Source organism: Mycobacterium sp. NGS41, from assembly GCF_059812725.1.
In genome coordinates this window covers 1-56,225 of the sequence record NZ_JCALDF010000026.1, presented here as the reverse complement: position 1 = coordinate 56,225, position 56,225 = coordinate 1, and the positions used below count along the sequence as shown (strand labels likewise).

Below are 56,225 nucleotides of genomic sequence, written 5' to 3'. Positions count from 1 at the left end.
GGGACTGGATCGGGCCACCGACTGCCATGTCCGACCCACCGACGCCGAACTGGAGAAGATGGCCGAGCTCCTCGAAGAAGCCCTGGATGCCGGTGTGCTGGGCATGTCCGGGATGGACGCCGCGATCGACAAGCTCGACGGGGACCGGTTCCGGTCCCGCGCGTTACCGTCGACCTTCGCGACGTGGCGGGAACGGCGCAGGCTGATCAAGGTGCTGCGCAAGCGCGGCCGGATGCTGCAGAGCGCGCCCGACGTCGACAACGCGGTGTCCCCGCTGATGTTCTTCCTGACCAGCAGCCGGATTCTCAACGGTGGCAGGGGAGTCCGGATGAGCATGCTGGTCTCCTCCGACGCCAAGTCGATGCCGCTGATGGTGTACGGCCTCGGTGTCGGCACCCGGATCCTCAACAAGCTGCTGGGGTCGAGCGTGCGATTCCAGCACCTGCCGGTGCCGTTCACGCTGTACTCCGACGGAATCGACCTGCCGGTCTTCGAAGAGTTCGGCGCCGGGACGGCGGCCCTGCATCTGCGCGAACAATTCCAGCGCAACGAACTACTGGCCGACGAGTCCTACCGTCGCCGGTTCCGGCGTGAATTCGACCGCGTCAAGCTCGGAATGTCGTTGTGGCACCGCGACTTCCACGACGCCGTGATCGTCGAGTGCCCGGACCCGACGCTGATCGGCAAGAGCTTCGGCGCCATCGCCGACGAGCGCGGACTGCATCCGCTCGACGCGTTCCTCGACGTGCTCGTCGAGAGCGGTGAACGCAATGTCCGGTGGACCACCACCATCGCCAACCACCGGCCCAAGCAGCTGGACCAGCTCGCCGCGGAGCCCAGCGTCCACATGGGCTTCTCCGACGCCGGCGCGCACCTGCGCAACATGGCCTTCTACAACTTCGCATTGCGGCTGCTGCGGCGGACGCGGGATGCCGACCGGGCCGGCAAGCCGTTCCTGTCCATCGAGCACGCGGTGCATCGTCTGACCGGCGAACTGGCCGAGTGGTTCGGCATCAACGCCGGCACCCTCCGCGAGGGCGACCGGGCGGACTTCGTGGTGATCGACCCGGCCCACCTCGACGAGTCGCTGGACGGCTACCACGAGCAGGCGGTGCCCTTCTACGGCGGCCTGCGGCGAATGGTCAACCGCAACGACGCGACCGTGGTCGCGACCGGCGTGGGCGGCGCGGTGGTCTTCCGCAACGGTCAATTCCGCGACGGCTATGGTCAGACCGTGAAGTCGGGCCGATACCTTCGGGCGGGTGAGCTGGAGGCGCGTCAGGAACGGCGAGCGCTGAGCTTCAGCGGCTGAGATGCCCAGAACCCAGCAGCAACGCCGCGAAGAGACCGTTGCACGGCTCCTCGACGCTTGCATCGCCACCATCATCGAGGTCGGATACGCCCGGGCCTCCGCGGCGGTGATCACCAAGCGCGCAGGAGTGTCGGTGGGCGCCCTGTTCCGGCACTTCGAAACGATGGGCGATTTCATGGCTGCGACGGCATCCGAGGTGCTGCGCCGCCAGGTGGAGCGGGGCACCAAGCAGGTCGCCGCAATACCGCCCGACCAGCCGCCGCTGGAAGCGGCCCTGAGGATTCTGCGGGACATCACCAGCGGCCCCGGCAACGCGGTTCTCTACGAACTGCTGATCGCCGCGCGCACCGACGAGAAGCTCAAAGCCACTCTGCGAGAAGAGCTCGGGCAGTACGCCGACAAGATCCTCGAGGCCGCGCGGACCATTCCGGGCGCAGAGCAGTTCCCGGAGGACAAGTTCCCGGTGCTCGTCGGATTGCTGACGAACGTCTTCGACGGCGCCGCTCTGGTGCAAGGAGTGGTGCCGGTGCCGGAACTGGACCGACAGCGGATTTCGGTCCTGATGGAACTGCTGAACGCGGCTCTGCAAAACCCGGCCTTTTAAAGCGAGCCGATGCTCGCTTCCGGATTGAGCGCGAAACCCCAGTCGAGCAGGCTCGCGGCCTGATCCCAATACGTCGGTCCGCCCTGGTGGACCAGCCCGTACATCATGGCGATCACCAACCGGCGGCCACCGCGGGCAGCCGCGCCGACGAACGTCTTGCGCGCGGCGTTGGTGAACCCGGTCTTGCCGCCGATCGCGCCCGGGTAGCGCTGCAACAGCTCGTCCTGGTTGAGGATCGGCTGGTCACCGTGATCGCCGGGGAACATCGCCGAGGGCTCGGCGGTGATATGCGCAAACATCGGATTAGCCATCGCCGCGCGGAAGATGACGGCCAGGTCGTGCGCCGTCGACCAGCCCGAACCGCCGGGCCCGTCCAGGCCGGACGGGGTGGCCGCGTGCGTCGTTACCGCGCCGAGGGCCGCGGCTTTGGAGTTCATCTTGGCGACCGCGGCGTCCTGGCCGCCCAGCATGTGCGCGAGCGTATTGGCGGCGTCGTTACCCGAGACCAGCAGCAGGCCGTCGAGCAGCTGGCGCGCGGTATAGCTGCGGCCCGCCTTGACGCCGACGCAATTGCATTCGACCTGGGTGTCTGCGACGTCAGCCACGACGGTGGAGTTCAGGTCCAGCTCGTCCAGGACCACCAGCGACAACAGCACCTTGATGGTGCTCGCGGGCGGGTGGGACACATTCTGGTCGCGGTCGGCCAGTACCTGACCGCTGTCCAGGTCGGCCACGATCCAGGTCTGGGCCGGCCCGTCGGGGATCGGCACCGATCCGGCCGGCTGCACAGCGGTGTCTGCCGATGCGGTGCCCGCGCCGACGACCACCAAGGTTCCAGCCGTCAGCAGCGCACCTGCGGTGACCATGAGCTTTCGCATGGCCGCAGAGTCTAACTTCCCGGTGTGGCCGGACGGCTATCGACCGTAGTCGACTCTAGACAGCGGCGCCAACCGGCTCGCCCGCGCTCCGGGTGGCCGCCGGGGTTGGCGTGTCGGCGCGCAGGAAGCTGCCGGTGCGCTGCGTGCCGACCACCGCGGTGGGCTCCCCGTTGAGGAAGACCGCTTGTCCCGCGACGAACACGGCTCTGACCGTGTCGTCGTTGCGGTTGACCATCCGCGACAGTCCGCCGTACTGCTCGACCTTCTCCTCGGCGTAGCTGTCCAGCGCGCCATCAAGATGTGCGGGGTCGACGATTACCAGGTCGGCGCGGTCGCCCATGCGCAGGTGGCCGGCGTCGATCTGATACCAGTCGGCCAGTTCGCCGGTCAGCCGATGAACGGCCTGCTCGATGGTCATGAACGGCACGCCGGCCTTTTCCGCGTCGTGGACGTGGCGCAGCAGGCGTAGCCCGAAGTTGTAGAACGCCATGTTGCGCAGGTGCGCCCCCGCGTCCGAGAAGCCCATCTGGACGCCCGGCTCGCGGGCCAGCTTCTTGAGCACCTCGGGTCGGTGGTTGGAAATCGTAGTGCGCCACCGCAGCGCGGTGCCGTGCTCGACGACCAGGTCGAGGAATGCGTCCACGGGGTGCAGCCCGCCGCGGTCAATTCCGACCTGCCCGAACGACTTTCCGATCACCGATGGATCGGGGCATGCGACGATTTCGGCGTCGAAGAAGTCGCGGTGCCACACCCGCAGCCCGTACTTGCTGTCGTAGTCCTTGCGGAACCGCCGACGGTAGTCCTCGTCGCGCAGCAGGTCATCGCGCTCCGCCACTTGCTCTTTCAGGTGCATGGCGGCGGCGCCGGAGCCGAACTCCTCGAAGATGACGAGGTCGATGCCGTCGGCGTACACCTCGAATGGCACCGGCAGGTGCTGCCAGCGGAAGTCCCCGCCGAGCTTGGTGACGAAGCGGGCCGCCGGGCCCATCACCGGGATCAGCCACGGGTTGGCCTTGATGTCGGCGGCCGACAGCAGAGTGGTTTTGAGTTGCCTGCGGCCGATGCCCAACGACTGCAGCGCCTGGGATGCGATGTTGAACGGGTTCTGAATGTTGGGACCCGCCTGAAGGATTCGCCCGCTGCGCCGCAGCATGGCCTTCAGCCGCCGCAGCTCCCGCGGCTTCGCATACGTGGACGGCAAGGTACGGGAGCGGCAGTTCTCCCCGTCAATTTTGTCGAAAAGCAGTTGCTGCGAAGACATTCCGACAAACCCGGCCCGCAGCGCCTCGGCGAGCAGCTGCTCCATCCGCGCCTGCTCGGCCTTGGTCGGCCGGACCTCCTTGCGGGTGGCGCGGTCCAGACCCATCGTCGCGGCCCGCATGTCCGAATGACCAATGAAGGCAGCCACATTCGGCCCCAAGGCCCGTGCCTCCAGTGCGGCGATGTATTCCTCGCAGCTGCTCCAGGTCTTGTGCTGGTCAACCGTGCTGATGACGTGCTCGCGCGGGATGGCCTCTACTCGGGCGAACAGGTCACCGGCATCTTGGCCGTCGACGTGAACGGTCGACAGGGAGCACGAACCCACCATCACCGTCGTCACCCCGTGGCGCAGCGACTCCGACAGCGACGGGCCGCCGAGCACCTCGACGTCGTAGTGGGTGTGGATGTCGACCATGCCGGGCAGCACCCACTTGCCCGCGGCGTCGATCACCTGGCCGCAGCCGGTTTCGTCGAGCGGCTGTGCGCTGATGGCCGCGACATGGCCGTCACGGATCCCGATGTTGCGGATCGCCGATGGTGCGCCGGTGCCGTCGAACCAGCGGCCGTTGCGGATGATTGCGTCGAAGTTCATGGCTCCCAGGATGCGGCCCCGACAGCGTCGGAGTCTTGACAGTTACGGACATTTATTTGACATTTGTTGACATGTCAGTGGTACGCGGAACGTCGCTGTCGGGATATCCGCGCCTGGTCGCCGAACTGGGCGGCGATCCGATTGAGCTGCTGAAGGCCGCCGGCATCCGACCCCAAGACGTCGGCGATCACGAAGTTTTTCTGCCGTACCGCAGCCTCATTGTTGCCGTCGAGATAGCAGCGACGGCGACCGCGAGTCCCGATTTCGGGCGGCGGTTGGCACTACGGCAAGGCATCGAAATCCTGGGCCCAGTCGGGGTCGCCGCACGCACCGCGGCCACCGTCGGGGACGCCTTCGCGATTCTCGAAACCTTCCTGGCGGCCTACAGCCCGGCCATCTCCGGGCGCATCACCCCAACTGCCACCGCCGGACAGTCGTTCTATGTATTCGAGATTTTGATCGAGCGCCCACCCCCGCATCCACAGACCATCGAACTATCCCTCGGAGTGTCACTGCGGATTATGCGGTTCCTGCTCGGCGCGCAGTATTCGCCGTTGTCGGTGCACTTGCCGCACGAGCCGCTCACCGCGGCAGGCGACTATCTGACCTACTTCGGCTGCCGGCCGTGCTTCACACAACCCACAGCAGGCTTCACCTTCCGCACGGCCGATCTGGCGCGCCCGCTCGACCCGGACACCCTCGCCCATCAAGCGGTCGTGCAGTACCTGAGGGGAATCACCACACACCAACCGGGCATGACCCAGTCGGTGCGCACCATGGTCCGCCAACTCCTGCCCACCGGCACCGCCAGCCTCGAGTTGATCGCCGCCCAGTTCGATCTGCATCCGCGGGCACTGCACCGCCGCCTGTCCGCGGAGAAAACCAGCTTCGGTGAGCTCATCGACAGCGTGCGCCGCGAAACCGCCGAACACTACTTACGCGACACCGACATCAGCCTGTCGCACCTGACCCGAGAACTCGGCTACGCCGAGCAGAGCGTGCTCACCCGGTCGTGCCGGCGATGGTTCGGCTGCGGTCCCAGCAGTTACCGCAGCGCGGCCCGCTCTGTCCCACCGAACCTGCCCGGCGAGCCGGGCGCGCCGCCGGATCGTGTTCAATCGACGACATGCTGAGCCTGGAAGAGATTTCCGACCGCTTGGAGATCCAGCAGCTGCTGGTGGACTACTCGACCGCAATTGACCAGCGTCGATTCGACGATCTGGACAGGGTGTTCACCCCGGACGCCTACATCGACTACACCGCCCTGGGCGGCATCGAGGGCCGGTATCCCGAAGTGAAGAAATGGCTGTCGCAGGTGCTGCCGAATTTCCCGGTGTACGCGCACATGCTGGGCAATTTCTCGGTCCGCATCGACGGCGACACCGCGTCGTCTCGGGTGATCTGCTTCAACCCGATGGTGCTCGGCGGCGACAAGGAGCAGATCCTGTTCTGCGGGCTTTGGTACGACGACGAGTTCCTGCGCACCCCCGAGGGCTGGCGGATGACCCGCCGGGTCGAGACGAAGACTTTCCAGAAAGTGATGTGACGGTCAGGTTTGATGGTGGCCTCCCGCCGCGCCGCGCTCACGATCGAAGCCCGGCTTGGGCGACGAGTGTGAAGCCACGGCTTTCATTGTGAAGTTAGGGCTTTGCGAGTGAAGCTAGGGCAGGTTTCGTCGCGGGAATTCGCCATGAGCTCACGTCGAAAGCCGTTGCTTCACAATGAGAGCCGTCGCTTCACAATCAACGCCGTCAGCTTGCGTAGCGACGGTCGGCCTTTGATGGTGGCGACGCGTTGCGCGAGGCTGCGTCGGACTGGCGATCGCCATGATTTCTGCCCGACGTCCCCGTTCTGGCACAATAGGCGGCTGTCCGCCGAGCGACTACGGCCGCTCAGTGGTCAGAAACGCGAGGCAAAACCGGGCCCTGGCATCCTGCCGCGGTCGCCGAATTGCAGCGTGACACATACAGGAGAACTCGCTTAACCATGGCTGTGAAGATCAAGCTCACTCGACTTGGCAAGATCCGCAATCCTCAGTACCGCATCGCCGTCGCCGACGCGCGCACCCGCCGCGACGGCCGCTCCATCGAGGTCATCGGCCGCTACCACCCCAAGGAAGAGCCCAGCCTCATCGAGATCAACTCCGAGCGCGCCCAGTACTGGCTGTCCGTGGGGGCTCAGCCCACCGAGCCCGTCCTCAAGCTGCTGAAGATCACCGGCGACTGGCAGAAGTTCAAGGGTCTGCCCGGCGCGGAGGGCACCTTGAAGGTCAAGCCCGCAAAACCCAGCAAGCTGGAGCTGTTCAACGCCGCGCTGGCCGCCGCCGACGGCGGTCCCACCACCGAGGCAGCCAAGCCGAAGAAGAAGTCACCCGCGAAGAAGGCCGCCAAGGCCGGCGAGGCAGCCCCTGAGGCGGAAAAGGCTGAAAAGGCCGAAAAGGCTGAGACACCCGCCGAGACGCCCGCCGATGCCCCCGAGCAGTCCCAGGGCGGCGAGCCGGCCGAGACAACGAACGAAAGCTGACTGACGCAATGAGTACCGTCGTCGTCGACGCTGTCGAACATCTGGTCCGGGGAATCGTCGACAACCCCAACGACGTCCGGGTCGACATGGTGACCAGCCGGCGTGGACGCACCGTGGAGGTCCACGTTCATCCCGACGACCTGGGCAAGGTGATCGGTCGCGGCGGACGTACCGCGACCGCGCTGCGCACGCTGGTCGCCGGGATCGGTGGTCGGGGTATTCGCGTCGACGTGGTGGACACCGACCAGTAGCGGGCCCTGCTCATGGAGCTCTCGTGGAGCTGGTAGTCGGTCGCGTAGTCAAAGCGCACGGCGTCACCGGCGAACTGGTCGTCGAGGTCCGCACCGACGATCCCGAGTCGCGATTTGCTCCGGGTAACACCTTGCGCGCCAGGGCCTCTCGTGATGCCGGCGGTCAGGAGCGGAGCTTTGCCGTCGAGGGCGTCCGTGAGCACGGCGCGCGCCTGCTGGTGCGCCTGGCCGGAGTGACCGACCGGGATGCCGCCGACGCATTGCGCGGCAGCTTGTTTATCGTCGACTCCGACGATCTGCCGCCCATCGATGAGCCGGACACCTACTACGACCACCAGCTGGAAGGCCTGCGGGTGCGCACGACGACGGGACAGGATCTCGGGGTGGTAGCCGAGGTGCTGCACACCGCCGCCGGCGAGTTGCTGGCGGTCAAACGTGATTCGGGAGAAGTGCTGGTGCCGTTCGTCAGTGCGATCGTCACGTCGGTGTCGCTGGACGACGGCACCGTCGAGATTGATCCGCCCGAGGGCCTGCTGGACTTGGGGTAGCAGTGCGCATCGACGTCATCACGATCTTTCCGGCGTACCTGGATCCGCTGCGATTGTCGTTGCCGGGCAAGGCGATCGAATCGGGTCTGGTCGACCTGCGGGTGCACGACCTGCGCCGCTGGACCCACGACGTGCACCACTCGGTGGACGACGCGCCCTACGGCGGCGGCCCGGGAATGGTGATGAAGGCGCCGGTGTGGGGTGATGCGCTGGACGAGACCTGTTCCGGCGAGACGCTGCTGATCGTTCCGACCCCCGCCGGTTCGCTGTTCACCCAGGCCGCCGCCCAGCGCTGGAGCGCCGAGACACACCTGGTGTTCGCCTGCGGCCGCTACGAGGGCATCGACCAGCGGGTCGTTGAGGATGCCGCACGACGGATGCGCGTCGAAGAGGTCTCGATCGGCGACTATGTGCTGCCGGGGGGTGAGTCGGCCGCCGTGGTGATGATCGAGGCGATGGTGCGGCTGTTGACCGGAGTTCTGGGCAATCCCGCGTCGCATCGCGACGATTCACACTCAGTCGACCTGGACCGGCTCCTCGAGGGGCCGAGCTATACCCGCCCGCCGAGCTGGCGTGGCCTCGACGTCCCAGCTGTTCTGCTGTCCGGTGACCACGCGCGAATCGCCGCTTGGCGCCGCGAGGTCTCACTGCAGCGCACCCGGGACCGCCGGCCCGAGCTGCTGGATTAGCTCGGCGAGCAGACGCAGAGTCGCGCTCGCGAGGCGGAATCTGCGCGATTCTGCGTCTGCTCGCCGCAAGAAGGCGCGGCTAGATCCGGCCGTTGGGGAACATCGTCTTCACAGCCTGGGTGATCGTGTCCCGCGCGGTGGCGTCATCAGAGGGCTGCAGCGACAGGATCACCATGATGTAGCGCCGGTCCGCGCCGATTATCCCGGTCGACAGGTGCATCCAGTCACTGCCGATGCAGCACATCCAGCCCTGCTTGACCGCTACCGGTTCGGCGTACAGGCCGTCCGGGATGCCGAACCGCTGCGGATAGCCGTCGACTCCGGTGGGGGTGGACTGGGCCAGGTCGCTGACGATGATCCCGGCCCGTTCCAACGGCAGGCCGCCCGACCCGTCGAGCAGCATGTCGTAGTAGCGGACCAGATCAGTCGGCGAGCTCAACGTGTTCCACCAGTGACCATCGCTGGGCGGCGTGGTCGACGACAGCCCGTATCGGGTTGCGACCTGGGTGACGATGGCGTCGCCGCCGTCCTGATCCCAGAATCGCTGGGCGGCGTCGTCGTCGGAGGACCGCAACATGGCGTCCAACGCCTGGCGATCCTCCGGGCTCAACGTCGCCTTTCCTTCGGCTTCCTGTAGCAGCAGCTCATCGGCAATGAACAGCTTGGCCACCGACGCGGTGCCGGGGATCTGGGCATCGCCGTTGGAGACCAGTTGATGGGTGGCACGGTCGAGAACGGCTACCGACAGGGTGGCGCCGACGCCGGCGGCTTCGTCGACCGCCCGCTGGACGCGTGCCTGCAATCCGCCGAGCCCGGCTCCCGGCAGCGCGTCCGGCGGCGCGGGCCGGGTGATGACCTGCAGCAGCAGTTCCGCCAGCTGCGGAGACGGCTGCAGATTGCGACCGGGTGCGCTGTGGGCGGGCGTGCTCGGCGTCTTCGCCTGCACCTTCGCCTCGCACCCCCCGACCAGCACCAACGCCACCGCCGCGGCGGTGAGTAGCGTCAGCGGCCGGGCTCGCATTTCTCCCCCTGGTCCTTGTGGCTGGTGGCTTATGGCGGCGTCCAGCGTCCCGGACACATATATGCGGCGGCCGCACCGCCAGTTGCCCCGGGCGTCACGCTGAGGTTCGGGTTCGGCTAGCGCGGTGTGGCCCCAGTCATATGTACCATTCACCAGCGCATTTCGTAGGTCACGAACCGCCAGGATTTCCTGTGATTTTCACTGCATGCGGACCGTCTGGCACAATTGACCGGTTGTCTCGAAGCGGTTGTAGGCCCGCCAGGCCCATCCTCTGGACCGATTGGGGCCTAGCCGCCTGCTGCGAGATGCGCCCAGAAGCCCGAAACCCATCGGCTCGGTGACCGTCGCACTGCGTGCGGACGGTCCGCCGCAAGCCGCGACCGCAAGGAAGTGCCTTCTACGATGAACAGGCTGGACTTCGTCGACCAGGCGTCGCTACGCGACGACATCCCGGCATTCGGCCCGGGCGACACCATCAACGTGCATGTCAAGGTCATCGAGGGCGCCAAGGAGCGTGTCCAGGTGTTCAAGGGCGTGGTGATCCGTCGTCAGGGCGGCGGTATCCGCGAGACGTTCACGGTGCGCAAGGAGAGCTACGGCGTCGGCGTCGAGCGGACCTTCCCGGTGCATTCGCCGAACATCGACCACATCGAGTTGGTGACTCGCGGCGACGTCCGTCGCGCCAAGCTGTACTACTTGCGTGAGCTTCGCGGCAAAAAGGCCAAGATCAAGGAGAAGCGCTGAGCCGACTCAGCGGTCTGAAGATGCACCGAGCGCGCTGGCTACGCTGATCTCGTGACCGAAACCACGGACTCGTCAGCCGAGCACCAACCCGAAGCTGATCCACCGTCGGAACCGGAGACCTCTCCCAAGGACACAGCCGACCCGGCCGCCGCCGAAGATGCAGGCGCCACCAGCGCGAAAGGCGTAGCCGGTACGGACGGCGCGGACTCCGATAAGGACGAGGACGAGGACGAGTCGAAGCGGTACAAGCCGTCGGCGCTGCGCGAATTCGCGCTTCTGGCCGTGATCGCGATAACGCTCTACTACGTCGTGTTGACGTTCGTGGCGCGCCCCTACCTGATCCCGTCCGAATCCATGGAACCAACCCTGCACGGGTGCCCAACCTGCGTCGGCGACCGAATCATGGTGGACAAGCTCACGTACCGATTCGACTCACCGCAACCGGGCGACGTCGTCGTCTTCCGGGGACCGCCGTCCTGGAACCTCAACTACAAGTCGATCCGGTCGACTAACACCGCGGTCCGGTGGGTGCAGAACGGGCTTTCGTTCATCGGTTTCGTGCCTCCCGACGAGAACGATCTGGTCAAGCGCGTCATTGCGGTCGGAGGCCAGACGGTCCAGTGCCGGTTCGACACGGGCTTGACGGTCAACGGCAAGCGGCTCAAGGAGCCGTATCTCAATCCCGCCACGATGGGCGCCGACCCGGCGGTGGACCCGTGCCTGGGTTACGAATTCGGGCCGGTCACCGTCCCGCAGGGACGGCTGTGGGTGATGGGCGACAACCGCAGGCACTCGGCGGACTCGCGCGCCCACTGCACCACCAACCCGGAGGACGCGGTCAAGGGTGTGCTGTGCACCGGCGACCCAATGGCGGGCACGGTGCCGGTGTCCAACGTCATCGGCAAGGCCAGGTTCATCGTGTGGCCGCCGTCGCGATGGGGTGGTGTGGGTTCGGTGAACCCCCAGCAGGGTCAGTAGCCATGACCACGACGTGGCCGCCGCGGACGGTGATCCGTAAATCAGGGGGTTTGCGCACCCTGGAATCCGCGCTGTACCGCAGCGGTCTGGGTCCGGTCGCCGGAGTCGACGAGGTGGGACGCGGCGCGTGCGCCGGCCCGCTGGTGGTCGCCGCCTGCGTGTTGGGACCGGGGCGACTGGAAAGCCTTGCCGCCCTTGATGATTCGAAGAAGCTCACCGAGAAGGTACGGGAGCGGCTATTCCCGTTGATCTGCCGCTACGCGTTGGCCTACCACGTGGTGTTCATCCCGTCGGTCGAGGTCGACCGCCGCGGCGTGCACAAAGCAAATATCGAAGGCATGCGACGCGCCGTGGCCGGCCTGCCGCTGCGACCCGGCTATGTGCTCAGCGACGGCTTCCGGGTGCCTGGGCTGTCGGTACCGTCGCTGCCCGTGGTCGGGGGAGACGCCGCTGCCGCGTGCATCGCCGCGGCGAGCGTGCTGGCCAAGGTCAGCCGGGACCGGTTGATGGTCGCGATGGACGCCGAGCACCCCGGCTACGGTTTCGCCGACCACAAGGGCTACTGCACGGCCGCGCACGGCCGCGCGCTGGCCCGGCTCGGACCGTGCGCCGAACACCGCTATTCGTTCATCAATGTGCGGCAGGTGGCGACCGGGTCGCGCACGCGGGTGGTGGCCGAATTCCGGCCCGACCCTCCCGCCGAGCGGGCCGAGTAGCAGTGAGGAAAGATGGGATCAGGGTTGTCGCCCGCGCCCCTTGGCAGGGAGAAGGACGTCTGAGCAGATGAGCGCAGAAGATCTCGAAAAGTATGAAACCGAGATGGAGCTCTCGCTGTACCGCGAATACAAGGACATCGTCGGTCAGTTCAGCTACGTCGTGGAGACCGAACGTCGCTTCTATCTGGCCAACAGTGTGGAGCTGATGCCGCGCAACGCCGACGGCGAGGTGTACTTCGAGCTGCGCCTCGCCGACGCCTGGGTGTGGGATATGTACCGGCCGGCGCGGTTCGTCAAGCAGGTGCGGGTGGTCACCTTCAAAGACGTCAACATCGAAGAAGTCGAGAAGCCCGAGCTGCGGCTCCCCGAGTAGCGGGCCGGCGTTCCCTACGGGGCGGGCTCGTCGTCGCCGAACATCAGTTTGCCGCGGTTTGCGATGACCGTGCGGGCCACGTCGGCGAGCTTGATGTTCAGATCTTGCGAGTAACGCCGCAGCACGTTGAACGCCTCATCCTCGGGCGTGTTGTTCAGCAGCATCAACATGCCGACGGCCTTGCCGATCTCGCGGTTGCTCATCAGCCCTTTTCGCAGCGTGGCGGCGTCTTCGCCCTGCCCGATGGCGTTGATGGCCACGCTCGCAAACGATGCCAGCACGGTGGCCTGCCCGGCGGACTCCTTGTCGAACACGTTGGGGGTGTCGCTGAACAGGTTGAGGGCGCCGGTGACCTGGCGATCGACCAGCAACCTGAACCCCATCGCGCCGCGCACCGGAGTCTCGGCGATCAGGTGGGCGGCCAATTTCGGCCACAGGCATGGTGTAGTCAGGTCGGGTTCGATCTGCGGGGTTTCGTCCTCGATGGCGTCCACGCAGGGTCCGTCGCCGGCTTCGCGTTCCAGGTCGTCGACGCGCTGCGCGATACGGTCGCTGGCGCCGACGGTGACGTAGCGACCATCGCGTCGCACCAGCACGCTGGCATGGTCGCATCCGGTCACGGTCAGCGTTGCCGCGACGCAGATCGCGGCGTACACCTGAGAGGCATCCGAGCCTTGGTAGATGATCTCGGCGAGTGCAGCGAACACGGTCGCGGGATCCGCTGTCGTCCCGCCGGGCCGTGACCCTGCGTCTTTGACTTCGTCCGCCATGTCTTTCCTTCACGCTGCTGTCGCTGCCATAGCCGGTTTCCCGATGGTCGTAGGTTATCGGTAGCCCATAGGCGCTCATATCCCGACGGCGACTTCCAGCTCTTTCAGCGACGTCTCCAGGTATCCGAGCATGTGCTGCAGGTGCGGCACGCTGCGCCGGCACCCGACGAGCCCGAAGTCGAGGGTTTGGGCGTTGGTGGTGACCGTGATGTTCACGGCTTGGCCGTCCAGGGCGATGGACAGCGGGTAGTTGCCGTCCAGGCGCGCGCCGCGCCAGTACAACGGCTCCTGGGCTCCTGGCACGTTGGAGATCACGATGTTGAACGGCGGCGGAGCGGTGCGGATGAAGCCCGGAATCAGCCCGAAGAACAAGCCGCCGGTCATGAAAGCCGACAGGGCCAACTGCTGCGCCCGGGGCAGTCCGCTGAAGACTTCCTTGTTGTCGCACATCGAATTATTGATTCCGGCAAGGCGTTTGGCGGCGTCGCCGACGTCGGTGTGCAGGTTGCACAAGACGGTGCCCACCATGTTCCCGCCGCCTTCATCGGTCTCCTTCCGAAGGCTCACCGGGACCATCGCAACCAATGGGGTGTCGGGCAGCGCATGCTGTTCGATCAGGTAAGCGCGCAGAGCGCCCGCCGACATCGCCAAAACGACGTCGTTGAAGGTGACGTCGGCGGCGGTTTTGACGGCTTTGATCCGGTCGAGTGACCACGACTGGGCGGCGATGCGGCGAGCACCGCCGATGCGCACGTTGAACATCGTCTTGGGCGCCCGGAACGGAAAGGTGAGTTGCTGCTCCAGCAGGGCGGCGCGCGCCAGCGACAGCGTCGACGGCGCCAGTGCGGCCGACGATCCCAACACGCTGGTCAGCATGTCCAGCCGCGACGATCGTCGGCCGCTGTCGCGATGACGGCGCGGCTTCAGCGCCCACGGCACCCGCACTTCGTCGTCGTCCGGATCGCTGGTGAATGCGCGCTGCATCAGCTTGAGCGCCGACACTCCGTCCATCAGGGAATGGTGGAACTTGGTGTAGACGGCGTAGCGCCCGTCGTTGAGCCCTTCGACCAGGTGCGCTTCCCACAGCGGCCGGTGCCTGTCGAGGGGGCTGCCATGCAGCCGCGAAGCGAGCTCCAGCAGCTCACGCACCCGCCCGGGGCGGGGCAGCGCGGACCGGCGGAAGTGGTAGTCAAGCTCGACGTCGTCGTCGAAAGCCCAGGCCACGTTGGTGACGGCACTGAAGAACGCCGGATGCTTACGGAAAGTGGGTTGGATGTCGGTGCAACCGAGCATCGCCTGATACGCATCGGTCACGAACTCCGGACCTGCATCATCGGGTGGCTGAAACAATTGCAGGCTGCCGACATGCATCGGGTGTTCGCGGGATTCGCCGAGCAAAAACATGGAATCGGCCGGTGCGATGAGCTTCATAATCCTTCTTCCGCGATAGACGTTTCCCAGATGGATAGCCAAGGCGGCTGCTCGGCACACGTTCGAACTTCCTGATCCGTCGTTTGGGTGGCCCCTGCGGCGGGAAGGTCATCTCAGATGGGACTGACTGTCGCGGTTACCGGACCGACCGGAGAGATCGGTGTCGCCGCGGTGACCGCGCTCGAGCGTGAACCGGCGGTGGACAAGGTCGTCGGGATGGCGCGCCGGCCGTTTGAGCCGCGGCAGCGCGGCTGGACGAAAACCAGCTACCAGCAGGGCGACATCCTTGACCGGGACGCCGTGGATGAATTGGTCGCGCAGGCCGATGTGGTGGTCCACCTGGCATTCATCATCATGGGGTCGCGCGAAGAAAGCGAACGCGTCAACCTGCAGGGCACCCGTAACGTGTTCGAGGCCACCGTGGCAGCGAATGCCACCGCGCAGCGGCCACGGCGATTGGTTTACACCTCGTCAGTGGCCGCCTACGGTTACCACTCCGACAACCCGGTGCCGCTCACCGAGGACGTGCCTGCGCGCGGGTCCGCTGAGCACTATTACTCCGCACAGAAGGCGGCGTGCGAGCGTGTTCTGGCCGAGGTGACGCAGGGTTCGCCGCTGGAGGTGTTCGTGCTGCGGCCGTGCATCGTCGCCGGGCCCGAGGCGCACGCGTTGGCCGACGCGATGCCGTGGAATCAGTTGCCCGCTCCGGTGCGCACGGTGACCGACGCGCTGCGGGGGGCGGTGCCGATGCTAAAGCCGGTGGTGCCGGACCCAGGAGTTCCGCTGCAGCTGGTCCATCACGACGACGTCGCGACCGCGATCGCGTTGGCGGCCACCGTCCCGGCACCGCCCGGGGCCTACAACATCGCCGGTGACGGCGTGGTGACGGTCGCTGACGTGGCCAAGGCGTTGGGTGGCCGTCCGGTACGGGTTCCCGCGGCGGCCGCCTCGGCGGCTTCCGCGGCGATCTCCCGATTGCCGTTCGTGCCTTCCGCACTCGAATGGCTGCACGCCGCACGGACGTCGGTGGTGCTGGACATCGCGAAGGCCGAGCGGGACCTCGGCTGGCGCCCGGCGCACTCGTCGGCGCAGACTCTGGCGGCGCTGGCTTCGTCGCTTTGAGGGTCGGGCGCGCTGGCAGGCGAGGTACGTTGTGGCCGTGAGCTTTCATCGCTTGGTCCGGTGCGGCACATAACAGCGCGTCGGCGGGTCAAGCACCTGACCGCCGGCGAAACGGTCACCCGGCCGGAAACCCTAGTGGTCGAGGAGCCGTTGGAGATCCGCCTCAACGGCACTCCGGTCACGGTGACCATGCGCACGCCGGGCTCGGATATCGAACTCGCGCAAGGCTTTCTGCTCACCGAAGGGATAGTCGCGGACCGCGGCGACGTGCTGACCATCCGCTACTGCGACGGACGCGACGAGGACGGTGTCAACGCATACAACGTTCTGGACGTGACACTGGCGCCCGGCGTCAAGCTGCCCGATCTCGACGTCACCCGCAACTTCTACACCAGCTCGTCGTGCGGGATCTGCGGCAAGGCGTCGCTGGATGCCGTGCGGCTTATCAGCCGCTTCGCCGTCGGTGAGGATCCCGCCACCATCGCCGCCGCCACGCTCAAGGCGATGCCAGACCAACTTCGCGGCGCCCAAAAGGTTTTCGCCAGCACCGGCGGGCTCCACGCCGCGGCGCTGTTCGGAACGGACGGCGTGATGCATGCCGTGCGCGAGGACATCGGCCGGCACAACGCGGTCGACAAGGTCATCGGCTGGGCGCTGGAACACGACCGCATCCCGCTGAACGGCTCGGTGCTGCTGGTCAGCGGTCGGGTCTCGTTCGAGTTGGCGCAGAAAGCTCTGCTGGCTGGAATTCCCGTGCTGGCAGCCGTGTCCGCGCCGTCGTCGCTGGCGGTCTCGCTGGCCGAGGAGTCCGGGATCACCCTGGTGGCCTTCCTGCGCGAGGACTCGATGAACGTCTACACGCGCGCGGACCGCATCCGGTAGGCGGCGCTTAGCAGACCGTGGGTTGGAAATGCCAGCTCGCGGGTAGCCGATCGTATTGCTTCACACAGTGGAGGAGACGGCCATGCTGCACGGACTGCTTTTAGCCGCCCAAGACAATCCCCAGGCAGCGGGTTTCATCCTGCGCGGGATCAAGGGCATCTTCGTCGCGATAGGCAGCGTCATCGCGGCCTTCATCTGTGCAGCCATTGCCGGGATGAAGGGTCGCAGCGCCCTGGGGTGGGGAAACCTCGGCTTGTTCTTCAGCATCCTGACGCTGATCGTCGTCATCATCATCCCCAGCAAGAGGACTTAGACCGTCCGCTCAGGGGCCGTTGACGCTGCGTTGATGGCGGGCCTCACTCGCACTTCGTCGGCTGGCGTTGTGGATGGATTCCCAACTGGGGATAACGGGGTCGGCGCGGCGGCCTGACCCGTCCCATGCGGCCCGGTTTGTCGGCGCCACCGTGCAATTTGGCTGGCATGACGACCACAAAGACACTGACCCGGGTCCAGCTGGGAGCAATGGGCGAGGCGCTCGCGGTGGATCACCTCACGAAGATGGGCTTTCGCATCTTGGACCGCAATTGGCGTTGCCGCTATGGCGAGCTGGATGTGATCGCTTCCGATGCGACGACGAGCACCGTGGTGTTCGTCGAAGTGAAGACGCGGACCGGCGACGGTTATGGAGGTCTGGCGCACGCTGTGACGCCGCGGAAGGTCGGCCGGCTGCGTCGGCTGGCAGGGCTGTGGCTGGCCGGCCAAGACGGCAGCTGGGCGGCGGTCCGCATCGATGTGATCGGCGTGCGGATCGGGCGCCGGCGCACCCCGGAGATCACCCACCTGCAGGGAATCGGCTGATGGCGCTGGGGCGCGCGTTCTCGGTCGCGGTGCGCGGACTGGACGGAGAGATCGTGGAAATCGAAGCCGACATCACCTCCGGGTTGCCAGGTGTGCATCTGGTAGGGCTGCCCGACGCCGCGCTGCAGGAGTCCCGCGACCGGGTCCGAGCGGCGGTCACCAACTGCGGCAACAGCTGGCCGCAGGCCCGACTCACGCTGGCGCTGTCACCGGCGACGCTGCCGAAAATGGGTTCCGTCTACGACATCGCACTGGCCGCCGCCGTGTTGTCGGCGCAGCTGAAAAAGCCTTGGCACCGGCTGGAGAAGACAGTGCTGTTGGGGGAGTTGTCGCTGGACGGGCGGGTCCGTCCGGTGCGCGGAGTGCTGCCCGCGGTACTGGCCGCCAAACACGACGGCTGGCCGGCCGTCGTCGTTCCGGCGGGCAACCTGGCCGAAGCCAGCCTGGTTGAGGGCATCGACGTGTCCGGAGTTCGCACCCTGGGGCAATTGCAGAGCTGGCTCAACGGCTCCGCCCGACTCGAGGACCGGATCACCTCGGCCGCAACGCCGTTGGATCCGTCGGCCGATCTGGCCGACGTGGTGGGCCAGTCGCAGGCGCGGTTCGCGGTCGAAGTGGCCGCGGCGGGGTCGCACCATCTCATGTTGACCGGACCACCTGGCGTGGGCAAAACGATGCTGGCACAACGTCTGCCGGGAATACTGCCGCAGCTGTCGGACTGCGAGTCGCTGGAGGTCACGGCAATTCACTCGGTAGCCGGGCTGCTGTCGGGTGACACGCCGTTGATCACCAGGGCGCCGTTTGTGGCGCCGCACCACAGTTCCAGCGTCGCGGCGCTGGTCGGCGGCGGTTCGGGGATGGCCCGGCCGGGCGCGGTGAGCCGGGCGCATCGCGGAGTCTTGTTCCTCGACGAATGCGCGGAGATCAATGTCAGCGCGCTGGAAGCATTGCGAACACCGTTGGAGGACGGTGAAATTCGGCTTGCCCGCCGCGACGGTGTGGCCTGTTACCCGGCGCGCTTCCAGCTGGTGCTGGCCGCCAACCTGTGCCCATGCGCACCGGCCGATCCGCAGGACTGCATTTGTGCGGCATCGGCCAAACGGCGTTACCTGGGCAAATTGTCCGGGCCGTTGCTGGATCGGGTGGACCTGCGGGTGCAGATGAACCCGGTACGCGCAGGGGCGTTCTCGACTGCAGACGGCGAACCGACATCGCAGGTTCGCAACCGGGTGGCGCTGGCCCGCGAAGCTGCCGCCCACCGCTGGCGGCCACACGGATTCCGCACCAATGCTGAAGTCAGCGGGTCATTGCTGCGGCGAAAGTTCCGGCCCAGCAATGCCGCGATGGACCCGCTGCGCGCGGCGCTGGACCGTGGTCTGCTCAGCATCCGTGGCGTGGATCGGACGCTGCGGGTGGCGTGGAGCCTGGCCGACCTGGCGGGCCGGGCCTCGCCCGGGCCGGACGAAGTTGCCGTCGCACTGAGCTTTCGGCAAGGAGGAGCGCAGCGATGAGCGCCTCGACAGTCGATGCCGATTCGGTACTGCGAGCCTGGGCCTACCTGTCGCGGGTCGCCGAACCACCATGTCCCGAACTTGCTGACCTGGTCCACAGCGTCGGCCCGGTGGAGGCCGCCGAGCGGGTCAAGCGCGGACTGGTTGACGGCGACCTGGCCGGGCACACCGAGTCCAGGCGCGAAATCGACCAGGCCGCAGCCGATCTCGAATTACTGGCCCGTCGTGGCGGCCGCTTGATCACACCCGACGACGACGAATGGCCGGCGCTCGCGTTCACCGCATTCGGCGCTGCCGACATCCGGGCGCGCCGTGGCGGGCCGCCGCTGGTGCTGTGGGCGCTCGGTCCGGCGCGCCTGGACGACGTGGCGCAACGCGCCGCCGCCGTGGTCGGCACCCGCGCTGCGACGGCCTACGGCGAGTACGTTGCCCACGACATGGCGACCGGGCTGGCCGAACGCGACGTCGCGGTCGTCTCCGGCGGCGCCTACGGCATCGACGGCGCAGCGCACCGCGCGACCCTGGCCGCCGACGGAATCACCGTGGCGGTCCTCGCCGGCGGGATCGACATCCCTTATCCCGCTGGACATTCGGCGCTGCTGCATCGGATCGCCCAGCACGGGCTGCTGTTCAGCGAATACCCGCCCGGTGTCCGGCCCGCCCGGTACCGATTCCTCACCCGCAACCGCCTGGTGGCCGCCGTCGCGGGGGCGGCGGTGGTGGTGGAAGCGGGCCTGCGCAGCGGTGCCGCCAATACCGCCGCCTGGGCGCGGGTGTTGGGCCGGGTGGTGGCCGCGGTGCCAGGTCCCGTGACGTCGTCGGCGTCGGCCGGTTGTCACGCGCTGCTGCGCCACGGCGCAGAGCTGGTCACCCGGGCCGACGACGTCGTCGAGCTCGTCGGTCGCATCGGTGAGCTGGCACCCGAAGAACCGCGGCCCACCACACCGTTCGACGGGCTGAGTGAAGCCGAGCGGCGGGTTTACGAGGCGCTGCCGGGTCGCGGCGCCGCCACGATCGACGAGATCGCCGTCGCATCGGGGCTGGGGCCTGAGCAGGTGCTGGGGCCGCTGGCAATGCTCGACCTGGCCGGACTGGCGGAATGCTGCGACGGCCGGTGGCGAATCGTCCGCGGCGGGACCGGCAAGACTGCGGCCGTGAGCTCGGCGACGCGGCTCGTATAGTCGACGGGAGGTCGGGTCTGGACAGGAGGACAAGTGGCCGGGCGACCCCTGCAAGCTTTCGAAGTCGTTGGTACCCAGCAACTCGGACCGCACCTGGTGCGGGTTGTGCTCGGGAGCAACGATTTCGACACCTTCGTGCCCAGCAAGTTCACCGACTCCTACGTCAAGTTGGTATTCGTAGCCGACGACGCCGATGTGGTCGCGTTGCCTCAGCCGTTGACGCTGGACAGCTTTGCCGAGCTGCCACCCGCGAGTCGGCCTTCGGTGCGGACCATGACGGTCCGTCACGTCGACGAGGCCGCGGGCCAGATCGCAATCGACGTCGTGGTGCACGGCGAGCACGGGATAGCAGGGCCGTGGGCCGTCGCGGCGCAACCTGGCCAACCGATCTACCTGATGGGTCCCGGCGGCGCCTATACGCCCGACCCGGCCGCCGATTGGCATCTGCTGGCCGGCGACGAGTCCGCGCTGCCCGCTATCGCCGCGGCACTGGAAGCACTTCCCGCAGGTGCGGTTGGTAAGGCGTTCATCGAAGTCGCCGGGCCCGACGACGAGATTCCCTTGACGGCGCCGCAATCGGTCGAGGTGAGCTGGATATATCGGGGTGGCCGGGCCGACCTGGTCCCCGAGGACCGCGCCGGCGACTCCGCGGCGTTGATCGAGGCGGTCACCACCGCCCAGTGGCTACCGGGCCAGGTGCACGTCTTCATCCACGGTGAGGCGCAGACCGTCATGCACAACTTGCGGCCCTACATCCGCAACAAGCGTGACGTGGATGCGAAATGGGCGTCGTCGATTTCGGGTTACTGGCGTCGCGGCCGCACCGAAGAGACCTTCCGGCAGTGGAAGAAAGAGCTGGCCGAGGAGGAGGCGGGGACTCAGTAACGGGCTGATCCCCGGCTGGCATTCTCTTTCGCATGGCATTCACACCCCATTTCGGGGACTACCAGAACGAAATCTATTTTCAGGGCCTGGCCGGGGTGGTGCCGTCGCTGCCGATGGCCTTCGCCGAGCTGGAATCCAAGGCGGAGCAGGCGATGCCGCCGTCGGTGTGGTCATATGTCGCCGGGGGAGCCGGCGACGAACGCACCCAGCGGGCCAACCGCGAAGCCTTCGACCGGTGGGGGCTGATACCCCGCATGTTCGTCGGCGCCACCAAACGCGACCTGTCCGTCGAGCTGTTTGGTCTTACCTTGCCCTCGCCGCTGTTCATGGCGCCGATCGGCGTGATCGGCCTGTGCGCCCAGGACGGCCACGGCGACCTGGCCACCGCCCGCGCGGCGGCCCGCACCGGCGTTCCGATGGTCGCCTCTACGCTGACCGTCGACCCCATGGAAGACGTCGCCGCCGCTTTCGGCGAAACCCCCGGCTTTTATCAGCTGTACACACCCACCGACCGCGAGGTGGCGGCCAGCCTGGTCAATCGCGCCGAAGCGGCGGGCTTCAAGGGCATCGTCGTCACGCTCGACACCTGGGTCACCGGTTGGCGTCCCCGTGACCTGAGCACCGCCAACTTCCCGCAACTGCGCGGGCACTGCCTGGCCAACTACTTCACCGATCCGGTCTTCCGGGCCGGCCTGCAGCGCCCGCCGGAGGAGGACCCGCAGGGCGCGGTGCTGCGCTGGGCACAGCTCTTCGGAAATCCGCTGACCTGGCAGGACCTGGGCTGGCTGCGCTCGCTGACCGACCTGCCGCTGATCATCAAGGGCATCTGCCATCCCGACGACGTCAGGCGCGCCAGAGACGGCGGCGTCGACGGCATCTACTGCTCCACCCACGGCGGCCGGCAAGCCAACGGCGGCCTGCCCGCATTGGACTGCCTGCCCGGCGTGGTCGAGGCTGCCGACGGGCTGCCGGTGCTGTTCGACTCCGGGATCCGCAACGGCGCCGACGTCGTCAAGGCGCTGGCGATGGGAGCCACAGCCGTCGGCGTCGGACGTCCCTACGCCTACGGGCTTGCGCTCGGCGGCCTGGACGGCATCGTGCACCTGCTACGCATGATCCTTGCCGAAACGGACCTGATCATGGCGGTCGACGGTTATCCGACGCTCAAAGATCTCACCCCGGACACATTGCGGCGCGTCGACTGAGTGTCGGCGCAGCGTGCCTGCGACCGTGGGGGAGTGCAGGTCATCCTCGAGGAGTTCGACGAGTACCTGGAACTCCAGTGCGGTCGTTCCGCCCACACCCGTCGCGCTTATCTGGGCGACGTGCGGTCGCTGTTGGCGTTTCTCGGCGAACGCGAACTCGAGCTGAGGGCGCTGAGCCTGCCTGTGCTGCGCTCCTGGCTGGGCACCGCGGCCGGGGCCGGCACCGCCCGCACGACGCTGGCCCGGCGCACCTCGGCGGTCAAGGCATTCACCGCCTGGGCCACCCGGCGCGGCCTGCTGACCAGCGACCCCGCCGTGCGATTGCAAATGCCGAAGGCACACCGCACGCTGCCGGCGGTGCTGCGCCAGGATCAGGCATTGGCGGCCATGTCCGCCGCGAAATCCGGGGCCGAGCAGGGTGATCCGCTGGCGCTCCGAGACCGGCTGATCGTCGAGCTGTTGTATGCCACCGGGATCCGGGTGAGCGAACTGTGCGGCCTCGACGTCGACGACGTCGACACCGGCCATCGTCTGGTGCGGGTGCTCGGCAAGGGCAATAAGCAACGGACCGTGCCCTTCGGTCGGCCGGCCGCCGAAGCGTTGCGCGCTTGGCTGACGGACGGGCGTCCCGCGCTGGCCACCGCGGAGTCCGGGGCGGCGCTGCTGCTGGGCAGCCGGGGCCGGCGCCTCGACGTGCGGCAGGCGCGCACCGTCGTGCACCAAACGGTCGCGGCCGTGGAGGGCGCACCCGACATCGGGCCGCACGGCCTGCGGCACAGCGCCGCTACCCATCTCCTCGAGGGCGGCGCGGACCTACGCGTGGTGCAGGAGTTGCTCGGTCATTCGAGCCTGGCAACCACGCAGCTGTACACCCACGTCGCGGTGTCGCGGCTGCGCGCGGTGCATGATCAGGCGCACCCGCGGGCTTAGCCAGCGCGAACAGACGCAAAGTCCCGCATTTCGTGCCGAATGCCGGGACTTTTGCGTCTTCTCGCCAGCGATCGGGCGTTGCCTGTGAGCCCAGGGCGTTGGCTGTGAACCCAGGGCGTTGGCTGTGAGCCCAGGGCGAAGAACGTGCCCGTCGGCCGCCCTCCCTTCACACCGAAAGCCCTCCCTTCACACTCAAGCCCCCGCCGCGGCCAAGACACACCGAGTCAGCCCTGCAGTGGCTTGAGCCGTATCGGTGTGGACGTCAGCAGCCCCAGCGGGTCGACGTAGTCGGCGCCGGACGCCGGACCCCACATCGCGCCCCAGTGCAGACATGCGGCGGCCCGGCAACCGTGGTGTCCGGCGACCAGCTCGCCGATCACCGACCGGGCGGTCACCGGCTGGCCGACCCGAACCGCCGCGCGGACCGGCTCGTAGCTGGTGTGCAACCCGCCCGGATGAGCCAACGACACCACCTGTCGCCCGGCCAGCTGACCGGCGAACACCACCACCGCGTCACCCGCCGCGTACACCTGCTGGCCTGGCCTGCCGGCCAGATCCACACCTCGGTGCCCGGGATTCCAATTGGGCGACGGCGCGTTGAACTCCCGGACGACGGCCGGGGGCGGGCGCAACGGCCACTCGAGCCGCGTGTCGTCCGCATGCGCCGGGGCGGCGGCCACAAGTGCCCAGTACAGGATCAGCGTCGCCCGTCGCACCCGGTCAGTTCAGCGCCGAGACGACGAGCGGGCCAGTCACCCGTCGGGTCCTGTGGAGTACAACGTGTAAACTCCTCGATGCAGCTCGTTTAAGCGGGCTGACTTCGCGCGCCTGCACCGCGACTCCCGTTGTCTAGGAATTCGCACCGCATGCCGAGCGGTCCCGTAAGCCGGATACCGGCAAACGGGTTCGGCATCGCCGCAGACGCCAGGGCCGGCTTCACCCGATGCCGGCGAACAACCGACATAAGTAAGGCATAGGCATGGCCGTAGTCACCATGAAGCAGCTGCTCGACAGCGGCACCCACTTCGGGCATCAGACCCGTCGCTGGAATCCCAAGATGAAGCGGTTCATCTTCACCGACCGCAACGGCATCTACATCATCGACCTGCAGCAGACACTGACCTTCATCGACAAGGCGTACGAGTTCGTCAAGGAGACCGTCGCCCACGGCGGGACGGTGCTGTTCGTGGGCACCAAGAAGCAGGCGCAGGAGTCCGTCGCTGCCGAAGCGACCCGCGTCGGTATGCCCTACGTGAACCAGCGCTGGCTGGGCGGAATGCTCACCAACTTCTCCACCGTCCACAAGCGGCTGCAGCGCCTCAAGGAGCTCGAGGCCATGGAGCAGACCGGCGGCTTCGAGGGTCGCACCAAGAAGGAAATTCTGGGTCTGACCCGGGAGAAGAACAAGCTGGAGCGCAGCCTGGGCGGTATCCGGGACATGGCGAAGGTGCCGTCGGCGGTCTGGGTCGTCGACACCAACAAGGAGCACATCGCCGTGGGCGAAGCCCGCAAGCTGGGCATCCCGGTCATCGCGATCCTGGACACAAACTGCGACCCCGACGAGGTCGACTACCCGATCCCCGGCAACGACGACGCGATCCGCTCGGCCGCGCTGCTAACCAAGGTGATCGCCTCCGCGGTCGCCGAGGGTCTGCAGGCTCGCGCGGGCGTGGGCCGCGCTGACGGCAAGCCCGAAGCCGAAGCCGCTGAGCCGCTGGCCGAATGGGAGCAGGAGCTGCTCGCCTCCGCAACGGCAACGGCGGCCCCGGCCCCGGCAACGGCAACCGCGGCCCCGGCCGACCCGGCTGCAGGCGCCACGGGCACACCAGAATCAACTACAGATGCATCCTAGGAAGGGCTGAGCATTGGCGAACTACACCGCTGCCGACGTCAAGCGACTTCGGGAGCTGACCGGCGCCGGAATGCTCGACTGCAAGAACGCGCTGGTGGAAACCGACGGCGACTTCGACAAGGCCGTCGAGGCACTGCGGATCAAGGGCGCCAAGGACGTCGGCAAGCGCGCCGAGCGGGCGACGGCCGAGGGTCTGGTAGCCGCCAAGGACGGCGTGCTCATCGAGCTGAATTGCGAGACGGACTTCGTCGCCAAGAACGCGGAGTTCCAACAGCTGGCCAACGATGTGGTGGCCGCCGCGGCGGCATCCAAGGCCGCCGACGTGGAGTCGCTAAAGGCTGCCAGCGCCGGCGAGGCGACAACTACCGTCGAGGAGGCCATTGCGGCCCTGTCGGCCAAGATCGGCGAGAAGCTGGAACTGCGCCGCGTCGCGGCCTTCGACGGCACCGTCGAGACCTACCTGCACCGACGCTCGGCCGACCTGCCGCCCGCAGTGGGTGTGCTGGTCGAGTACACCGGCGACGGCGGCCCCTCGGCCAAAGAGGCGGCACACGCGGTCGCGCTGCAGATCGCCGCGCTCAAGGCGCGTTATCTGTCCCGCGACGATGTGCCCGAAGAGGTCGTGACCAGCGAACGCCGCATCGCCGAGGAGACCGCCAAGGCCGAGGGCAAGCCGGAGCAGGCGCTCCCCAAGATCGTCGAGGGCCGGGTGAACGGCTTCTTCAAGGACACTGTGCTGCTCGAGCAGCCGTCGGTGTCCGACAACAAGAAGACCGTCAAGGCCCTGCTCGACGAGGCCGGTGTGACTGTGACGCGATTCGTCCGGTTCGAGGTGGGCCAAGCCTGAGCCGCCCGCTAGCGTCGTTGCAATGCAGCGAATCCACGCTTTCGGTGACGATGCCCTCGGTGAACTGGACGCCGTCGGCCTGGCCGACGCCATCCGGGCCGAATGGGTCAGCTGGGCTGACGTGGTCGAGGCCGCCATCGCGCGCACCGAGGCCGTCAACCCGGCCCTGAACGGTCTGGCGCACGAGGCGTTTCAGCGGGCTCGGGCCGCCGCGTCCAGGGCCGGCGGAAATGGGTTTTTTCACGGCGTCCCGACGTTCATCAAAGACAACATCGACGTCGCCGGACTGCCGACCATGTACGGCACCGACGCTTGGGCGCCCTTCGACGCCGTCACCGACAGCGAATTCACCCAGCTGTATCTGGCCACTGGGCCGGTATGCCTGGGCAAGACGCAGTTGTCGGAGTTCGGCTTCAGCGCGTCGGCCGAACATCCGCGGCTGGGACCGGTCCGCAACCCATGGAACACCGACTACACCGCTGGCGCCTCCTCCTCGGGGTCTGCTGCCTTCGTCGCCGCCGGTGTGGTGCCGATCGCGCATGCCAACGACGGCGGCGGGTCGATCCGAATTCCGGCCTCCTGCAACGGGCTTGTCGGACTCAAGCCGTCGCGGGGCCGAATGCCGCTCGACCCCCGGTATCGCCGGCTGCCGGTGGGCATCGTCGCCAACGGTGTGCTGACCCGCTCGGTGCGTGACACCGCTGCCTTCTATCGGGAGGCCGAGCGCATTTGGCGCAACCCCAAGCTGCCGCCGGTCGGCGACGTCATGAGACCGGGGACGCAGCGGTTGAGGATTGCCATCGTGACGCGGTCAGTCCTGCGCGAGTGCGGCCCCGAGTTGCGCGAGCTGACGCTCAAGGCCGCCGGGCTGCTCGAGGAACTGGGGCATCGCGTCGAATACGTGGACACCTGGGTGCCGACCAGCTTCGTCGACGACTTCGTCATGTACTGGGGGTTTCTGGCGCTGGCGCAAGTGGCCGGCGGCCGCCGCTCGTTCGGCAGCGCCTTCGACCGCACCCGGCTGGACAACTTCACCTTGGGGTTGGCCCGTCATACCAGACGCAACCTCCATCGCCTGCCGATGGCGATCGCGCGGTTACGCAGGCTGCGACGGGAGAGCGCGCAGTTCTTCGCTACCCATGATGTGTTGCTGACACCGACGCTGGCCGATCCGACGCCGCAGGTCGGTTACCTGGCGCCCACCGACTACGACCAGCTACTCGAACGGCTGACCAGCTGGGTCGCGTTCACACCCCTGCAGAATGTCACCGGCGATCCCTCGATTTCGGTGCCGCTGGCGCAATCCGCGAACGGGCTGCCGGTGGGCATGATGCTGTCGGCCGATATCGGCGGCGAGGCGCGGTTGTTGGAACTGGCCTACGAACTCGAAGAAGCGCGGCCGTGGGCGCGCATTCAGGCCCCCGAGTGACCGCTCAGTCGGACCCCAGCCTGCCGAGCATGCGTTTGAACTCGCGTTGCTGAGCGGCGGTCAGCTTGGCCAGGATGCGGGCATCGGCGACCTGGACGACGGCTTCCGCGCGCTTCAGCAGGGCGCGGCCCTGGCCGGTCAGCGTGGTCGGTAGCGCACGTCCCGAGGAGACCGACTCCGGCCGTACCACCGCGCCGATGTTTTCCAGCTTGCGCAGCACCGTGTTCATCGCCTGCGGTGTGACGTTGCTGTGTCGGGCCAATTCGGCGCTGGACACTCCGGGAGACATCGAAACAATACGCAGGCAAACGAATTCGGGAAGGGTGAGACCGAGCGGACGCAGTACGGCCGAAACCTCTGGTCGCAAAGCGGCTCCCACCCGGTAAAGCAGGTAGCCCAGCGGAGCGTCTTCGGCCTGACCCATGTCAACGATATTGACATACTTCCGGTGTATCGACCCGAGTAGCGAGGTAATTGCTGTTGGGCTTCCTGCCGTCAGAGAATCGGCCGGCCCCCAGTGACCGCGACGCGCGCTCCGGAAGTGTAACTGGACTCGTCGGAGGCCAACAGCACATATATCGGAGCCAGCTCCGCCGGTTGCCCGGCGCGTCCCAACGGCACGTTGTCGCCGAAGGATTCCACGCTGTCGGCAGGCATGGTCGCGGGGATCAGTGGCGTCCAAATCGGGCCTGGCGCGACGCTGTTGACGCGGATTCCTTTGTCGCCCAGCAGTTGCGCGAGGCTGGCCGAGAAATTAGCGATCGCCGCCTTGGTGGCCGCGTACGGCGCCAGCGTGGGATTGGGAGTATCGGAGTTGACAGAGGAACTGCCGATGATCGACGCGCCGGCACCCATGAACGGCAATGCGGCCTTGACGAGATAGAAATACGCGCCGACGTTCAGACGGAAGGTGTAGTCCCATTCTTCGTCGCTGATCTCTTCGAGGCTTTTGCGCATCATCTGGTAAGCGGCGTTATTGACGAGGATGTCGATGCCGCCGAACTCTTGGGCGGCCCGCTCGACGACTGCCCGGCAGTGGGCCGGCTCGGAGAGATCGCCGGGCATCAGGACGCATCTGCGGCCGGCGGCGTCGACGTAACGCGCCACATCGCGCGCGTCTTCGTCTTCGTTGAGGTAGGAGATCAGAACGTCGGCGCCTTCCCGGGCGAACGCGATCGCGACGGCGCGCCCGATGCCGCTGTCACCGCCGGTGATGATCGCCCGCTTGCCGGTGAGCCTTCCGGATCCCTGATAGCTGTCTTCGCCGCAATCAGGAACGGGATTCATCCGGGCCTGGATTCCGGGCACGCTCTGCTGCTGCGGTGGAAAGCTCATGACAATTCCTTTCTCAGTACTTGGACGCGTCCAATTACCAGGTAGGGCAATCGTTTTCACGATTCTCGGGTCATCGCTCCCGCGGTGGGCGTGTTAGGTTTTTCCGCGTTCCATGGGCAGCGTTTGTTGTTGAGAAGTATCGCTTCGGCTACCCCGCATCTGTCCGGTTAATCACGTGTGTCGGCCATTTCCGTCGTTACTGTGTTGTCAGAGTGGGGAACTGGTGGCAATTGTTGCCCATGTTAAGCAAGTGCTGAATTTGAATCCTGCGAATGATGCTGAAAATTAACGAAAAAACGGGTGTTTGCGCAGGTAGTTGCGGTGTGCCAGCGCAATTCGCGAGGTATTCCGTGTTTGATGATAGGGCAGTTGGGTATTGAGGACCGTGTGCGGTTTAGCGCCCGCTTGCCCAGATGCGGGACGACTGTTCGAACGTCACGGATGAGAGGAGACAGCGTGAAGTTCACCGGTAACACAGCGAAGACCTCAGTAAAGACGGCTCTTGCCGCTGCGGGTATTGCGGCGGTTGGTTTTTTCACCGCGGCGCCCGCCTCGGCGAATCCCATTATCCAGGGGCTAGGCACCAGCGAAACGCTGGTCGACGGGCCACTTGTGACCGCCTACACCGTCAGCAATTTGGAGCCGAGCAATGTGACGGTTCCCGGCTTCACTCCTACCGGTCAGCTTTGGCAGGCCGACGTCAGCGTGCACGCCAACAGCGGCGTCGTCACCCCTGTCGTGTCCAACTTCAACGCCCGGACCAACGACAACCAGACCTACCGGGTGATCAGCACGTCGCAGACGCCGAACGGGCTCAGCCCCGCGCCCATCAATCAGGGCGGCCAGGCGAGCGGAAAGATCTACTTCGACGTAACCGGCGCGCCCCCCACTAATGTCGTGTACAACGACGGGGTTCAGGACGTGCTGGTGTGGACTTCCAACGCAGCGCCCAACTCGGTGCCCACCCAGGCGCCCAACGGCGTGACCGGCACCGCGCCCAGCGCATCGCCGGGTCCTAACGCGCCGACGATGCAGTCCTAAGCAGTAAGTCCTCGGTTTGGCGGTAACTGAACTCCCCGCGTCCCATACGGTGGCGCGGGGAGTTCGGTGTGAAGACCAAGTTGCGCGGGGTACCCCACGGAAATGACCCACACCGATCACCGGCCATCGGAAGTACGTGAACGAGCCCAAGACCACGCCGAAGACGCGCGGACGGCAATGCGACAGCGGCGCGGCAAGCAGGACGGCGGGCTAAGTGGCTGGGTCGCCGAGCGTGCCGGCCAATGGGATCTCGGCGGTCAGGACGAGGCCACGCTGCAACGTCAGAAGTTCTTCTGGAATGTACTGGTCGATTACTGGTTCCGGATGGAGATCGACGGCTGGGAGAACGTTCCCGCACCGCCGGCGCTGCTAGTCGGCATTCACTCCGGCGCCCCGTTTGTGTGGGACGCCTGGACCGTCGGGATCCAATGGTGGCGACGTTTCGGTCAGGACCGCCCATTGCACGGCACGGCGCACGACGCGCTGATGGCGATTCCGGTTATCGGGCGGTACTTCCGGTCGATGGGTGTGCTTCCGGCCGCCCCAGACGCGATCGCCACCGCACTTGCGGAGGGGCGTGACGTGGCGTTATGGCCCGGCGGCGAGGTCGATTCGCTGCGCCCGTGGACCGAGCGTGATCGCGCCAACCTCGCGGGGCGCAAGGGCTTCGTGAAGATGGCGATACGGGCCGGGGTGCCGATTGTGCCGATCGCGACCGTCGGCGGCGCCGACGCGATGCCGGTGCTGATCCGCGGCGACCGCCTGTCGCAGGTCTTGCGGCTCGACCGGGTGCTGCGGCTGAAGGTATTCCCGCTGGCGGTGTCGCTGCCCTGGGGTGTCGCACCGGCGGCGCTGCCGCAGCTGCCGCTTCCGGCCAAGATCAGGACCCGCTTCATGCCTGCCGTCGAGCTGGAGCATGACCCCGAGCGCGCCGACGACGCCGACTATGTGGACCGCAAATACAACGAAGTGCAGGACAGCATCCAGCAGGGTATGGAAGCGCTGGCCCGGAAGCGCGCACTCCCGCTCTTTGCGTGACCGAACCCGGCTACTGGGCGATCGAGTCGGTGGCCGGCGCTGACGGCTCCCAGGCCGGACTCAGCGTCGGTTCGGTGATGATCCATTGCGGCTGCGGCGGCGTCACCGCCATATAGCCCACGCCGCGGACCGTGTCGATCATCGACTCGTACTCGGGCCCGAGTTTGACCCGCAGGCGCCGCACGTGCACGTCGACGGTGCGCACCCGGCCGTTGCAGTCATATCCCCACACTTCGTGCATGAGCCGCGTGCGGGTGAATGCCCGACCAGCATGCTGAACAAGGAAATTCAGCAATTTGAATTCGGTAAGCGTCAGGTCCAGGTCTTTGTCTGACAACGACGCCGTGTAGCTGGCCGGATGCAGGACCAGGTCACCGAATTTCAGGGTGCCGTCCAATGTGCTGCGCCGACGTGTGATGGCCAGCCGCAATCGTGCCTGCAGCTCCAGCGCGCCGGTGGCGGGCAGCAGCACGTCGTCGAAATGCCAGTCGACGTCGACCGCCACGAAGTCCGACGGCGCGACGACGCCCACCAGCGCGACGGCCGGCGCGTTAGCCGTCAGCCGTCGGGACACCCTGCGCGCTGCCGCCGGATCGGTGCGCGCGTCGATGATCGCCACGTCGACGCCGCGAGGGAGCGCGTCGAGGTGGTCGCTGAGCGGTGCCTGGTTGATGGTCTGGGCGAATGAGGCCAGCGTTGGCAATGCCGATTCGAAATCGTCCGCAAGGGTGAGTAGTAGAACGTGCAACAGACATCTCCAGACCTTGTGCTGGTATGTCCCTCCCGATGGGCACCAGCGCTGCGCTGAATACCCCGTCGATTGCAGAACTATTCCACGGCTGCACAACATATTGGCCGAGCTGGAGAAAAGTCGATGGATCCGGCCCGTTTGCCGGGCCGGATCCATCCTTCCAACAAGCTATTGGTGCGACTTCTGGCGCTGCTCCGCCGTGCTGGCGCTGCCGCGGGCCGCCTCGGCTTCGGCTTCCCGCTTTGCCGCGTCGCGCTGGGCTTGCGCCTTGTCCTGTTGGGCTTCGCCTTCGCGAGCGAGGTCGTCGCGACCTGTCACACTCCCGATGGCTTCCTTGGCCTTACCTTTGACTTCCTCAACGACGCCCTTTACCGCTTCAGCAGGTCCCTTGTTGGTGTCCGCCATTGGATTCCTCCTGGTTGGCGTTCGTGGTTTGAGCGACTTGCGCCCAACGCCGATCAACAAGCGATCGGTCCGGTAACACGGCGCCTACCGGCCCTTATTCTCAAGACCGTGGTTTCCCCGCCGCGTTGAGGCGGATTCCCAGGCCGCCGGAGGCTCAAACATGACAGGGTCCGCCAGTGTCGCCGGTGATAATGCCGAGCAGACGCAAAAGTTCCCGAATTCGCGCTTTATCAGGGGCTTTCGCGTCTGCTCGCCGTGGTGCGGCGCCGTCGGCGATACGCGTCGTCAGCTGTGCAGATACTGCACCCGATCCTTGCTGTAGCGCGACAATGAGGCAGGATGTCAGATGCCGTCCAGGCGGGTGGCCGGGATGGCACTCTCATGCGAGGAGTCTGATGACGGAGGTCCAGCCGACGAGCCCCAACGGGGTGCGTTCCAAATACGCGCGAGTGTTGCTCAAGCTCGGCGGCGAGATGTTCGGTGGCGGCCAGGTCGGGCTGGATCCCGATGTGGTGGCACAGGTGGCCCGCCAAATCGCCGAGGTAGTGCGCGACGGCGTGCAGGTCGCGGTCGTGATCGGCGGCGGCAACTTCTTCCGTGGCGCGCAACTTCAGCAGCGTGGCATGGAGCGCACCCGTTCGGACTACATGGGGATGCTTGGGACCGTCATGAATAGTCTTGCGCTGCAGGACTTCCTCGAAAAGGAAGGCATCGTCACCCGAGTTCAGACGGCCATCACGATGGGCCAGGTCGCCGAGCCCTACCTGCCGTTGCGGGCGGTCCGCCATCTGGAGAAGGGGCGGGTGGTCATCTTCGGCGCCGGCATGGGGCTGCCGTACTTCTCGACGGACACCACGGCGGCGCAGCGGGCACTGGAGATCCGCGCGGACGTGGTTTTGATGGCCAAGGCGGTCGACGGGGTGTTTGCCGAGGATCCACGGGAGAACCCGGAAGCCGAGTTGCTCACCGCGATCAGTCACCGCGAAGTCATCGACCGCGGGCTGCGAGTGGCCGACGCCACCGCTTTCAGTCTCTGTATGGACAATGGCATGCCGATTCTGGTGTTCAACCTGCTAACCGATGGCAATATCGCCCGTGCGGTCGCTGGTGAGAAGATCGGAACGCTGGTCACTACGTGACGGGAAGACACGATGATCCGCGGCGGCGACGATGCAGAGCGATGCGATGAGGAGGAGCGGCGCAAATGATCCGCGGCGGCGACGATGCAGAGCGATGCGACCGTGCAGAGCGATGCGATGAGGAGGAGCGGCGCAAATGATCGATGAGGCTCTCTTTGACGCCGAAGAGAAAATGGAAAAGGCCGTTTCGGTGGCCCGCGACGATCTGTCGACCATCCGGACCGGTCGTGCAAACCCGGGGATGTTCTCCCGGATCACCATTGACTACTACGGCGCCCACACCCCGATAACCCAGCTGGCCAGCATCAACGTCCCCGAGGCGAGGCTGGTCGTGATCAAGCCGTACGAGGCGAATCAACTGCACGCCATCGAAACCGCGATCCGCAACTCCGACTTGGGCGTGAACCCCACCAACGACGGCACCTTGATCCGGGTGGCTGTACCTCAGCTCACCGAGGAACGCCGCCGTGAGCTGGTCAAACAGGCCAAGCACAAAGGCGAGGAAGCCCGGGTCTCGGTGCGCAATATCCGTCGCAAAGCGATGGACGAGTTGCATCGCATCCGCAAGGACGGCGAGGCCGGCGAAGACGACGTGGGCCGCGCGGAAAAAGACCTGGATAAGACCACTCACAACTACGTCAGCCAGATCGACGAGCTGGTCAAACACAAAGAAGGCGAGCTGCTGGAGGTCTAGCGCCACTCCGCAGCCAAGTCCGTTTACGCCCGTGGCCACCACCGATGCCGGTACCGGCAGTCCGCCCGACGAACCAGCGCCGGGAGACGATCAGATCGCGCCGGAGCCGGCCAAGAAGACGTCGCGCGCGGGACGCAATCTACCCGCCGCAATTGTGGTGGGGGCGGGTATCGGCGGCCTTCTCATCGCGATTCTGTTGTTGGTTCCGCGCTGGTGGGTGGTCCTGTGTTCCGGGGCCATTCTGGTTGCCAGCCATGAGGTGGTCCGGCGACTGCGTGAAGCCGGATATGTGATTCCGGTGGTTCCGCTGTTGGTCGGCGGCCAGGTCACAGTCTGGCTGACCTGGTGGCACCGCGAAGTCGGCGCGCTGGCGGGCTTCGGCGCCACGGTGGTGGTCTGCATGATCTGGCGCCTGCTGATGCCCGACAAGCAGGATTCCGCCGCGGGCTCGGCGCCGTCTTCGAGCTATCTGCGCGACGCGTCGGCCACGGTGTTCCTGGCGGCGTGGGTCCCGCTGTTCGGCTCGTTCGCCGCGATGCTCGTGTACCCGAAAGACGGATGGGCGCGGGTGTTCTGCCTGATGATCGCGGTGGTCTCGTCCGACGTGGGCGGCTACGCCGTGGGAGTGCTCATCGGCAAGCATCCGATGGTTCCCAAGATCAGCCCGAAGAAGTCCTGGGAGGGATTCGCCGGTTCACTGGTCTGCGGGATCACCGCAACGATCCTGACCGGCAAGTTTCTGGCGCACCAACCGCTGTGGGTAGGTGCTCTGCTGGGTCTGGTGCTGGTGCTCACCTGCACGCTCGGCGATCTGGTGGAGTCCCAGGTCAAGCGCGACCTCGGGATCAAGGACATGGGTCGGCTGCTGCCGGGGCACGGCGGTCTGATGGACCGGCTGGATGGGTTGCTTCCCTCGGCGGTGGCGGCCTGGACCGTGTTCACGCTGCTCCCGTAAAGGGTTGGCCATGACTTGACCGATACTGGACAGGTAATGGTCCAGGAATTGATATTCGATGCGCCGAGTCGAGGCAGGCCGCCTCGGCACTTGGCCGACCTCGATGCGGCGGGCCGCGCGTCCGCCGTCGCGGAGCTGGGCTTGCCGGCGTTTCGGGCCAAACAGCTCGCGCACCACTACTACGACCGGCTCACCGCTGACCCGCGGCAGATGACCGACCTTCCCGCCGACGTCCGCGACCGCGTCGCCGAGACGATGTTCCCCACTCTGCTCACCCCGGCCACCGAAGTCACCTGTGATGCCGGGCAGACTCGAAAGACGTTGTGGCGAGCCGTAAACGACCCTGCTGGCACCACTTTCGAATCGGTGCTGATGCGCTACCCGCAGCGCAACACGGTCTGCATTTCCTCGCAAGCGGGCTGCGGGATGGCCTGCCCCTTCTGCGCCACCGGTCAGGGCGGATTGAACCGCAACCTGTCGACCGCGGAGATTCTCGAGCAGGTGCGTGCAGCCGCTGCGGCGCTGCGCGACGACTTCGATGACCGGCTGTCCAACGTGGTTTTCATGGGCATGGGGGAGCCGCTGGCCAACTATTCCAGGGTGTTGGCCGCGGTCCGGCGCATCACCGAGCGTTCCGGTTTCGGAATCTCGGCCCGTTCGGTGACTGTGTCGACAGTGGGTCTGGCCCCGGCGATTCGCAAGCTCGCGGACGAGCGGATGGGGGTGACGCTGGCGTTGTCGCTGCATGCGCCCGACGACGAGCTGCGCGACACGTTGGTGCCGGTCAACAACCGGTGGAAGATCAGCGAAGCCTTGGACGCCGCGCGCTACTACGCCGAGGTGACCGGTCGGCGGATATCCGTCGAGTACGCGCTGATCCGCGACGTCAATGACCAACCATGGCGGGCCGACTTGCTCGGTACCCGGTTGCATCGGGTGTTCGGGCCGTTGGTGCATGTGAACCTGATCCCGCTCAATCCGACTCCGGGCAGCGACTGGGACGCCAGCCCGAAAACAGTAGAGCGCGAATTTGTCCGGCGGGTTCGGTCGAAGGGGGTGTCGTGCACCGTGCGCGACACGCGCGGCCGCGAAATCAGTGCCGCCTGCGGACAGCTGGCCGCCGAAGGCGGGTGAGCTGGAGCGCAGGCAATCCAGCCACAGCCTGCGGACAGCTGGCCGCCGAAGGCGGGTGACCTGGACCACCGAAGACGGGTGAACCGGAGCGGTGGCCGTCACGTCTTCTAGGCATAACACCAGCAACTAAGGTAGGTCATGATCCTTCGCCCGATCTCTGCGCTCAAACTGTTTGCTGCGGGGCTTTTCGCGGTCGCTCTGATACTTGGCGGGCTGGCCAGTGGGCCGCGCGCGGCGGCCTCGGATGAACGTCTGCAGTTCACCGCAACCACGCTCAGCGGGACGCCGTTCAGCGGCGCCGCCTTACAGGGCAAGCCGGCGGTGCTGTGGTTCTGGACGCCGTGGTGCCCGTTCTGCAATGCCGAAGCCCCCAGCGTCAGCCAGGTCGCGGCCGCCAACCCGGGAGTCACCTTCGTCGGTGTCGCCGCGCACTCGGATGTTGGTGCGATGCAGAACTTTGTCTCCAAGTACCACCTGAACTTCACCAACCTCAACGACGCCGACGGTTCGATCTGGGCCCGCTACAACGTGCCGTGGCAGCCGGCCTATGTCTTCTACCGGGCCGATGGCAGCTCGACGTTCGTCAACAACCCCACCTCGGCGATGTCGCAGCAGGAACTGTCCGGGCGGGTTGCGGCGCTAACCTCGTGACTCCCTGAACGCCAATGGACCAACGCCTGATCGGTCTGGCCTTCGCCGCCGGGATGGTGGCCGCGCTGAACCCATGTGGGTTTGCCATGCTGCCCGCGTACCTACTTCTGGTGGTACGCGGGCAGCACCCCGGCGAACAATCGCCGGCAGATCGGATGGCGCGGGCCCTGGCGGCCACCGTCGGCATGGCGCTCGGCTTCTTGACGGTATTCGGTCTGTTCGGGGCGCTGACGATATCCGCGGCCACGACGGTGCAGCGTTACGTGCCATACGGCACGGTGGTGATCGGTGTGGTGCTCGTCGGGCTCGGGATCTGGCTGCTGGCGGGCCGAAAGCTCGCGGGTCTGCGGCCCCTCGGCGCGCGATGGGCTCCGACGGTCCGGCTGGGCTCCATGTATGGATACGGGATCAGTTACGCGATCGCCTCGCTGTCGTGCACTATCGGACCGTTTCTCGCCGTCACGGGGGCTGGCTTGCGGGGCCGTTCGGTCGTCGGGAGCGTGTCGATCTATGTGGCCTACGTGGCCGGTCTGACCCTGGTCGTCGGGGTCCTTGCCATAGCCGCCGCCACGGCGAGTTCCGCCCTGGCCGACCGCTTGCGGCGGATGCTGCCGTTCGTCAACCGGATCGGCGGCATGCTGCTGGTGCTCGTCGGACTGTATGTGGGCTACTACGGCCTCTACGAGCTGCGCCTGTTCAGCGGGACTGCGCACGCGAACCCCCAGGATGCGGTGATCCTCGCTGCCGGACGCCTGCAAGGCGCGCTGGCCGGCTGGGTGCACTCGCACGGCGGATGGCCGTGGGCCGCGGCGCTGGGTGTGCTGGTGGCTTGCGGAGTCGCCGGTGCCTGGTTCCGACGGGCGCGGCGCGGGCCTGACGCCATCTCGCACCACCGTGACACTTGTAATGACGTCAAAGTAGTGTCACCATGACACCATGGATCTGCAACCCTATGTCGATTCCGTCCGACACGAGTTGAGCGTGGCCGCAGCGGCCGGCGGTGCCGACGCGCAGGCGCTGGCCGACCGGCTCAGTGCCCCGCTGGACTCGGCGGTCCGGCTGGCACTGCTGGAAGCGTTGTCGGCCGCTGCCGAAGAGATCACCGCCGAGCTGGCCCCCCGATCCGTGGAGGTCCGGCTGCGCGGTCGTGACCCCGAGTTTGTCGTCAGCGCCCCGCTCGACGAGGAGCCGGCCGACCAACCCGAAGACGCCAACCACCTGTTCGGTGCCCGATACGACGACGACGGCGGCACCTGGCGAGTCACCCTGCGGCTGCCCGAAGGGCTGCGGACGATCGTCGAGGGAGCCGCGCGCAACGAGGGGGCGTCGATCAACGCCTGGCTGGTGCGAGCCGCGGCGCTGGCCAGTCAGGGCGCCGGTCTTCCGGGCGGTCTTCACGGATCCGGCCACTCCGGTCGAAGCGGCGGGCGCCGCGTCACCGGCTGGGTGCGCTGACACCATCCATTTCCCGAAGACCAAGGAGACCAACGATGCCGACATTTGAGACCCCCGAACCGATCGGCGTGCGGATCGAAGCCAGTGGAGGTTCGGTGCGCCTGTTCGCGACCGAGCGCGCCGATACTGACGTCGTGGTGCGGCCCTGCGACGAAGCGTGTAGTTCCGACGTTTGGGCCGCCGAACACACCCGGGTCGACTTCCGCGACGGCAAGCTGACGATCACCGGCCCCAAACGCGGCTTGCCGCGCTTTCTCGGCGGCGACACCGACATCGAAATCGCGCTGCCAGCGGGGTCGCGGCTGCATGTGATGGTGGCGTCGGCCAGCATGCGCGCCGAGGGCGAATTCGCCGACGTGCGGTTCGCCGGCGCCAGCGGCGAAGTCGAGGTCGACACCGTTACCGGAAAGATCAAGGCCGCCAGCGGATCTGGGTCTCTCACCCTGCACGCCGTCGCAGGCAACGCCTCTGTGACAACCGCTTCGGGCAATGTGGCGATCGGCGACCTGGACGGCAATCTGAGGTTCAAGGCCGCCAGCGGCTCGCTTAGCGTCGACCGGCTGCGCGGCAGTGTGAAGGCACGCACCGCGTCGGGGTCGGTCGAAGTCGTCACGGCTATTCGGGGCGCGGTGTCGGCGCACACCAGCAGCGGCAACGTCTCGGTGGGAGTGGCTGAGGGCACCGCCGCGCAGCTGGACATCACCACCGGATCCGGCAACGTCAGCAGCAAGCTGCGGCCGGCGGACGGTCCGCAGCAGGGCGACGAAACTCTTGCCTTACAGGTGCGCAGTGCCTCCGGCGACATCAGAATTCACCGCGCCGCCGAGCCGGCGCACGAAACGATGACCGGCTGACGGCTACCTGATCCAGCCGCGCCGCCTGCCCCAGAGGTCGCGCACCAGAACGACGAGCACCAGGACGGCAAACGAGATCAGAAACCAGTCCTCGACATGGCCGCCGTGGTTGCGGCACAGCATCATCGCCAGGAGGAACCCGATGATGACGATGCCGGTGATATGCCAGGTGCGAATGTTGATTCGGCTCCATCCCCACGCTGCGGACGGCACCTCGGCGACGTCGACGCCGTCGTAGTGCTCCACCTCGGTACTGGCCACGGGATTCCTCCGGTCGGATTGGCTCCTGATAGAAGATGTCCCGACATTCTGGCATACCCGTGCGTCCGCAGCTGTGGGGACTTTGCCGGGTGACTAGCTGGGCGGCATCAGCACGGTGTCGATCATGTACACCGTTGCGTTCGCGGTCTGCACCCCTCCGCAGACCACCGATGCGTTGTTCACCTTCAACCCGTTACCCGAACCGGTCACTGTCAGTGCGGCGCCCTGCAGTGTGTTGTGTGTCCCGCCGACCTGGGCCGGGCTCAGCTGCCCCTGCACCACGTGGTAGGTCAGGATCTTGGTCAGCAGCGGCGCATCGGTTTTCAGCGAGTCGATCGTCGCCGAGTCGAGCTTGCTGAACGCCTGATCCGTGGGAGCGAATACCGTGTACTGCCCGCTGTTGAGGGTGTCCACCAGGTTCACCTGCGGGTTGAGCTTGCCAGAGATCGCCGAGGTCAACGTGGTCAGCATCGGATTGTTCGACGCCGCAACCGCAACGGGGTCGGCGGCCATCCCCGCTACCGATCCGGGCCCGTTCGGCACCTGTTGCGCGTAAGCCGCGCAGCCCGGGCCGACCAGATTGGTAGCGGGGCTGGCCCCTGCCGTCGGGACGGCGAAAACGGCGAGACCTACCGCGGCGGCCGCCGCGAAACCGGTTGCCGCGCTTACCTTCTTGGGTTTGTTGCTGTGGGTCTTCATTTTCTGTGCTCCTGAAGTAGGAATTGATTGATGACTTGAATTCGGAGCCGCATGCCCTTTGGATTGGTCGCGGCGAATTGAGTCAGCCATAGGTGAACGAATAGACCTGCAGCCCCCGGCTGGGGTGCAGCTCGAGCGTTCCTGGCAGCACCTGGTCGCCGGCCACGACTTGCCGCGATGTCGGGGGTCCGCCGACCGGTAGCGTCACCGATTTGCCGTCCCGTGTCACCGTGAGCGTTCCGGTGCCGCCGACGACGATGTAGACGTTTTTGGCGTGGAAGTTGAGCTTGACGCGGGAGTGATCGCCGTCGGCCATCGCGCCCTGGTAGTCGAGTTTCCACGGGCCGCTCAGCGCGAACGTGTCGGCCGGTTGTGCCGTGGAATAGCTGAACGTCGCAGAGCCGGTGTCGTACACCCCGTCGCCGGCGAAGTTGACCGCCTTGCCCACCCCTAGGTAGGTCTCGGGCGTCAGCCCCCCGGTGGGTGTGGTGTCCGGCGCTCCTACCGGAGGCGGCAGCTTGGCGGCCGGGTTGGCGTCGAGCAGCAACTGCCTGATCAGCCTCTCGGTGCCGTCGTAGTCGCCCTCACCGAACTTGGTATGCCGCACCGTGCCATTGGCGTCGATCAGATACTCGGCCGGCCAGTACCGGTTGCGGTAATTCGTCCAGGTTGAGTAGTTACTGTCAAGCGCGACAGGGTATTTGATGCCCAGGTCGGCGGCGCCGGCCGCTACATTGCCGGTGATCTTTTCGAATGCGTACTCGGGCGTATGCACGCCGATCACCTCGAATCCGGCGTCCTTGTAGGCCTGATACCAGCCAACGACGTGCGGGATGGCGCGTTGGCAGTTGATGCAGGAATACGCCCAGAAGTCGATCAGCACGACCCGGCCACGTAGGGATCCCAGGTCTACCGGCTTGCCGCCCGGAGTGTTCAGCCAGGCGGCGATGCTCTTGATATCGGGTGCGGGGCCGCAGTCTTGGAGCTGGGCAGCACCATCGGTGCACTTCGACAGCTGCACGTTCTGATCGTTGACGATGCCGCCGAGACGGAGGTTGTCCCGTAGCTCGTCTTGGAGTTGGTTCGAGCTCCCGAACTTCTGCTGCAACGCGCTGGTGTAGTCGGGGATCGCCCGCTGCAGCAGCGCAGGCACGTTGAACACCAGCGCCACCGCCAGCAGGATCGTCACGACCCCGGCCGCGATTCGGATCTGGCGCTGACGGCGCCGAAACGCGCTCACCCGTGCGGCCACCTGGCGGCCGGCCAGCGCGAAGACCAACAACGGCAGGGCGGCGCCGACCGCGAACGCACCGGTGAGGACGACGGTGTTGACGCCGATCGTCGCGGTGGCCCCGGCCACGATGATCGCGGCCAGCACCGGACCCGCGCACGGAACGTAGAGCACGCCCAATGCCAGGCCCAGACCGAAGCCGCCGCCGCGGGTGCTGACCTGCCTTTGCGGGATGCGGGAAAACGGCCGCTCCAGCAACTGCTCGAAGCGAGGAAAGATCAGCCCTGCACCGATCGCCACTAGCGCGACCAACGCCACCCAGCGGATCGCGTCCTGCCGTATATGCAGTAGCGACAGCAACGCCGAGCCCGCCAGGGTCACCGAGGTGAAGCTGAGGACCAGACCGGCGATCACGCGGTAGGGCCGCAGCGACGCGGACAGCGTCCGCTTCGGCCGGACCGCCACAGCGCCTTCGGATTTCGCCGGTGCAGCGGCGTCCTGCGCACCCGAGAAGAAAATGACCGGTAGGACCGGCAGGATGCACGGTGAGATTCCGGTGATGAGGCCGCCGAGGAACCCGATCAGGGCAAGGGTCAACATGTTCCCTATTCGTCGCCGTCACGGTCCCGGATTGGCCGGACCCATCGGCACTTCACAGATCCAGCGGATGACTCCAGCGCAACCGGCGGAACCGGGCGAATCCGCGGTCGGCGCTCAACCACGTTGCGTTGTTCTCCAGCGCATAAGCGGCCAGATACGCATCCGCGATGTCATTGCCGCGTGCGTCGATGTCGGCCGCGAGTTGGCGAAACAAGGTCCAGTGACGCTTGCCTGCGACAAGCCGCATGGCGGCGGGCGCCGCAAGCAGTGCATCGACGGACTCCCATGCTTCGTCGGGTCCGGTCGGCTCGGCGAAGATGCGGCGGTTGGTTATCACCCGGACGAAGCCGTCCAGCACGCTGCTCGGAAGACCAAGTGGCTCATCATCATTGGCCAGCCGCTCGATCAGACGTCGGTATGCGGAATGTTCGGGCAAGTCCGCGCGGTGCGCATAGACCAGGACGTTGACGTCAACGCAACGCATCGACGGCAACCCCGTCGTCCAGCGCCTCGGCGACAGCGGCGTTGGAGGACAGATCCACCCCCGGCCGAAGCCCGCCGCTGCCGGCCGGCCGCACCGCGTACGGCCCGGTCGTGCGCTGTTCAGCCGGATGCAGGCCGCGGCGCACCGCGTCCTCGAGGACCGAGGCCACGGTACGACCGGTCCGTGCGGCCTGCGCTTTCACCTCGCGGTAAAGGTCGTCGTCGATGCGAATCGTGGTGCGCATAGTGGCATCTTAGCGTCAGCGCTAGGCATCAAGATGCCACGCTCCCAAGGATCACCACGCCGGCTTTTCGGCGATACCCGTAGCGAAGCGGCACAATGAGTAGGTGACAAACGACCCCGGCCATCCTGGCCGCCTGCGCGTGCTGGTGCTGGGTAGCACCGGATCGATCGGCACCCAGGCGCTCGAGGTCATTGCCGCCAACCCCGACCGCTTCGAGGTGGTCGGGCTGGCCGCCGGGGGTGCGAACCTGGACACCCTGCTGCAGCAACGCGCCGAGACCGGGGTGGCCAATATCGCCATCGCCGACGAGCAAGCGGCCCGGCTGGCCGGCGATGTTCCCTATCGCGGGCCCAACGCGGCGACCCGGCTGGTCGAGGAGACCGAGGCCGACGTCGTGCTCAATGCCCTGGTAGGCGCGTTGGGGCTGCGGCCGACGCTGGCGGCGTTGCAGTCCGGTGCCCGGCTGGCCCTGGCCAACAAGGAATCGCTGATCGCGGGCGGCCCGCTGGTGCTGCAGGCGGCCCAGCCCGGCCAGATCGTGCCCGTCGACTCCGAGCACTCCGCGCTGGCCCAATGCCTGCGCGGCGGCACCCCCGGCGAGGTTGCCAAGCTGGTGCTGACCGCCTCCGGCGGGCCGTTCCGCGGCTGGTCGGCCGCCGGCCTGGATCACGTCACCCCCGAGCAGGCCGGCGCCCATCCGACCTGGTCGATGGGCCCAATGAACACGCTGAACTCGGCCTCGCTGGTCAACAAGGGGCTCGAGCTCATCGAAACCCATCTGCTGTTCGGCATCCCCTACGACCGCATCGAGGTCGTGGTGCATCCCCAGTCGATCGTCCACTCGATGGTCACGTTCATCGACGGCTCAACGATCGCCCAGGCCAGCCCGCCGGACATGAAGCTGCCCATCTCGCTGGCGCTGGGCTGGCCGCGGCGGGTAAGCGGAGCTGCTCCTGCCTGCGATTTCACTACCGCGTCGACCTGGACTTTCGAGCCGCTGGACGCCGAGGTGTTCCCCGCGGTGGATCTGGCCCGACACGCCGGTCAGGTAGGCGGTTGCATGACGGCCGTCTACAACGCGGTCAACGAAGAAGCAGCTGCGGCCTTCCTGGACGGCCGGATTGGCTTCCCCGCAATCGTCCGTACCATCGCCGACGTGCTGCACGTCGCCGACCGATGGGCCGCTGAACCCGCTACCGTGGATGACGTACTCGATGCGCAGCGCTGGGCACGTGCGCAAGCCCAGCGCGTGATCGCCACGGCAAGCTCGGCACCGGGTTCCGGGAAGGCCTCCGGAATGGTCTTAGAAAGGTCCTGACAGCGGAGATGATGTTCGTCATAGGCATTGTGCTGTTCGCACTGGCCATCCTGATCTCGGTGGCCCTGCACGAGTGCGGCCACATGTGGGCGGCGCGCGCGACCGGCATGAAGGTGCGCCGCTTTTTCGTCGGCTTTGGTCCGACATTGTGGTCGACACGCCGCGGTGAGACCGAATACGGCGTCAAAGCCGTTCCCGCCGGCGGCTTCTGTGACATCGCCGGCATGACCGCGGTCGAAGAGTTGGCGCCCGACGAAACCGACCGCGCGATGTTCAAGCAGGCGACCTGGAAGCGTGCCGTGGTGCTGTTCGCCGGACCCGGCGTGAACTTCGTCATCTGCCTGGTGCTCATCTATGCCATCGCACTGATCTGGGGGCTGCCGAACCTGCACCAGTCCACCAGGGCGGTCGTCGGCGAAACGTCTTGTGTCGCAGCGGAAACCAGCCCGGGGAAGCTGGACAAGTGTAACGGTGCGGGGCCGGCGGCGAACGCCGGAATCCGGGCAGGCGACATCGTCGTGAAGGTCGGTGACACCCCGGTAGCGACGTTCGAAGACATGGCCGCCGCGGTGCGCAAGTCGCACGGCATCGTTCCGGTCGTCGTCGAGCGCGGTGGCAGCACGATTACCACCTATGTCGACGTCACTCCCACCCAGCGCTGGGTCTCCAATGGGCAAGGTGGTCAGCCTGTGGCCGCCACGGTGGGCGCCATCGGGGTCGGCGCGCCCCGCTCGGGATTCAGCCACTACAACGCGCTCTCCGCGGTGCCCGGCACCTTCACGTTCACCGGGGACCTGTCGGTAGAGGTGGGCAAGGCGCTGATCACCATCCCGACGAAAGTCGGCGCGTTGGTGCACGCCATCGGCGGTGGCCAGCGCGATCCGCAGACGCCGATGAGCGTGGTCGGAGCCAGCATCCTCGGTGGCGACACCGTCGACCACGGCTTGTGGGTGGCGTTCTGGTTTTTCCTGGCCCAGTTGAACCTCGTTCTGGGTGCCATCAACCTGGTGCCGCTGCTGCCCTTCGACGGCGGTCACATCGCCATCGCGCTATTCGAGAAGGTCCGCAACACGATCCGGTCGGCGCGCGGCAAAGTGGCGGCCGCACCGGTGAACTACCTCAAACTCATGCCGGCGACGTATGTGGTGCTGATCTTGGTGGTCGGCTACATGCTGTTGACCGTCACCGCCGATCTGGTCAACCCGATCCGGCTCTTCCAATAAACCAGCAACCGCGGAAAGGACGACAGTGACCATTGGCCTGGGCATGCCGGCGCCGCCGGCGCCCACGCTTGCCCCGCGGCGAAAAACGCGCCAACTCATGGTCCGTGACGTCGGGGTCGGTAGCGACTATCCGATTTCGGTGCAGTCGATGTGCACCACCAAGACTCATGACATCAACTCGACGTTGCAGCAGATTGCCGAACTGACGGCGGCGGGCTGCAACATCGTCCGGGTGGCCTGCCCGCGTCAAGAGGACGCCGACGCGCTCGCCGAAATCGCCCGGCACAGCCAGATTCCCGTCATCGCCGACATCCACTTCCAGCCGAAGTACATCTTCGCCGCCATCGACGCCGGCTGCGCCGCGGTGCGGGTTAACCCCGGGAACATCAAGGAATTCGACGGCCGGGTGGGGGAGGTGGCCAAGGCCGCCGGCGAGGCCGGGATCCCGATCCGCATCGGCGTCAACGCCGGCTCGCTGGACAAGCGGTTCATGGAGAAGTACGGGAAGGCCACGCCCGAGGCGCTGGTCGAGTCCGCGCTGTGGGAGGCCTCGCTGTTCGAGGAACACGGCTTCGGCAACATCAAGATCAGCGTCAAGCACAACGACCCGGTGATCATGGTCGCCGCTTACGAGCAGCTGGCCGCGCAGTGCGACTACCCGCTGCACCTCGGCGTCACCGAGGCCGGCCCCGCATTCCAGGGCACCATCAAGTCCGCCGTCGCCTTCGGCGCGCTGCTGTCCCGCGGCATTGGCGACACCATCCGGGTGTCGCTGTCGGCGCCGCCGGTCGAAGAGGTCAAGGTCGGCAACCAGATTCTCGAGTCGCTGAATCTGCGCCCGCGCTCGCTCGAGATCGTGTCCTGCCCGTCGTGCGGTCGCGCCCAGGTCGACGTCTACACGCTGGCCAACGAGGTCAGCGCCGGACTGGACGGCCTCGAGGTGCCGCTACGGGTGGCCGTGATGGGATGTGTCGTCAACGGCCCCGGCGAAGCCCGCGAGGCCGACCTGGGCGTGGCGTCGGGTAACGGCAAGGGCCAGATCTTCGTCAAGGGCGAAGTGATCAAGACCGTGCCCGAGGCCCAGATCGTCGAGACGCTGATCGAGGAGGCCCTGCGGCTCGCCGCTGATCGCGGTCCCGACACGACAGCGAGCGGTTCGCCTATTGTGACCGTAAGCTGATAGGGACCAGCGCCCTTCCGGCGTTGTTTGTTTTGGATAGTAAGCACCACTAGAGAGTCCCGAGATGTCGGCTCCGCCCATCTTTCGCCTGGTCGGCGAGCGACGGGTGTCCGTGGTGCGTGACGCCGCCGCCGTCTGGCGGGTTTTCGACGACGACCCGGTGGGGGCGTGCATGGTCGCGGCCCGGGTCGCAGACCATGGCGTGGAACCCAACTCGATCGGCGGGGAACTGTGGACGCGGCGCGGCGCCGACGAGTCGCTGTGCTTCGCCGGTGCCAACCTCATCCCACTGCGCGGCGGATCGTCCGACCTGAACGCGTTCGCCGACGAGGCGATGAGCGGGGCGCGGCGCTGTTCGTCGCTGGTCGGCAGGGCCGAACTGGTGTTGCCGATGTGGGAACGCCTGGAGACGGGCTGGGGTCCGGCGCGCGACGTGCGCGACGACCAACCGCTGATGGCACTGGCCGCCCACCCGGACTGCGAACTCGACACCGAGGTGCGCCAGGTGCGGCCGGACGAGCTGGACGCCTACCTGGTGGCCGCCGTCGACATGTTCATCGGCGAGGTGGGCGTCGATCCGCGGATCGGCGACGGCGGGCGGGGCTACCGGCGCCGGGTGGCCAATCTCATCGCCGCCGGACGGGCGTGGGCCCGTTTCGATCACGGCGAGGTCGTCTTCAAGGCCGAAGTGGGATCGCAGTCGCCGGCCGTCGGGCAGATCCAGGGCGTCTGGGTGCATCCGCAGTGGCGTGGCCTGGGTCTGGGCACCCGCGGCACCGCAATGCTGGCCGCTGTGATCGTCGGCAGCGGGCGCATCGCGAGCTTGTACGTGAACAACTTCAACTCCGTCGCGCGTGCGGCATACGCGCGTGTCGGCTTTACCGAAGTTGGCACTTTCGCGACGGTGCTGTTGGACTGACACGGCCCTGAGGACCGATCGCTCGCATTGAGGCCCCCGCCTCGAGCGTGAGGTTGCAGTCACGTTCGGGCGCGAGCGGGACCGTGCAGTCACGTTCGCGACCTTGCGCTGTGGTCACTGAAGCCGCGCCCGCCCCGCTCGTACGCGTGCATAACGGTTGGATCTCGGTGTGTCTGCGGCGTTGCCCGGGCCACAGTTCTTAACATCAGCATCGATGGTAACTCGAACAACATTGGCACCAATGGCCGCAGGCGTGATGCTCGTCGTCGTCGTTGCCGCAGCACAGGGGTGCACGCCGCGGCCCGAGGGCCCGGGCCCGGCCGCCGAGAAGTTCTTCCGCGCGTTGTCGATCGGCGACACCGCGACCGCCGCACAGCTCAGCGACAACCCCAACGACGCACGTGAGGCGCTCAATGCGGCGTGGGCCGGCCTGCAGACGACCCACCTGGACGCGCAGGTCCTCAGCTCGAAGTACGCCGAGGACACCGGCACCGTCCGCTACCGCTTCACCTGGCACCTGCCCAAGAACCGGACCTGGTCCTACGACGGTCAGCTCAAGATGGCTCGTGACGAAGGGCGCTGGCAGGTTCGCTGGGCCGCCACCGACCTACACCCCAAGCTCGGCGAGCACCAGACCTTCGCGTTGCGGGCCGACCAGCCACGGCGCGCGTCGGTGAACGAACTCGGCGGCAGCGATGTGCTGGCGCCGGGGTACGTGTATCACTACACGCTGGACGCGGCCAAGGCAGGGCCCGCCCTGAGCGCGACGGCGCATGCCGTGGTTGACGTGCTGCGCCCGTTCAACCCGGACTTGGACGCGCTGAACGACCCGCAGCTGCTCGCCGAGCGAGCCAGCTCGGCGACCCACCCGCTGGACCTGGGGGTCACGCTGCATCCCGACAACCACGACAAGGTCGCCCCGGCCATTGACCGTCTGCCCGGCGTCGTGGTCACCCCACAACCCGAGATGCTGGCGACCGACCCGCATTTCGCGCCCGCGGTCGTCGCCGAGGTGAAGAAGTCCGTGACCGACCGCCTCGACGGCCAGGCCGGCTGGCGGGTGGTCAGCGTCAACCAGAACGGCGTCGACGTCGAAGTGCTGCACGAGGTCGAAGGATTGCCGGCACCGGCGGTCTCGATCACCCTGGACCGGATCGTGCAGAACGCCGCCCAGCACGCCGTGGACACCCGGGGCGGCAAGGCGATGCTGGTCGTGATCAAACCGTCGACTGGGGAGATTCTCGCGATCGCCCAGAACGCGGGGGCAAACGCCGAGGGGCTGCTCGCCACCACCGGCCTGTTCCCGCCCGGGTCGACGTTCAAGATGGTCACGGCCGGCGCGGCCATCGACCGCGACATGGCCACTCCCAACACGATGCTGGGCTGTCCGGGTCGCATCGACATCGGACACCGCACCATCCCCAATTACGGCGGCTTCGACCTGGGCGTGGTCCCCATGTCACGGGCGTTCGCCAGCTCGTGTAACACCACGTTCGCCGAACTGAGCAGCCGGATGCCGCCCCGCGGTCTGACGCAGGCGGCCAGCCGGTACGGGATCGGCCTGGACTATCAGGTCGACGGCATCACCACGGTGACCGGTTCGGTGCCGCCGACGGTTGACCTGGCCGAACGCACCGAGGACGGCTTCGGCCAGGGCAAGGTGCTGGCCAGCCCGTTCGGCATGGCCCTGGTGGCGGCCACGGTCGCGGTCGGGAAAACGCCGGTGCCGCAACTCATCGCCGGCCACCCGACGACGGTCGAAGGCGACAACGCACCGGTCCCCGCGAAGGTCATCGACGCACTGCGGCCGATGATGCGGCTGGTGGTGACCAACGGGACCGCCAAAGAGATCGCGAACTGCTGCGGCGAGGTGTTCGGTAAAACCGGTGAGGCCGAGTTCGCGGGCGGCTCGCATTCCTGGTTCGCCGGGTATCGCGGCGATCTCGCGTTCGCATCGCTGATCGTCGCGGGTGGCAGCTCGGAATATGCGGTCCGGATGACGAAGGTGATGTTCGAGTCGCTGCCCCCGGGCTACCTGGCTTAGCGGCGGACTGGTCGCCAACAGCGGTAAGTTGCGAGGGTGGGCGCTTCACGCCCGTCAAGCGACGGCAGAACAGGTCAGGAAAGGCCATGACGGATTCCGGCGGGGACATGGTGTCTCCGACGTCACTGCGGGTCTCCGACGCCGATCGCAACGGCACCATGCGGCGACTGCACAATGCCGTCGCGCTCGGGCTGATCGACATCGACGAGTTCGAACAGCGCTCGTCCCGCGTGTCCTACGCGCGCACCCGAAGTGAGCTGGACGGGCTTGTCGACGACCTGCCCGGACCTGGCGCGATCGTCACATCCGCGGCTGACCGGGTGGAACTGCGTGGCTGGGCCGGGTCGCTGAAGCGGCACGGCGAATGGACCGTGCCCACCCATCTGGCGCTGGTGCGCCGGGTGGGGTCGATCGAACTCGACCTCACCAAGGCCCGCTTCGCGGGGCCGGTCGTGGTCATCGAACTCGACATGAAGTTCGGTTCGCTGGACCTTCGGTTGCCGGACGGCGCCAGCGCCTCGATCGACAATGTCGAGGTTTACGTGGGCAGCGCCAGCGACCGCCGCAAAGACGCCCCGGCCGAGGGCACTCCGCATGTGGTGCTGATCGGCCGGGTGGTGTGCGGCTCGGTGATCATCCGTGGTCGGCGCCGCACGCTGCTGCGTCGGCAATTGCCCTGATTGCTTGGTTGTCGGCGGGGTCTGGCTAAAACCTGTCGAACAATTGCTGCGGTCGAGTCGTCGGAGCAGGAGGGCGGTTTGGCTGCGTAGAGGTATGTGCGAGACCGCTGCGGTGGGCATGGCCGGCTACGCCGGCGCGGGTGGGCGATTACGGACCCGGAGATGGGCGCCCAGGCGGTGTCAGACGGGTCGGAGTTGTAGCCGCGCGGGCCGTGCTGGTCGGGTGTTTGTCGGTGGGCGGTGAGATACTGACCGCTGAGATGAGTCGGCACACCACTTTTCGCTTCTGCCTGGACCCGACGGTCGAGCAGTGCGCCGCGCTCGCACGGCATGCTGGGGCGTCGCGGTTCGCGTTGAACCAGTGTCTGCGGATTGTCAAGTCCGCGCTCACCCAACGTATAACCGACCCGGATATCGAGGTGCCGTGGACGGGGTTTGATCTGATTAACGCGTTTAACGCGTGGAAGAAAACCGGCGACGCGGGCCGGGTCTTTACCGTCGATACCGAGGGTGGCACCGAGGTCGTGGTGACCGGCTTGGCGTGGCGGACCGAGGTGTGTCAGCAGGTGTTCGAGGAAGCTGCCGTAGACCTGGGCAAAGGGTTGAAAGCCTGGTCGGATTCGCGGGCGGGTAAACGCCAGGGCAAACCCGTCGGCTTCCCGAAGTTCAAGAAGAAAACTGATGCGAGGCCGTCGTTTCGGCTGCGCAACAAGCACCCCAAGGATCGCCCCTCGGCGATGCGCCTCGGCGACAACGACCGGCCGCGCTCGATCACCCTGCCCGGCATCGGGCAGATAGGGGTGCATGATGACACCCGCCGGCTGCGGCGCATGCTCACCAAGGGCCGAGCCAAGATTCTGTTCGCCACCGTGAGTCAGCACGCGGGCCGCTGGTGGGTATCGCTGAACGTCGAAGCCGCCGAGCTGCACCCGGCCCACCGGCACCCGAAGCGCGCTGACGGTGACCGGGATGGGTGGGTCGGTGTGGACCGGGGCCTGTCGGCGTTTGCGGTCGCCGCCACCAGCGACGGCCGAGAGGTCGTCCGCATCACCGATGCACCCAAGGCCCTGGCCGCCGGAATGTCCAAGCAACGGCGGCTAGCCAAAGCGTTGTCCCGCAAGCAGAGAGGATCGGCAAACCGTCGTGACGCCGCCGCCAAACTGGGCCGTCACCATCACCATGTCGCCAACATCCGCCGCCATTTCCTGCACCAAGTCTCCAACGCGCTGGTCAAGACCCACGACCGGCTGGTGATCGAGAACCTGCACGTGTCCGGGATGCTGGCCAACCACCGCCTGGCTCGGGCTATTTCGGATGCGGGCTGGGCCGAGTTCGCCCGGCTGTTGACCTACAAACAGACCTGGCGCGGCGGCGAGGTCGTCGTCGCCGATCGGTGGTATCCCTCCAGTCGGCTCTGCCCGGATTGCGGCGCGATTCGCCGAGATTTGACGTTGGCCGATCGGGTGTTCACCTGCGGTTGCGGGCATTGCGCCGATCGCGACACCAACGCGGCGATCAACCTGGCCCGCTGGGCCGTGACCCAGCACCATGTCTTACCAGATCCCCGGACCCCCAAGCAGCGGGGCCGGGCCACCAACGCCCGCCGACGGGACGGCGCTGACCAGCACCCCTCGTGTGCCGGTGAAACCAGCCCGGTTGAAGCGGGAACCGACGTTCACACCGCACCGGCGGCCTGAACCGACGATCGCCCGAGAACGGCGGTGCCGAACAATTGGAATCGTTCGACACGCTTTAAGCTAACGTCATGCCTGCCCGCACCGCGCTGTCTCCCGGCGAGCTGTCCCCGACGCTGCCGGTACCCAAGTCGATCGCGCGGCCGGAATACGTCGGCAAGTCCACCGCTCAAGAGGGCACCGAGCCGTGGGTGCAGACACCGGAAGTGATCGAGAAGATGCGCGTCGCCGGCCGGATCGCGGCCGGGGCGCTGGAAGAAGCCGGAAAAGCCGTCGCACCCGGGGTGACGACCGACGAACTGGACCGAATCGCGCACGAGTACATGGTCGACCACGGCGCCTATCCATCAACGCTGGGCTACAAGGGATTTCCGAAATCGTGCTGCACGTCGCTCAACGAGGTCATCTGCCATGGAATCCCCGACTCGACGGTGATCGCCGACGGTGACATCGTCAACATCGACGTCACCGCCTACATCGACGGCGTGCACGGCGACACCAACGCGACGTTCCTGGCCGGCGATGTCTCCGAAGAACACCGGCTGCTGGTCGAGCGGACCCGGGAGGCGACGATGCGTGCAATCAACGCCGTCAAGCCCGGACGCGCGTTGTCTGTGGTCGGCCGCGTCATCGAGTCGTACGCAAACCGGTTCGGGTACAACGTGGTTCGTGACTTCACCGGACACGGCATCGGCACCACTTTCCACAACGGGCTGGTCGTCTTGCACTACGACCAGCCCGCGGTCGACACGGTCATGCAGCCAGGGATAACGTTCACCATCGAGCCGATGATCAACTTGGGCGCGCTGGATTACGAGATCTGGCCCGACGGTTGGACAGTGGTCACCAAGGACCGCAAGTGGACCGCACAGTTCGAGCACACCTTGCTGGTCACCGACGCCGGCGCTGAGATCCTCACATGTCTCTAGCGCGAGCAGACACAAAAGCCCCCATTTCCGGCCGAAAATGGGGGCTTTTGCGTCTTCTCGCGACAACACGGTGAGTGGTGCGCTGCTGGTGGCGGGCACCAGCTCCGACGCGGGGAAATCCGTCATAGTCGCGGGTCTGTGCAGGCTGCTGGCACGCCGCGGGGTCCGGGTCGCGCCGTTCAAGGCGCAGAACATGTCCAACAATTCCGCGGTCACCGTCGGAGGCGGCGAGATAGGCCGGGCTCAGGCGATTCAAGCCCGGGCGGCGGGTCTGGAACCCAGCGTGCGGTTCAACCCGATCCTGCTCAAACCGGGCAGCGACCAGACGTCGCAGCTGGTAATCCGCGGCCAGGTCGTCGACACCGTCTCTGCGGCAAGTTACTTCACGCATCGAGACCGGCTCGCCGACCTCGCCGACCTCATAGCCAACGAATTATCCTGCTTGCGGGGCGAATTCGATGCGGTCATCTGCGAGGGCGCCGGATCGCCGGCTGAAATAAACCTGCGGGCAACCGATGTGGCGAACATGGGGCTGGCCAGGGCCGCGAACCTGCCCGTGGTGCTGGTCGGCGACATTGACCGCGGCGGCCTGCTGGCGCATCTGTTCGGGACGCTCGCCGTGCTCGACCCCGACGATCAGGCGCATATCGCCGGCTTCATCGTCAACAAATTCCGCGGCGATCCGGCGCTGCTGGAACCCGGGCTGCAACAGCTGTTGAGCATGACCGGCCGCCCCACCTATGGCGTGCTGCCCTACGCCGACCAACTCTGGCTCGACGCCGAGGATTCGCTGTCGGTGGTTGCCCACCGGGTTGTCGGCACCCCGGCACCGCCGTTGGGCGAACAATGGCTACGGGTGGCCGCGGTCCGGCTGCCGCGAATTTCCAACTCCACCGATGTCGAAGCGCTGGCCTGCGAGCCCGGCGTGCTGGTGCGCTGGATCACCGCCCCCGCCGATTTGGCCGACGTCGACCTGATCGTGCTTCCGGGCAGCAAGGCGACGGTCGCCGACCTCGCCTGGTTGCGAGATCGCGGGCTGGCCAGCGGTATCACCCATCACGCACGGGCCGGCAAACCCGTGCTGGGTCTCTGCGGTGGGTTCCAGATGCTGTGCCGGTCCGTCGAGGACGGCGTCGAATCCGGGGTCGGGCAAGCCAAGGGGCTGGGGCTGTTGGACGCCGACATCGTCTTCGCCGCGGACAAGGTGCTGCGCCGCTGGCGGTCGCCGTTGAGTGGCTATGAGATTCACCATGGGCGCGTGGCCCGGTGCGCCGAGACGGCATGGTTCGCCGGCGACGGTGAAGTCGACGCCAAACCGGAGGGGACGCAAAGGGAGCCGTCGGGCATCGTGCGCGGCGCGGTGTTCGGCACCCACTGGCACGGCCTGCTCGACAACGACGACTTCCGTCGCGACTGGCTCACCCGCGTCGCAGCCGCGGCGGGACGAAGTGGATTCGTTGTCGCCCCCGACGTGAACGTCGCCGCGCGGCGCGACGCCCAACTGGACCTGATGGCTGACCTGTTGACGTCGCATCTCGACGTCGACGCTGTCCTCGGCCTGCTCGAAAGGCCACCGCCGCATCGTCCGTACATTGCCAGCGAGCTGCGCCGCTAGCGACCTACCGTAATGAGTTGCACGACAAGGATTTCACCGAGCTGAGTCATTGACCTGCAGCAGTCGGCGCGGCATTGCCGGCCCGCTAATGCCGGGCTTTGCAACCCTGACAAACCCCTGAGAACCCACAGAAACGCCGCGCTCGTTGCCCGATTCGCTGTAACGTGCGGAAATGCCCTCGATGATGACTACGCTCGACGGCTTTCCTGTCCAAGTGGCCGTAACCGGTCCCGAGAAGGGTGTCGTCGTCGTCATTCTGGGCGCCGAGGAACGCGCGCCCGCCGCGTATGACACGGTGTGCGACCGGCTGCATACGGCGTCGATTCGCACGGTCGTCATCGGCCCCGAACCGCGACTCACCCCCAAGTCGGTGATCGGCATCCTGGACTCCCTGAGGATCGGGTGGGCGGTGGTCGTCGGCGACCGCACCGGCGGTGAACTGGCCTGGGAGCTGGCGGCGACCAGGCTGGGCCGGTTCGTCGCGCTGGTGGCCATCGACCGCGGACATCCGTGCGTCGCCGACTCCGACGGCGTGGTGCAAGACGCAGACTGCCCCCCGGTCGAGATCAGCACCACAGTCCTGGTGAGTTCCTCTGCCGCGCGGGCGGTGGCCCGCGACAGCCAGCGATTCGTCTACGCCGACTACCGCATCGTGGACCTCCTTGGGCGGCGCAGCGCCCAGGAGTCGACCGCCCAGCTGGCCGCCGAGATCGTCTTGCGCACCAGCACCTGGTAGCGCGCTCAACCGGTAACGGCGGGGATGGTCCCGATGGTTGACTTGACGTCATGATCGGGGAGAAAGCGCTGTGACCGGCTCGGGTTCTGCGTTGTTGTCGTGGGCCGACCTGGAACGACTGGTCGAGGCCGGCGATGTCGACACCGTCATCGTGGCGTTCACCGACATGCAGGGCCGCCTCGCCGGCAAGCGGGTGTCGGCCCGGCTTTTCATCGACGAAATGGCCGAGCACGGCGCCGAGTGCTGTAGTTACCTGCTGGCTGTCGACGTCGACATGAACACCGTGACCGGTTACACGATGTCGAGCTGGGACACCGGCTACGGCGACATGGTGATGACGCCCGACCTCACCACGTTTCGGCTCATCCCCTGGCTGCCCGGCACGGCGCTGGTGATCGCCGATCTGGGCTGGGCCGACGGCAGCGCCGTCCCCGTCTCACCCCGGGCAATCCTGCGCCGCCAGCTGGACCGGCTCAAGGAGCGGGGGCTGACCGCCGATGTCGCCACCGAGCTGGAGTTCATCGTCTTCGACCAGTCCTATCGCGAGGCGTGGGCCGGCGGCTACCGCGGCCTGACCCCGGCCAGCGACTACAACATCGACTACGCCATCTTGGCCTCGTCGCGGATGGAGCCGCTGTTGCGCGACATCCGGCTGGGTATGCAGGGCGCGGGCCTGCGGTTCGAGGCCGTCAAGGGTGAATGCAACCGGGGCCAGCAGGAGATCGGGTTCCGGTACGACGATGCTCTGGTCACCTGCGACAACCATGCCGTCTACAAGAACGGCGCCAAGGAGATCGCCGACCAGCACGGGAAAAGCCTCACCTTCATGGCCAAATACGATGAGCGCGAAGGCAACAGCTGTCACATCCACCTCTCGCTACGCGGCCGCGATGGCGCCAGAAATGCCGTGTTTGCCCACGGCAGCGGGGAGCACGGCATGTCGTCGTTGTTCCGCCGGTTCGTCGCCGGCCAATTGGCCACGCTGCGCGAGCTCACCTTGTTCTTCGCTCCGAACATCAACTCCTACAAGCGCTTTGCCGACGGCAGCTTCGCACCCACGGCGGTGGCCTGGGGGCTGGACAACCGCACCTGTGCCTTGCGGGTGGTGGGGCACGGACGCAATATCCGCGTCGAATGCCGGGTCCCGGGCGGCGATGTCAACCAGTACCTCGCGGTGGCGGCGCTGATCGCGGGAGGGCTGTACGGTATCGAGCAGGACCTCGAGCTTCCCCCGCCGTACGCCGGCAATGCTTACCAGGCTGACGGAGCCTCCGAGATCGAGCGGCTACCCGCAACATTGGCCGAGGCCGCCGCGCTGTTCGAGGCTTCGGCCGTGGCGCGGGAGGCGTTCGGCGACGACGTCGTCGCGCACTACCTGAACAACGCGCGGGTGGAGCTGACGGCGTTCAACGCGGCGGTCACCGACTGGGAGAGGATGCGCGGCTTTGAACGTCTCTAGGCCCGATGGTGGCGACCCGCTGCGCCCGGCTGCGCCGCGCTTGCGATCGCCACTGGCCGATGGTG

58 protein-coding genes and 2 pseudogenes (1 of these 60 running past the window's edge) are annotated in these 56,225 nt (G+C 66.7%); 45 read left to right on the top strand and 15 right to left on the bottom strand.

All coding sequences use genetic code 11. The features are described 5' to 3' along the window. Together AC5Y21_RS20245 and AC5Y21_RS20240 are read left to right on the top strand one after the other, a co-directional pair. Positions 1–1,312 carry the 3' portion of an N-acyl-D-amino-acid deacylase family protein gene (locus tag AC5Y21_RS20245; protein ID WP_499914996.1) on the top strand. It extends 512 nt beyond the left edge of the window, so only the last 1,312 of its 1,824 coding nucleotides appear in the window; its start codon lies beyond the left edge, outside the window; its stop codon occupies positions 1,310–1,312. A gap of 1 nt (position 1,313) precedes the next feature. After that, complete coding sequence (locus AC5Y21_RS20240) at positions 1,314–1,916, top strand: TetR/AcrR family transcriptional regulator (RefSeq protein ID WP_499914986.1); 603 nt, start codon at positions 1,314–1,316, stop codon at positions 1,914–1,916. On the opposite strand, the gene AC5Y21_RS20235 is transcribed toward AC5Y21_RS20240, so the two are convergent. Together AC5Y21_RS20235 and AC5Y21_RS20230 are read right to left on the bottom strand one after the other, a co-directional pair. Then, entirely contained in the window at positions 1,913–2,794 is an 882-nt protein-coding gene (locus AC5Y21_RS20235) for a D-alanyl-D-alanine carboxypeptidase family protein (protein ID WP_499914985.1), read from the bottom strand. The two genes, AC5Y21_RS20240 and AC5Y21_RS20235, sit on opposite strands and share 4 nt — an antisense overlap. 55 nt (positions 2,795–2,849) lie before the next feature. Beyond that, on the bottom strand, positions 2,850–4,646 hold the full coding sequence (locus tag AC5Y21_RS20230; RefSeq protein WP_499914984.1) for an N-acyl-D-amino-acid deacylase family protein: 1,797 nt from the start codon (positions 4,644–4,646) through the stop codon (positions 2,850–2,852). 71 nt (positions 4,647–4,717) lie between these two features. Between AC5Y21_RS20230 and AC5Y21_RS20225 the strand changes: the two genes are divergently transcribed. From AC5Y21_RS20225 to trmD, 6 genes are all read left to right on the top strand, one after another. Then, positions 4,718–5,779: an AraC family transcriptional regulator gene (locus tag AC5Y21_RS20225; protein ID WP_499914983.1), complete on the top strand. Its 1,062-nt coding sequence runs from the start codon at positions 4,718–4,720 to the stop codon at positions 5,777–5,779. Continuing rightward, positions 5,773–6,192, top strand: a complete 420-nt coding sequence (locus AC5Y21_RS20220) for a nuclear transport factor 2 family protein (RefSeq protein ID WP_499914982.1) — start codon at positions 5,773–5,775, stop codon at positions 6,190–6,192. Before AC5Y21_RS20225 ends, AC5Y21_RS20220 begins: the two co-directional genes overlap by 7 nt. 440 nt (positions 6,193–6,632) lie before the next feature. Continuing rightward, positions 6,633–7,169 carry a 30S ribosomal protein S16 gene (rpsP, locus tag AC5Y21_RS20215; protein ID WP_499914981.1) on the top strand — a complete coding sequence of 179 codons (537 nt, stop codon included), beginning with the start codon at positions 6,633–6,635 and terminating at the stop codon, positions 7,167–7,169. 8 nt (positions 7,170–7,177) lie between these two features. Further along, positions 7,178–7,420, top strand: coding sequence for an RNA-binding protein (locus AC5Y21_RS20210; protein WP_067243044.1), 243 nt, complete (start codon positions 7,178–7,180; stop codon positions 7,418–7,420). A gap of 23 nt (positions 7,421–7,443) precedes the next feature. After that, positions 7,444–7,968, top strand: coding sequence for a ribosome maturation factor RimM (gene rimM / locus AC5Y21_RS20205; protein WP_499914980.1), 525 nt, complete (start codon positions 7,444–7,446; stop codon positions 7,966–7,968). 2 nt (positions 7,969–7,970) lie between these two features. Next, positions 7,971–8,657, top strand: coding sequence for a tRNA (guanosine(37)-N1)-methyltransferase TrmD (gene trmD / locus AC5Y21_RS20200; RefSeq protein WP_499914979.1), 687 nt, complete (start codon positions 7,971–7,973; stop codon positions 8,655–8,657). A gap of 79 nt (positions 8,658–8,736) precedes the next feature. Here trmD and AC5Y21_RS20195 read toward each other — a convergent pair whose 3' ends face one another. Continuing rightward, entirely contained in the window at positions 8,737–9,678 is a 942-nt protein-coding gene (locus AC5Y21_RS20195; RefSeq protein ID WP_499914978.1) for a serine hydrolase, read from the bottom strand. Positions 9,679–10,080: 402 nt separating this feature from the next. Between AC5Y21_RS20195 and rplS the strand changes: the two genes are divergently transcribed. The 4 genes and pseudogenes from rplS (at position 10,081) to AC5Y21_RS20175 (ending at position 12,489) form a co-directional block, all read left to right on the top strand. Next, entirely contained in the window at positions 10,081–10,422 is a 342-nt protein-coding gene (gene rplS / locus AC5Y21_RS20190) for a 50S ribosomal protein L19 (RefSeq protein ID WP_499914977.1), read from the top strand. 51 nt (positions 10,423–10,473) lie between these two features. Further along, positions 10,474–11,400: a signal peptidase I gene (gene lepB, locus AC5Y21_RS20185; protein WP_499914976.1), complete on the top strand. Its 927-nt coding sequence runs from the start codon at positions 10,474–10,476 to the stop codon at positions 11,398–11,400. A 2-nt stretch (positions 11,401–11,402) separates the two neighbouring features. Then, positions 11,403–12,150 (top strand): annotated as a pseudogene (locus AC5Y21_RS20180) (ribonuclease HII); the annotation flags it as partial. Positions 12,151–12,183: 33 nt separating this feature from the next. Beyond that, positions 12,184–12,489 (top strand): DUF2469 domain-containing protein, encoded by a 306-nt coding sequence (locus tag AC5Y21_RS20175; protein WP_067243032.1) that lies wholly within the window; start codon positions 12,184–12,186, stop codon positions 12,487–12,489. Positions 12,490–12,503: 14 nt separating this feature from the next. Here the strand turns inward: AC5Y21_RS20175 and AC5Y21_RS20170 are convergent, their stop codons facing one another. Further along, on the bottom strand, positions 12,504–13,259 hold the full coding sequence (locus tag AC5Y21_RS20170) for a GAF and ANTAR domain-containing protein (RefSeq protein WP_499914975.1): 756 nt from the start codon (positions 13,257–13,259) through the stop codon (positions 12,504–12,506). A 75-nt stretch (positions 13,260–13,334) separates the two neighbouring features. Further along, positions 13,335–14,690: a WS/DGAT/MGAT family O-acyltransferase gene (locus AC5Y21_RS20165; RefSeq protein WP_499914974.1), complete on the bottom strand. Its 1,356-nt coding sequence runs from the start codon at positions 14,688–14,690 to the stop codon at positions 13,335–13,337. Between the two features lie 117 nt (positions 14,691–14,807). Between AC5Y21_RS20165 and AC5Y21_RS20160 the strand changes: the two genes are divergently transcribed. The 9 genes from AC5Y21_RS20160 (at position 14,808) to AC5Y21_RS20120 (ending at position 23,264) form a co-directional block, all read left to right on the top strand. Next, positions 14,808–15,812, top strand: coding sequence for an NAD-dependent epimerase/dehydratase family protein (locus AC5Y21_RS20160; protein WP_499914973.1), 1,005 nt, complete (start codon positions 14,808–14,810; stop codon positions 15,810–15,812). 60 nt (positions 15,813–15,872) lie between these two features. Continuing rightward, positions 15,873–16,694: a formate dehydrogenase accessory sulfurtransferase FdhD gene (fdhD, locus tag AC5Y21_RS20155; protein WP_499914972.1), complete on the top strand. Its 822-nt coding sequence runs from the start codon at positions 15,873–15,875 to the stop codon at positions 16,692–16,694. 82 nt (positions 16,695–16,776) lie between these two features. Then, complete coding sequence (locus AC5Y21_RS20150; RefSeq protein WP_499914971.1) at positions 16,777–17,007, top strand: deoxyribodipyrimidine photolyase; 231 nt, start codon at positions 16,777–16,779, stop codon at positions 17,005–17,007. 167 nt (positions 17,008–17,174) lie between these two features. After that, positions 17,175–17,552, top strand: a complete 378-nt coding sequence (locus tag AC5Y21_RS20145; protein ID WP_499914970.1) for a YraN family protein — start codon at positions 17,175–17,177, stop codon at positions 17,550–17,552. Further along, positions 17,552–19,063, top strand: a complete 1,512-nt coding sequence (locus AC5Y21_RS20140; protein WP_499914969.1) for a YifB family Mg chelatase-like AAA ATPase — start codon at positions 17,552–17,554, stop codon at positions 19,061–19,063. The genes AC5Y21_RS20145 and AC5Y21_RS20140 overlap by 1 nt, the downstream gene beginning before the upstream one ends. Continuing rightward, complete coding sequence (gene dprA / locus AC5Y21_RS20135) at positions 19,060–20,244, top strand: DNA-processing protein DprA (protein ID WP_499914968.1); 1,185 nt, start codon at positions 19,060–19,062, stop codon at positions 20,242–20,244. Before AC5Y21_RS20140 ends, dprA begins: the two co-directional genes overlap by 4 nt. Before the next feature lie 33 nt (positions 20,245–20,277). Then, a complete protein-coding gene (locus AC5Y21_RS20130) occupies positions 20,278–21,129 on the top strand; it encodes a siderophore-interacting protein (RefSeq protein WP_499914967.1) in 852 nt (283 codons plus the stop codon). A gap of 32 nt (positions 21,130–21,161) precedes the next feature. Beyond that, complete coding sequence (locus tag AC5Y21_RS20125; RefSeq protein WP_499914966.1) at positions 21,162–22,334, top strand: lactate 2-monooxygenase; 1,173 nt, start codon at positions 21,162–21,164, stop codon at positions 22,332–22,334. Positions 22,335–22,367: 33 nt separating this feature from the next. Further along, positions 22,368–23,264: a tyrosine recombinase XerC gene (locus AC5Y21_RS20120; protein WP_499914965.1), complete on the top strand. Its 897-nt coding sequence runs from the start codon at positions 22,368–22,370 to the stop codon at positions 23,262–23,264. A 233-nt stretch (positions 23,265–23,497) separates the two neighbouring features. Here AC5Y21_RS20120 and AC5Y21_RS20115 read toward each other — a convergent pair. Continuing rightward, a pseudogene (locus AC5Y21_RS20115) lies at positions 23,498–23,980 on the bottom strand (M23 family metallopeptidase); the annotation flags it as partial. A 263-nt stretch (positions 23,981–24,243) separates the two neighbouring features. On the opposite strand from AC5Y21_RS20115, the gene rpsB reads away from it, so the two are divergent. From rpsB to AC5Y21_RS20100, 3 genes are read left to right on the top strand one after another with little or no spacing between them, the layout of a single operon-like run. Next, on the top strand, positions 24,244–25,116 hold the full coding sequence (gene rpsB, locus AC5Y21_RS20110) for a 30S ribosomal protein S2 (RefSeq protein ID WP_499914964.1): 873 nt from the start codon (positions 24,244–24,246) through the stop codon (positions 25,114–25,116). Positions 25,117–25,129: 13 nt separating this feature from the next. Further along, on the top strand, positions 25,130–25,963 hold the full coding sequence (gene tsf, locus AC5Y21_RS20105) for a translation elongation factor Ts (protein ID WP_499914963.1): 834 nt from the start codon (positions 25,130–25,132) through the stop codon (positions 25,961–25,963). Positions 25,964–25,985: 22 nt separating this feature from the next. Next, entirely contained in the window at positions 25,986–27,392 is a 1,407-nt protein-coding gene (locus AC5Y21_RS20100; RefSeq protein ID WP_499914962.1) for an amidase, read from the top strand. A gap of 4 nt (positions 27,393–27,396) precedes the next feature. Here AC5Y21_RS20100 and AC5Y21_RS20095 read toward each other — a convergent pair whose 3' ends face one another. Both AC5Y21_RS20095 and AC5Y21_RS20090 read right to left on the bottom strand, forming a co-directional pair. Next, positions 27,397–27,816 carry a MarR family winged helix-turn-helix transcriptional regulator gene (locus AC5Y21_RS20095; protein WP_499914961.1) on the bottom strand — a complete coding sequence of 140 codons (420 nt, stop codon included), beginning with the start codon at positions 27,814–27,816 and terminating at the stop codon, positions 27,397–27,399. A gap of 71 nt (positions 27,817–27,887) precedes the next feature. After that, positions 27,888–28,727 (bottom strand): SDR family oxidoreductase, encoded by an 840-nt coding sequence (locus AC5Y21_RS20090; protein WP_499914960.1) that lies wholly within the window; start codon positions 28,725–28,727, stop codon positions 27,888–27,890. A 456-nt stretch (positions 28,728–29,183) separates the two neighbouring features. On the opposite strand from AC5Y21_RS20090, the gene AC5Y21_RS20085 reads away from it, so the two are divergent. Both AC5Y21_RS20085 and AC5Y21_RS20080 read left to right on the top strand, forming a co-directional pair. Continuing rightward, positions 29,184–29,768 carry an MPT63 family protein gene (locus AC5Y21_RS20085; protein ID WP_499914959.1) on the top strand — a complete coding sequence of 195 codons (585 nt, stop codon included), beginning with the start codon at positions 29,184–29,186 and terminating at the stop codon, positions 29,766–29,768. Positions 29,769–29,870: 102 nt separating this feature from the next. Continuing rightward, a complete protein-coding gene (locus tag AC5Y21_RS20080) occupies positions 29,871–30,806 on the top strand; it encodes a lysophospholipid acyltransferase family protein (protein WP_499914958.1) in 936 nt (311 codons plus the stop codon). A 10-nt stretch (positions 30,807–30,816) separates the two neighbouring features. On the opposite strand, the gene AC5Y21_RS20075 is transcribed toward AC5Y21_RS20080, so the two are convergent. Both AC5Y21_RS20075 and mbp1 read right to left on the bottom strand, forming a co-directional pair. Next, the gene (locus AC5Y21_RS20075; protein ID WP_499914957.1) at positions 30,817–31,554 is read right to left on the bottom strand and encodes a winged helix-turn-helix domain-containing protein; all 738 of its coding nucleotides are present in this window, start codon (positions 31,552–31,554) and stop codon (positions 30,817–30,819) included. Positions 31,555–31,725: 171 nt separating this feature from the next. Further along, positions 31,726–31,962, bottom strand: a complete 237-nt coding sequence (mbp1, locus tag AC5Y21_RS20070) for a microaggregate-binding protein 1 (RefSeq protein ID WP_499914956.1) — start codon at positions 31,960–31,962, stop codon at positions 31,726–31,728. Between the two features lie 395 nt (positions 31,963–32,357). Here mbp1 and pyrH point away from each other — a divergent pair, with 395 nt between their 5' ends. From pyrH to AC5Y21_RS20030, 8 genes are all read left to right on the top strand, one after another. Continuing rightward, positions 32,358–33,101 carry a UMP kinase gene (gene pyrH / locus AC5Y21_RS20065; RefSeq protein ID WP_499914955.1) on the top strand — a complete coding sequence of 248 codons (744 nt, stop codon included), beginning with the start codon at positions 32,358–32,360 and terminating at the stop codon, positions 33,099–33,101. 136 nt (positions 33,102–33,237) lie between these two features. Further along, positions 33,238–33,795 (top strand): ribosome recycling factor, encoded by a 558-nt coding sequence (frr, locus tag AC5Y21_RS20060; RefSeq protein WP_499914954.1) that lies wholly within the window; start codon positions 33,238–33,240, stop codon positions 33,793–33,795. Between the two features lie 31 nt (positions 33,796–33,826). Then, positions 33,827–34,750: a phosphatidate cytidylyltransferase gene (locus tag AC5Y21_RS20055; RefSeq protein WP_499914953.1), complete on the top strand. Its 924-nt coding sequence runs from the start codon at positions 33,827–33,829 to the stop codon at positions 34,748–34,750. A gap of 36 nt (positions 34,751–34,786) precedes the next feature. After that, positions 34,787–35,884: a dual-specificity RNA methyltransferase RlmN gene (gene rlmN / locus AC5Y21_RS20050; protein WP_499914995.1), complete on the top strand. Its 1,098-nt coding sequence runs from the start codon at positions 34,787–34,789 to the stop codon at positions 35,882–35,884. Between the two features lie 138 nt (positions 35,885–36,022). Next, positions 36,023–36,535, top strand: a complete 513-nt coding sequence (dsbE, locus tag AC5Y21_RS20045; protein WP_499914952.1) for a disulfide bond-forming protein DsbE — start codon at positions 36,023–36,025, stop codon at positions 36,533–36,535. 14 nt (positions 36,536–36,549) lie between these two features. Further along, on the top strand, positions 36,550–37,467 hold the full coding sequence (locus AC5Y21_RS20040; protein WP_499914951.1) for a cytochrome c biogenesis CcdA family protein: 918 nt from the start codon (positions 36,550–36,552) through the stop codon (positions 37,465–37,467). Positions 37,468–37,471: 4 nt separating this feature from the next. Beyond that, positions 37,472–37,990 carry a histidine kinase gene (locus tag AC5Y21_RS20035; protein ID WP_499914950.1) on the top strand — a complete coding sequence of 173 codons (519 nt, stop codon included), beginning with the start codon at positions 37,472–37,474 and terminating at the stop codon, positions 37,988–37,990. A gap of 35 nt (positions 37,991–38,025) precedes the next feature. After that, a complete protein-coding gene (locus AC5Y21_RS20030; protein ID WP_499914949.1) occupies positions 38,026–38,844 on the top strand; it encodes a DUF4097 family beta strand repeat-containing protein in 819 nt (272 codons plus the stop codon). A gap of 3 nt (positions 38,845–38,847) precedes the next feature. Here the strand turns inward: AC5Y21_RS20030 and AC5Y21_RS20025 are convergent, their stop codons facing one another. The 5 genes from AC5Y21_RS20025 to AC5Y21_RS20005 form a co-directional block, all read right to left on the bottom strand. Further along, positions 38,848–39,105: a DUF2631 domain-containing protein gene (locus AC5Y21_RS20025; RefSeq protein WP_499914948.1), complete on the bottom strand. Its 258-nt coding sequence runs from the start codon at positions 39,103–39,105 to the stop codon at positions 38,848–38,850. A gap of 93 nt (positions 39,106–39,198) precedes the next feature. After that, entirely contained in the window at positions 39,199–39,804 is a 606-nt protein-coding gene (locus AC5Y21_RS20020; RefSeq protein ID WP_499914947.1) for a fasciclin domain-containing protein, read from the bottom strand. Between the two features lie 82 nt (positions 39,805–39,886). After that, positions 39,887–41,635 carry a cytochrome c biogenesis protein DipZ gene (locus tag AC5Y21_RS20015; protein WP_499914946.1) on the bottom strand — a complete coding sequence of 583 codons (1,749 nt, stop codon included), beginning with the start codon at positions 41,633–41,635 and terminating at the stop codon, positions 39,887–39,889. A 52-nt stretch (positions 41,636–41,687) separates the two neighbouring features. Further along, positions 41,688–42,119 (bottom strand): type II toxin-antitoxin system VapC family toxin, encoded by a 432-nt coding sequence (locus tag AC5Y21_RS20010; RefSeq protein ID WP_499914945.1) that lies wholly within the window; start codon positions 42,117–42,119, stop codon positions 41,688–41,690. Continuing rightward, on the bottom strand, positions 42,106–42,363 hold the full coding sequence (locus AC5Y21_RS20005) for a ribbon-helix-helix protein, CopG family (protein WP_499914944.1): 258 nt from the start codon (positions 42,361–42,363) through the stop codon (positions 42,106–42,108). Before AC5Y21_RS20005 ends, AC5Y21_RS20010 begins: the two co-directional genes overlap by 14 nt. 103 nt (positions 42,364–42,466) lie before the next feature. Between AC5Y21_RS20005 and dxr the strand changes: the two genes are divergently transcribed. The 11 genes from dxr to AC5Y21_RS19950 all read left to right on the top strand — a co-directional run bounded on the left by dxr (position 42,467) and on the right by AC5Y21_RS19950 (position 56,160). Next, positions 42,467–43,681, top strand: coding sequence for a 1-deoxy-D-xylulose-5-phosphate reductoisomerase (gene dxr, locus AC5Y21_RS20000; RefSeq protein WP_499914943.1), 1,215 nt, complete (start codon positions 42,467–42,469; stop codon positions 43,679–43,681). Between the two features lie 8 nt (positions 43,682–43,689). Further along, positions 43,690–44,904: a M50 family metallopeptidase gene (locus tag AC5Y21_RS19995; RefSeq protein ID WP_499914942.1), complete on the top strand. Its 1,215-nt coding sequence runs from the start codon at positions 43,690–43,692 to the stop codon at positions 44,902–44,904. Positions 44,905–44,929: 25 nt separating this feature from the next. Further along, on the top strand, positions 44,930–46,084 hold the full coding sequence (ispG, locus tag AC5Y21_RS19990) for a flavodoxin-dependent (E)-4-hydroxy-3-methylbut-2-enyl-diphosphate synthase (RefSeq protein ID WP_499914941.1): 1,155 nt from the start codon (positions 44,930–44,932) through the stop codon (positions 46,082–46,084). A 64-nt stretch (positions 46,085–46,148) separates the two neighbouring features. After that, positions 46,149–47,003 carry a GNAT family N-acetyltransferase gene (locus AC5Y21_RS19985; RefSeq protein ID WP_499914940.1) on the top strand — a complete coding sequence of 285 codons (855 nt, stop codon included), beginning with the start codon at positions 46,149–46,151 and terminating at the stop codon, positions 47,001–47,003. 214 nt (positions 47,004–47,217) lie between these two features. After that, the gene (locus AC5Y21_RS19980; protein ID WP_499914939.1) at positions 47,218–49,047 is read left to right on the top strand and encodes a penicillin-binding transpeptidase domain-containing protein; all 1,830 of its coding nucleotides are present in this window, start codon (positions 47,218–47,220) and stop codon (positions 49,045–49,047) included. A gap of 86 nt (positions 49,048–49,133) precedes the next feature. Next, positions 49,134–49,727, top strand: coding sequence for a DUF1707 SHOCT-like domain-containing protein (locus AC5Y21_RS19975; protein ID WP_499914938.1), 594 nt, complete (start codon positions 49,134–49,136; stop codon positions 49,725–49,727). A 233-nt stretch (positions 49,728–49,960) separates the two neighbouring features. Continuing rightward, positions 49,961–51,424 carry an RNA-guided endonuclease InsQ/TnpB family protein gene (locus AC5Y21_RS19970; protein ID WP_499914937.1) on the top strand — a complete coding sequence of 488 codons (1,464 nt, stop codon included), beginning with the start codon at positions 49,961–49,963 and terminating at the stop codon, positions 51,422–51,424. 68 nt (positions 51,425–51,492) lie between these two features. Next, on the top strand, positions 51,493–52,350 hold the full coding sequence (gene map, locus AC5Y21_RS19965; RefSeq protein WP_499914936.1) for a type I methionyl aminopeptidase: 858 nt from the start codon (positions 51,493–51,495) through the stop codon (positions 52,348–52,350). A gap of 70 nt (positions 52,351–52,420) precedes the next feature. Beyond that, a complete protein-coding gene (locus tag AC5Y21_RS19960; protein WP_499914935.1) occupies positions 52,421–53,965 on the top strand; it encodes a cobyric acid synthase in 1,545 nt (514 codons plus the stop codon). 172 nt (positions 53,966–54,137) lie between these two features. Further along, the gene (locus AC5Y21_RS19955) at positions 54,138–54,701 is read left to right on the top strand and encodes an alpha/beta hydrolase (protein ID WP_499914934.1); all 564 of its coding nucleotides are present in this window, start codon (positions 54,138–54,140) and stop codon (positions 54,699–54,701) included. Positions 54,702–54,771: 70 nt separating this feature from the next. Continuing rightward, a complete protein-coding gene (locus tag AC5Y21_RS19950; protein ID WP_499914933.1) occupies positions 54,772–56,160 on the top strand; it encodes a glutamine synthetase family protein in 1,389 nt (462 codons plus the stop codon). The last annotated feature ends 65 nt before the right edge of the window (positions 56,161–56,225 follow it).

Coding starts and splice junctions, on each gene's coding strand:
- AC5Y21_RS20240 (WP_499914986.1), top strand. CDS start 1,314: ATGCCCAGAACCCAGCAGCAACGCCGCGAAGAGACCGTTGCACGGCTC.
- AC5Y21_RS20235 (WP_499914985.1), bottom strand. CDS start 2,794: ATGCGAAAGCTCATGGTCACCGCAGGTGCGCTGCTGACGGCTGGAACC.
- AC5Y21_RS20230 (WP_499914984.1), bottom strand. CDS start 4,646: ATGAACTTCGACGCAATCATCCGCAACGGCCGCTGGTTCGACGGCACC.
- AC5Y21_RS20225 (WP_499914983.1), top strand. CDS start 4,718: ATGTCAGTGGTACGCGGAACGTCGCTGTCGGGATATCCGCGCCTGGTC.
- AC5Y21_RS20220 (WP_499914982.1), top strand. CDS start 5,773: ATGCTGAGCCTGGAAGAGATTTCCGACCGCTTGGAGATCCAGCAGCTG.
- rpsP (WP_499914981.1), top strand. CDS start 6,633: ATGGCTGTGAAGATCAAGCTCACTCGACTTGGCAAGATCCGCAATCCT.
- AC5Y21_RS20210 (WP_067243044.1), top strand. CDS start 7,178: ATGAGTACCGTCGTCGTCGACGCTGTCGAACATCTGGTCCGGGGAATC.
- AC5Y21_RS20195 (WP_499914978.1), bottom strand. CDS start 9,678: ATGCGAGCCCGGCCGCTGACGCTACTCACCGCCGCGGCGGTGGCGTTG.
- rplS (WP_499914977.1), top strand. CDS start 10,081: ATGAACAGGCTGGACTTCGTCGACCAGGCGTCGCTACGCGACGACATC.
- AC5Y21_RS20175 (WP_067243032.1), top strand. CDS start 12,184: ATGAGCGCAGAAGATCTCGAAAAGTATGAAACCGAGATGGAGCTCTCG.
- AC5Y21_RS20170 (WP_499914975.1), bottom strand. CDS start 13,259: ATGGCGGACGAAGTCAAAGACGCAGGGTCACGGCCCGGCGGGACGACA.
- AC5Y21_RS20165 (WP_499914974.1), bottom strand. CDS start 14,690: ATGAAGCTCATCGCACCGGCCGATTCCATGTTTTTGCTCGGCGAATCC.
- AC5Y21_RS20160 (WP_499914973.1), top strand. CDS start 14,808: ATGGGACTGACTGTCGCGGTTACCGGACCGACCGGAGAGATCGGTGTC.
- AC5Y21_RS20150 (WP_499914971.1), top strand. CDS start 16,777: ATGCTGCACGGACTGCTTTTAGCCGCCCAAGACAATCCCCAGGCAGCG.
- AC5Y21_RS20145 (WP_499914970.1), top strand. CDS start 17,175: ATGACGACCACAAAGACACTGACCCGGGTCCAGCTGGGAGCAATGGGC.
- AC5Y21_RS20140 (WP_499914969.1), top strand. CDS start 17,552: ATGGCGCTGGGGCGCGCGTTCTCGGTCGCGGTGCGCGGACTGGACGGA.
- dprA (WP_499914968.1), top strand. CDS start 19,060: ATGAGCGCCTCGACAGTCGATGCCGATTCGGTACTGCGAGCCTGGGCC.
- AC5Y21_RS20125 (WP_499914966.1), top strand. CDS start 21,162: ATGGCATTCACACCCCATTTCGGGGACTACCAGAACGAAATCTATTTT.
- rpsB (WP_499914964.1), top strand. CDS start 24,244: ATGGCCGTAGTCACCATGAAGCAGCTGCTCGACAGCGGCACCCACTTC.
- AC5Y21_RS20100 (WP_499914962.1), top strand. CDS start 25,986: ATGCAGCGAATCCACGCTTTCGGTGACGATGCCCTCGGTGAACTGGAC.
- AC5Y21_RS20095 (WP_499914961.1), bottom strand. CDS start 27,816: ATGGGTCAGGCCGAAGACGCTCCGCTGGGCTACCTGCTTTACCGGGTG.
- AC5Y21_RS20090 (WP_499914960.1), bottom strand. CDS start 28,727: ATGAGCTTTCCACCGCAGCAGCAGAGCGTGCCCGGAATCCAGGCCCGG.
- AC5Y21_RS20080 (WP_499914958.1), top strand. CDS start 29,871: ATGACCCACACCGATCACCGGCCATCGGAAGTACGTGAACGAGCCCAA.
- mbp1 (WP_499914956.1), bottom strand. CDS start 31,962: ATGGCGGACACCAACAAGGGACCTGCTGAAGCGGTAAAGGGCGTCGTT.
- pyrH (WP_499914955.1), top strand. CDS start 32,358: ATGACGGAGGTCCAGCCGACGAGCCCCAACGGGGTGCGTTCCAAATAC.
- frr (WP_499914954.1), top strand. CDS start 33,238: ATGATCGATGAGGCTCTCTTTGACGCCGAAGAGAAAATGGAAAAGGCC.
- rlmN (WP_499914995.1), top strand. CDS start 34,787: ATGGTCCAGGAATTGATATTCGATGCGCCGAGTCGAGGCAGGCCGCCT.
- dsbE (WP_499914952.1), top strand. CDS start 36,023: ATGATCCTTCGCCCGATCTCTGCGCTCAAACTGTTTGCTGCGGGGCTT.
- AC5Y21_RS20040 (WP_499914951.1), top strand. CDS start 36,550: ATGGACCAACGCCTGATCGGTCTGGCCTTCGCCGCCGGGATGGTGGCC.
- AC5Y21_RS20035 (WP_499914950.1), top strand. CDS start 37,472: ATGGATCTGCAACCCTATGTCGATTCCGTCCGACACGAGTTGAGCGTG.
- AC5Y21_RS20030 (WP_499914949.1), top strand. CDS start 38,026: ATGCCGACATTTGAGACCCCCGAACCGATCGGCGTGCGGATCGAAGCC.
- AC5Y21_RS20020 (WP_499914947.1), bottom strand. CDS start 39,804: ATGAAGACCCACAGCAACAAACCCAAGAAGGTAAGCGCGGCAACCGGT.
- AC5Y21_RS20015 (WP_499914946.1), bottom strand. CDS start 41,635: ATGTTGACCCTTGCCCTGATCGGGTTCCTCGGCGGCCTCATCACCGGA.
- AC5Y21_RS20010 (WP_499914945.1), bottom strand. CDS start 42,119: ATGCGTTGCGTTGACGTCAACGTCCTGGTCTATGCGCACCGCGCGGAC.
- AC5Y21_RS20005 (WP_499914944.1), bottom strand. CDS start 42,363: ATGCGCACCACGATTCGCATCGACGACGACCTTTACCGCGAGGTGAAA.
- AC5Y21_RS19995 (WP_499914942.1), top strand. CDS start 43,690: ATGATGTTCGTCATAGGCATTGTGCTGTTCGCACTGGCCATCCTGATC.
- AC5Y21_RS19985 (WP_499914940.1), top strand. CDS start 46,149: ATGTCGGCTCCGCCCATCTTTCGCCTGGTCGGCGAGCGACGGGTGTCC.
- AC5Y21_RS19980 (WP_499914939.1), top strand. CDS start 47,218: ATGGTAACTCGAACAACATTGGCACCAATGGCCGCAGGCGTGATGCTC.
- AC5Y21_RS19975 (WP_499914938.1), top strand. CDS start 49,134: ATGACGGATTCCGGCGGGGACATGGTGTCTCCGACGTCACTGCGGGTC.
- map (WP_499914936.1), top strand. CDS start 51,493: ATGCCTGCCCGCACCGCGCTGTCTCCCGGCGAGCTGTCCCCGACGCTG.
- AC5Y21_RS19955 (WP_499914934.1), top strand. CDS start 54,138: ATGCCCTCGATGATGACTACGCTCGACGGCTTTCCTGTCCAAGTGGCC.